The sequence below is a fragment of the Methanofollis fontis genome, assembly GCF_004297185.1.
Classification (GTDB): domain Archaea; phylum Halobacteriota; class Methanomicrobia; order Methanomicrobiales; family Methanofollaceae; genus Methanofollis; species Methanofollis fontis.
The window spans coordinates 1-57,671 of the sequence record NZ_PGCL01000006.1; the positions used below are offsets into that span (position 1 = coordinate 1).

Annotated in this window: 45 protein-coding genes and 1 tRNA gene (1 of these 46 running past the window's edge); 25 read left to right on the forward strand and 21 right to left on the reverse strand. The window is 60.6% G+C overall.

Annotation, left to right across the window (positions count from 1 at the left end):
- Window positions 1-11,518, reverse strand: an 11,518-nt coding sequence (locus tag CUJ86_RS10620; protein WP_165394886.1) for a PEGA domain-containing protein, incomplete at its 3' end; no start/stop codon positions are given.
- 485 nt (window positions 11,519-12,003) lie between these two features.
- On the opposite strand from CUJ86_RS10620, the gene CUJ86_RS10625 reads away from it, so the two are divergent.
- Entirely contained in the window at window positions 12,004-12,294 is a 291-nt protein-coding gene (locus CUJ86_RS10625) for a hypothetical protein (protein WP_130647562.1), read from the forward strand.
- A 37-nt stretch (window positions 12,295-12,331) separates the two neighbouring features.
- Here the strand turns inward: CUJ86_RS10625 and CUJ86_RS10630 are convergent, their stop codons facing one another.
- The 6 genes from CUJ86_RS10630 to CUJ86_RS10655 form a co-directional block, all read right to left on the reverse strand.
- A complete protein-coding gene (locus CUJ86_RS10630; RefSeq protein ID WP_130647563.1) occupies window positions 12,332-12,856 on the reverse strand; it encodes an O-acetyl-ADP-ribose deacetylase in 525 nt (174 codons plus the stop codon).
- Between the two features lie 27 nt (window positions 12,857-12,883).
- The gene (locus tag CUJ86_RS10635; RefSeq protein WP_130647564.1) at window positions 12,884-15,709 is read right to left on the reverse strand and encodes a PKD domain-containing protein; all 2,826 of its coding nucleotides are present in this window, start codon (window positions 15,707-15,709) and stop codon (window positions 12,884-12,886) included.
- Between the two features lie 146 nt (window positions 15,710-15,855).
- Window positions 15,856-17,172, reverse strand: coding sequence for a methyl-coenzyme M reductase glutamine C-methyltransferase (locus tag CUJ86_RS10640; RefSeq protein ID WP_268878253.1), 1,317 nt, complete (start codon window positions 17,170-17,172; stop codon window positions 15,856-15,858).
- A 55-nt stretch (window positions 17,173-17,227) separates the two neighbouring features.
- On the reverse strand, window positions 17,228-18,541 hold the full coding sequence (locus CUJ86_RS10645; protein ID WP_130647565.1) for a PEGA domain-containing protein: 1,314 nt from the start codon (window positions 18,539-18,541) through the stop codon (window positions 17,228-17,230).
- Window positions 18,542-18,640: 99 nt separating this feature from the next.
- Window positions 18,641-19,711: an ABC transporter permease gene (locus tag CUJ86_RS10650; RefSeq protein WP_130647566.1), complete on the reverse strand. Its 1,071-nt coding sequence runs from the start codon at window positions 19,709-19,711 to the stop codon at window positions 18,641-18,643.
- A complete protein-coding gene (locus tag CUJ86_RS10655; RefSeq protein ID WP_235855666.1) occupies window positions 19,708-21,423 on the reverse strand; it encodes an ABC transporter permease family protein in 1,716 nt (571 codons plus the stop codon). The genes CUJ86_RS10650 and CUJ86_RS10655 overlap by 4 nt, the downstream gene beginning before the upstream one ends.
- 153 nt (window positions 21,424-21,576) lie before the next feature.
- On the opposite strand from CUJ86_RS10655, the gene CUJ86_RS10660 reads away from it, so the two are divergent.
- Entirely contained in the window at window positions 21,577-22,464 is an 888-nt protein-coding gene (locus CUJ86_RS10660) for an ABC transporter ATP-binding protein (protein WP_165394887.1), read from the forward strand.
- Window positions 22,465-22,698: 234 nt separating this feature from the next.
- Here the strand turns inward: CUJ86_RS10660 and CUJ86_RS10665 are convergent.
- Window positions 22,699-22,772: transfer RNA gene (locus CUJ86_RS10665), tRNA-Lys, on the reverse strand.
- A gap of 88 nt (window positions 22,773-22,860) precedes the next feature.
- Here CUJ86_RS10665 and CUJ86_RS10670 point away from each other — a divergent pair.
- The 3 genes from CUJ86_RS10670 to CUJ86_RS10680 are packed head-to-tail and all read left to right on the forward strand — an operon-like array spanning window position 22,861 to window position 26,576.
- On the forward strand, window positions 22,861-24,327 hold the full coding sequence (locus CUJ86_RS10670; RefSeq protein WP_235855667.1) for a DHH family phosphoesterase: 1,467 nt from the start codon (window positions 22,861-22,863) through the stop codon (window positions 24,325-24,327).
- Window positions 24,317-24,937: a 6-hydroxymethylpterin diphosphokinase MptE-like protein gene (locus tag CUJ86_RS10675; protein WP_130647569.1), complete on the forward strand. Its 621-nt coding sequence runs from the start codon at window positions 24,317-24,319 to the stop codon at window positions 24,935-24,937. Before CUJ86_RS10670 ends, CUJ86_RS10675 begins: the two co-directional genes overlap by 11 nt.
- Window positions 24,927-26,576, forward strand: coding sequence for a radical SAM protein (locus CUJ86_RS10680; RefSeq protein ID WP_130647570.1), 1,650 nt, complete (start codon window positions 24,927-24,929; stop codon window positions 26,574-26,576). Before CUJ86_RS10675 ends, CUJ86_RS10680 begins: the two co-directional genes overlap by 11 nt.
- Window positions 26,577-26,629: 53 nt before the next feature.
- Here the strand turns inward: CUJ86_RS10680 and CUJ86_RS10685 are convergent, their stop codons facing one another.
- Complete coding sequence (locus CUJ86_RS10685) at window positions 26,630-27,775, reverse strand: CBS domain-containing protein (protein ID WP_130647571.1); 1,146 nt, start codon at window positions 27,773-27,775, stop codon at window positions 26,630-26,632.
- A 52-nt stretch (window positions 27,776-27,827) separates the two neighbouring features.
- Here CUJ86_RS10685 and CUJ86_RS10690 point away from each other — a divergent pair, with 52 nt between their 5' ends.
- Window positions 27,828-28,097, forward strand: a complete 270-nt coding sequence (locus CUJ86_RS10690) for a PRC-barrel domain-containing protein (RefSeq protein WP_130647572.1) — start codon at window positions 27,828-27,830, stop codon at window positions 28,095-28,097.
- A gap of 17 nt (window positions 28,098-28,114) precedes the next feature.
- A complete protein-coding gene (locus CUJ86_RS10695; RefSeq protein ID WP_130647573.1) occupies window positions 28,115-28,837 on the forward strand; it encodes a tRNA(His) guanylyltransferase Thg1 family protein in 723 nt (240 codons plus the stop codon).
- Here CUJ86_RS10695 and ileS read toward each other — a convergent pair.
- Window positions 28,820-31,993 carry an isoleucine--tRNA ligase gene (ileS, locus tag CUJ86_RS10700; protein ID WP_130647574.1) on the reverse strand — a complete coding sequence of 1,058 codons (3,174 nt, stop codon included), beginning with the start codon at window positions 31,991-31,993 and terminating at the stop codon, window positions 28,820-28,822. The genes CUJ86_RS10695 and ileS overlap by 18 nt on opposite strands.
- Before the next feature lie 189 nt (window positions 31,994-32,182).
- Between ileS and CUJ86_RS10705 the strand changes: the two genes are divergently transcribed.
- The gene (locus CUJ86_RS10705; RefSeq protein WP_130647575.1) at window positions 32,183-32,665 is read left to right on the forward strand and encodes a TIGR00725 family protein; all 483 of its coding nucleotides are present in this window, start codon (window positions 32,183-32,185) and stop codon (window positions 32,663-32,665) included.
- Here CUJ86_RS10705 and CUJ86_RS10710 read toward each other — a convergent pair.
- From CUJ86_RS10710 to CUJ86_RS10720, 3 genes are read right to left on the reverse strand one after another with little or no spacing between them, the layout of a single operon-like run.
- Window positions 32,595-34,454, reverse strand: a complete 1,860-nt coding sequence (locus tag CUJ86_RS10710) for a molybdopterin biosynthesis protein (RefSeq protein WP_130647576.1) — start codon at window positions 34,452-34,454, stop codon at window positions 32,595-32,597. The genes CUJ86_RS10705 and CUJ86_RS10710 overlap by 71 nt on opposite strands.
- The gene (locus CUJ86_RS10715) at window positions 34,448-35,650 is read right to left on the reverse strand and encodes a molybdopterin molybdotransferase MoeA (protein WP_130647577.1); all 1,203 of its coding nucleotides are present in this window, start codon (window positions 35,648-35,650) and stop codon (window positions 34,448-34,450) included. Before CUJ86_RS10715 ends, CUJ86_RS10710 begins: the two co-directional genes overlap by 7 nt.
- A complete protein-coding gene (locus CUJ86_RS10720) occupies window positions 35,647-35,829 on the reverse strand; it encodes a hypothetical protein (protein WP_130647602.1) in 183 nt (60 codons plus the stop codon). The genes CUJ86_RS10715 and CUJ86_RS10720 overlap by 4 nt, the downstream gene beginning before the upstream one ends.
- Before the next feature lie 81 nt (window positions 35,830-35,910).
- Between CUJ86_RS10720 and CUJ86_RS10725 the strand changes: the two genes are divergently transcribed.
- The 9 genes from CUJ86_RS10725 (at window position 35,911) to CUJ86_RS10765 (ending at window position 42,558) form a co-directional block, all read left to right on the forward strand.
- Entirely contained in the window at window positions 35,911-37,224 is a 1,314-nt protein-coding gene (locus CUJ86_RS10725) for a D-aminoacyl-tRNA deacylase (RefSeq protein WP_130647578.1), read from the forward strand.
- Window positions 37,221-38,315 carry a cell division protein FtsZ gene (ftsZ, locus tag CUJ86_RS10730; protein WP_130647579.1) on the forward strand — a complete coding sequence of 365 codons (1,095 nt, stop codon included), beginning with the start codon at window positions 37,221-37,223 and terminating at the stop codon, window positions 38,313-38,315. The genes CUJ86_RS10725 and ftsZ overlap by 4 nt, the downstream gene beginning before the upstream one ends.
- A 31-nt stretch (window positions 38,316-38,346) precedes the next feature.
- A complete protein-coding gene (locus CUJ86_RS10735; RefSeq protein ID WP_130647603.1) occupies window positions 38,347-38,538 on the forward strand; it encodes a protein translocase SEC61 complex subunit gamma in 192 nt (63 codons plus the stop codon).
- Window positions 38,538-39,014 carry a transcription elongation factor Spt5 gene (locus tag CUJ86_RS10740; RefSeq protein ID WP_130647580.1) on the forward strand — a complete coding sequence of 159 codons (477 nt, stop codon included), beginning with the start codon at window positions 38,538-38,540 and terminating at the stop codon, window positions 39,012-39,014. Before CUJ86_RS10735 ends, CUJ86_RS10740 begins: the two co-directional genes overlap by 1 nt.
- Window positions 39,015-39,122: 108 nt before the next feature.
- Window positions 39,123-39,599: a 50S ribosomal protein L11 gene (locus CUJ86_RS10745; RefSeq protein WP_130647581.1), complete on the forward strand. Its 477-nt coding sequence runs from the start codon at window positions 39,123-39,125 to the stop codon at window positions 39,597-39,599.
- A gap of 52 nt (window positions 39,600-39,651) precedes the next feature.
- Window positions 39,652-40,296 carry a 50S ribosomal protein L1 gene (locus CUJ86_RS10750; RefSeq protein ID WP_130647582.1) on the forward strand — a complete coding sequence of 215 codons (645 nt, stop codon included), beginning with the start codon at window positions 39,652-39,654 and terminating at the stop codon, window positions 40,294-40,296.
- Window positions 40,297-41,319 (forward strand): 50S ribosomal protein L10, encoded by a 1,023-nt coding sequence (locus tag CUJ86_RS10755; protein WP_130647583.1) that lies wholly within the window; start codon window positions 40,297-40,299, stop codon window positions 41,317-41,319. It begins immediately after the preceding gene.
- A 33-nt stretch (window positions 41,320-41,352) separates the two neighbouring features.
- Window positions 41,353-41,664 (forward strand): 50S ribosomal protein P1, encoded by a 312-nt coding sequence (rpl12p, locus tag CUJ86_RS10760; protein WP_130647584.1) that lies wholly within the window; start codon window positions 41,353-41,355, stop codon window positions 41,662-41,664.
- Between the two features lie 102 nt (window positions 41,665-41,766).
- Window positions 41,767-42,558: an alpha/beta fold hydrolase gene (locus CUJ86_RS10765; protein WP_235855669.1), complete on the forward strand. Its 792-nt coding sequence runs from the start codon at window positions 41,767-41,769 to the stop codon at window positions 42,556-42,558.
- Between the two features lie 95 nt (window positions 42,559-42,653).
- Here the strand turns inward: CUJ86_RS10765 and CUJ86_RS10770 are convergent, their stop codons facing one another.
- A complete protein-coding gene (locus CUJ86_RS10770) occupies window positions 42,654-42,848 on the reverse strand; it encodes a hypothetical protein (protein WP_130647585.1) in 195 nt (64 codons plus the stop codon).
- 381 nt (window positions 42,849-43,229) lie between these two features.
- Here CUJ86_RS10770 and CUJ86_RS12335 point away from each other — a divergent pair, with 381 nt between their 5' ends.
- The 3 genes from CUJ86_RS12335 (at window position 43,230) to CUJ86_RS10780 (ending at window position 45,905) form a co-directional block, all read left to right on the forward strand.
- The gene (locus CUJ86_RS12335; protein ID WP_328590975.1) at window positions 43,230-43,358 is read left to right on the forward strand and encodes a symporter small accessory protein; all 129 of its coding nucleotides are present in this window, start codon (window positions 43,230-43,232) and stop codon (window positions 43,356-43,358) included.
- Window positions 43,348-44,901 (forward strand): sodium:solute symporter family protein, encoded by a 1,554-nt coding sequence (locus CUJ86_RS10775; RefSeq protein WP_130647586.1) that lies wholly within the window; start codon window positions 43,348-43,350, stop codon window positions 44,899-44,901. The genes CUJ86_RS12335 and CUJ86_RS10775 overlap by 11 nt, the downstream gene beginning before the upstream one ends.
- Before the next feature lie 374 nt (window positions 44,902-45,275).
- Window positions 45,276-45,905, forward strand: coding sequence for a hypothetical protein (locus tag CUJ86_RS10780; RefSeq protein WP_130647587.1), 630 nt, complete (start codon window positions 45,276-45,278; stop codon window positions 45,903-45,905).
- Window positions 45,906-45,910: 5 nt separating this feature from the next.
- On the opposite strand, the gene hypF is transcribed toward CUJ86_RS10780, so the two are convergent.
- On the reverse strand, window positions 45,911-48,124 hold the full coding sequence (gene hypF / locus CUJ86_RS10785; RefSeq protein WP_130647588.1) for a carbamoyltransferase HypF: 2,214 nt from the start codon (window positions 48,122-48,124) through the stop codon (window positions 45,911-45,913).
- A 56-nt stretch (window positions 48,125-48,180) separates the two neighbouring features.
- Between hypF and CUJ86_RS10790 the strand changes: the two genes are divergently transcribed.
- From CUJ86_RS10790 to CUJ86_RS11895, 4 genes are all read left to right on the forward strand, one after another.
- Window positions 48,181-48,693, forward strand: a complete 513-nt coding sequence (locus tag CUJ86_RS10790) for an ArsR family transcriptional regulator (RefSeq protein WP_130647589.1) — start codon at window positions 48,181-48,183, stop codon at window positions 48,691-48,693.
- Window positions 48,674-49,486 carry a DUF7839 domain-containing protein gene (locus tag CUJ86_RS10795; protein ID WP_130647590.1) on the forward strand — a complete coding sequence of 271 codons (813 nt, stop codon included), beginning with the start codon at window positions 48,674-48,676 and terminating at the stop codon, window positions 49,484-49,486. The genes CUJ86_RS10790 and CUJ86_RS10795 overlap by 20 nt, the downstream gene beginning before the upstream one ends.
- Complete coding sequence (locus CUJ86_RS10800; protein WP_130647591.1) at window positions 49,483-51,498, forward strand: DEAD/DEAH box helicase; 2,016 nt, start codon at window positions 49,483-49,485, stop codon at window positions 51,496-51,498. The genes CUJ86_RS10795 and CUJ86_RS10800 overlap by 4 nt, the downstream gene beginning before the upstream one ends.
- A gap of 402 nt (window positions 51,499-51,900) precedes the next feature.
- Window positions 51,901-52,050 (forward strand): hypothetical protein, encoded by a 150-nt coding sequence (locus CUJ86_RS11895; RefSeq protein ID WP_165394888.1) that lies wholly within the window; start codon window positions 51,901-51,903, stop codon window positions 52,048-52,050.
- A 79-nt stretch (window positions 52,051-52,129) separates the two neighbouring features.
- Here CUJ86_RS11895 and CUJ86_RS10805 read toward each other — a convergent pair whose 3' ends face one another.
- The 6 genes from CUJ86_RS10805 to CUJ86_RS10830 form a co-directional block, all read right to left on the reverse strand.
- On the reverse strand, window positions 52,130-52,957 hold the full coding sequence (locus tag CUJ86_RS10805) for a class I SAM-dependent methyltransferase (RefSeq protein WP_130647592.1): 828 nt from the start codon (window positions 52,955-52,957) through the stop codon (window positions 52,130-52,132).
- 6 nt (window positions 52,958-52,963) lie between these two features.
- A complete protein-coding gene (locus CUJ86_RS10810) occupies window positions 52,964-53,803 on the reverse strand; it encodes an acyltransferase (protein WP_130647593.1) in 840 nt (279 codons plus the stop codon).
- A gap of 88 nt (window positions 53,804-53,891) precedes the next feature.
- Window positions 53,892-54,491: a 30S ribosomal protein S3ae gene (locus CUJ86_RS10815; protein ID WP_130647594.1), complete on the reverse strand. Its 600-nt coding sequence runs from the start codon at window positions 54,489-54,491 to the stop codon at window positions 53,892-53,894.
- Window positions 54,492-54,502: 11 nt separating this feature from the next.
- Entirely contained in the window at window positions 54,503-54,766 is a 264-nt protein-coding gene (locus CUJ86_RS10820) for a KEOPS complex subunit Pcc1 (RefSeq protein ID WP_130647595.1), read from the reverse strand.
- The gene (locus CUJ86_RS10825) at window positions 54,763-55,971 is read right to left on the reverse strand and encodes a DHH family phosphoesterase (protein ID WP_130647596.1); all 1,209 of its coding nucleotides are present in this window, start codon (window positions 55,969-55,971) and stop codon (window positions 54,763-54,765) included. The genes CUJ86_RS10820 and CUJ86_RS10825 overlap by 4 nt, the downstream gene beginning before the upstream one ends.
- A gap of 3 nt (window positions 55,972-55,974) precedes the next feature.
- Window positions 55,975-56,433: a 30S ribosomal protein S15 gene (locus CUJ86_RS10830; protein WP_130647597.1), complete on the reverse strand. Its 459-nt coding sequence runs from the start codon at window positions 56,431-56,433 to the stop codon at window positions 55,975-55,977.
- Between the two features lie 231 nt (window positions 56,434-56,664).
- Here CUJ86_RS10830 and CUJ86_RS10835 point away from each other — a divergent pair, with 231 nt between their 5' ends.
- On the forward strand, window positions 56,665-57,671 hold the 5' end (the start) of the coding sequence (locus CUJ86_RS10835) for a GAF domain-containing protein (RefSeq protein ID WP_235855670.1). Its footprint extends 2,023 nt past the window's final position; 1,007 of the gene's 3,030 nt are visible here — the first part of the coding sequence; its start codon is at window positions 56,665-56,667; its stop codon lies off the right edge, out of view.

Consider the following 57,671-nt stretch of genomic DNA (forward strand, 5'->3'; position numbering starts at 1 on the left):
CGAGCTGCTGGACGAGCGTAAAGGAGACTTCCTCGGTCTCGTCCTTGGAGAGGGTGACGACTTCCGTTGCCGGGTCGTATCCGTCCAGTTCAACCGTCACATTGTAGGTCCCGACCGGTTTGTCTGCGAGGGTAGCATTCGTGAGGTCGCCGGTTGCGGTTCCGTTCAGGTAGACCGCTGCCCCCGAGGGCGTGGAGTTGATCTGCAGCGTCCCGAGCTGCTGGACGAGAGTGAAACTCACCGTTTCTGTCTGATTTGATGATACCGTGACGTTCTGAGTTTCTGAATCATATCCGCTCATTGCGACTGTTACATTGTAGATCCCGGTATCGAGATCGCTCAACGTCGCATTCGTGACCGATGCGTTCAGCACACCGTCAAGATAGATGGCGGCACCCGCAGGCGAGGAATTGATCTGCAGACCGCCGGTCTGGCGCACGAGGTCGAAGGTGACGAGTGTTGTGGCATTGTTCGAGACCGTCACCGAATCGTTCACGGCGGTCTCGTAATCGTCCAGCACCAGCGTGACATTGTAGGTGCCGGTATCGAGATTGCTAAGGGTCGCATTCGTGACCGAAGCGTTCAGCACACCGTCAAGGTAGATGCTCGCTCCCGCGGGCGTGGAGTTGATCTGCAGACCGCCGGTCTGGTGGACGAGATCGAATGAGACCTGGGTCGTCTCATTGTACGAGACCGTCACCGACTCGTTCACGGCGGTCTCGTAGTCCTCCAGCACCACCGTCACATTATAGGTACCTGTGCCAAGAGCGCTCAGGGTCGCATTCGTGACCGAGGCGTTCAGCACGCCGTCGAGGTAGATGCTTGCACCGGAAGGTGTTGAGTTAATCTGTAAACCCCCGGTCCGGCGCACGAGGTCGAAGAAGACAGACGTCGTTTCGTTGCCTGTCACGGCGACTGACTCATTCACTCCGGTCTCGTAACCGTCCAGCACCACCGTGACGTTGTATAGGCCCTCAGGCATGTCCGGGAAGGTGGCATTGGTTACCTCTGCTGAGTCAACACCATTGAGGGTGACGGATGCCCCTGCCGGAGCCGAGGTGACCGCAATGGTGCCGGTGCTATACGACTGCCACTGGAAGATCGGGTACTGACCCTTGTAGGTAAATGCACGCCAGATCTTTGTCGAATCGGCGCTGGTGCTGATGTTACCCGTAGACCAGTTCAGACCGTCGTCAGGCGTATCCCCGGTGAGGAAATCGATGTCCCGGAACTTCGTCGGATCGGAAACGTATGTGCCGTTGAAACAATCGCCGCCATTATAGTGCCGGTAACAGTTGGTGACGGTGCCGTCCTCATTTAACCCGATAAGACCGCCGGACTGATACAGAGCATTACCTGCGCCCGTTGCATAGCAGTTCGTGAGGGTGCCATCAGCCATTATACCCACAAGACCGCCGGCATAACACGCACCGGCAGTGGCATTGCCTGTCGCATAGCTGTTGGTGACGGTGCCCCCTTCCATCAGACTCACAAGACCGCCGGCATAATACGTACCGGCAGTGGCAGTGCCTGTTGCATAGCTGTTGGTGATGCTGCCACCAACAGCCATTCCCCCCACAAGACCGCCGGCACCATTTTCGGCAGTGGCAGTGCATGTTGCATAGCAGTATGTGATGGTGCCATCTGTTACACCCACAAGGCCGCCAACAGCCTCAGATCCACTGACACTGCCTGTTGCAGAACAGTTTATCATACTGCCTTCACTTGCACCGGCAAGGATTCCCACATTGGCTTTTCCCTGAACGCCACCGGTTCCGGTCGCAACGCTGAGATTGGTAATCTCTGCACCTGAACCGAGGTACCCGAAGAGGCCGATACTGTTAAAACCGCTTTTATCGATCGTAAATTCGCTGATGGTGTGGCCCCGACCGTCAAACGTTCCGGTGAAATAATAATCTGAACTGCTCCCGTTCCCGATCGTCTCCGTCGGGCTTCCTTCGGAGAGAGAGATGTCATTGGTCACGATGAAATGCTTGTCCCAGTTGGCGGAATCGGTCGAGAGATAGATGACATCGTCCCGGGTGCTGATCTGGTAGGGATTTGCCGCCGTGCCGTTGCCGCCGCTGTACAGCTGGACGAGGGTAAATGCAGCGGTCTCGGTCTCACCGGCACCGAGAGTGATTTCCAGAGATGCCGGAGTAGTAATATGCCCGTCACGTTCGGCCGTGACAGTATACGTGCCAGCGGGCATATCAGACAACGTCGCATTGGTCTGACTTCCGGTGGCGACGCCGTTCAGGGAGACGGACGCACCTGCCGGAGCTGAGGCGACCGCAATAGTGCCGGTGCCGAATGACTGCCACTGGAAGATCGGATACTGACTCTTGTAGGTATATGCCCGCCAGATCTTTGTCGAATCGGCGCTGGTGCTGATGTTACCCGTAGACCAGTTCAGACCGTCGTCAGGCGTATCCCCGGTGAGGAAATCGATGTCCCGGAACTTCGTCGGATCAGAAACATAGGTGCCGTCAAGACAATCGCCGCCATTATAGTGCCGGTAACAGTTGGTGATGGTGCCAGCGCTGCCTCCAATAAGACCGCCGGCATGAGACTGAGCATTCCCGGCGCCCGTTGCATAACAATTTTTGATGGCGCCATCGCTTCCCCCAACAAGACCACCGGCACCAATCGCGCTGGTAGTATTGCCTGTTGCGTAACAGTTTGTGATGGTGCCGCGATTGTAACCCGCAAGCCCGCCGGCAAAATCCGTCCCGGCATCGGCATTCCCGGTTGCATAGCAGTTTAGCGCGTTGCCACCAAATATCGAACCCGCAAGCCCGCCGGCAAACATATCTCTGGCAGTGGCATTGCCTGTTGCATAACAGTTTGTGATGGTGCCGCTGATGTCGCTATGCCCAACAAGCCCGCCGGCATTATCCGTCCCGGCATCGGCATTCCCGGTTGCAGAACAGTTTGTGATGGTGCCACCATTGTTATACCCGGCGAGCCCGCCGGCACAGCTCTCGTCGGCAGTGGCATTCCCGGTTGCAGAACAGTTTGTGATGGTGCCGTTATTGTAACCCGCAAGCCCGCCGGCATAATCCGTCTCGGCATCGGCATTCCCGGTTGCAGAACAGTTTGTGATGGTGCCAGTGCTGCCTCCAACAAGACCGCCGGCACCATTTTTGCCAGTGGCATTCCCGGTTGCATAACAGTTTGTGATGGTGCCAGTGCTGCCTCCAACAAGCCCGCCGGCAATACCCTTGTCGGTAGTGGCATTCCCGGTTGCAGAACAGTTGGTGATGGTGCCACCATTGTTATACCCGGCTAGGACACCGACCCAGCTATTTCCGGTTACGCCAGCGTCACCGGCGGTGATTCCCAGGTTCTTAATCTCTGCACCCGTACCAACATACCCAAAAAGACCGCCGTGATCAACACCGGTTTTATTCAGGGTGAAATTGCTGATGGTATGGCCCTGCCCACCAAACGTTCCGGTGAACGGGACTGTGATGTTGCCGATGGGTGCGGAGGGCTGACCGGATGTAAGAGTGATGTCATTATCCACGACAAAGTGCTTCCCGGCCCAGTCCTCCGGGACAGACACGAGTTCCTCGATATCCGCACTCGAGGTTATCCGGTAGGGGCTTGCTGCGGTTCCGTTCCCGCCGCTGTATCTGGAGAATTCAAAGAGCACGTCTTCTGTTTCGTTGGACGAGAGCGTGACAGTCCGGGAGAGAGGGGCCAGATTGGTGCGTGCGACGGTGATGTTGTAGGTCCCGGTATTGATGTCACTGAGCGTTGTATTCGTGACACCGCTCACAGTGCCGTTCAGGTAGATGGTCGCCCCTGCAGGAGTCGAATTGATCCGGAGATCTCCGGTCTGGTGGACAAGGTCGAAGGTGACCGGGGTCGTCTCATTGTTCGAGACCGTCACCGAATTGTTCACGGCGGTCTCGTAGTCCTCCAGTACCAGCGTCACATTATAGGTGCCGGTATCGAGATCACCCAGCGTCGCATTGGTGACACCGCTCGCAGTGCCGTTCAGGTAGATGGCGGCACCCGCGGGCGAGGAATTGATCTGCAGACCGCCGGTCTGGCGCACGAGGTCGAAGGTGACGAGCGTTGTGACATTGTTCGAGACCGTCACCGATTCGTTCACGGCGGTCTCGTAGTCCTCCAGCACCAGCGTGACATTGTAGGTGCCGGTATCGAGATTGCTCAGGGTCGCATTCGTGACCGAGGCGTTCAGCACACCGTCGAGATAGATGCCCGCCCCCGCGGGCGAGGAGTTGATCTGCAGACCGCCGGTCTGGTGCACGAGGTCGAATGAGACCTGGGTCGTCTCATTATACGAGACCGTCACCGAATCGTTCACGGCGGTCTCGTAGTCGTCCAGCACCACCGTCACATTATAGGTACCTGTGCCAAGAGCGCTCAGGGTCGCATTCGTGACCGATGCGTTCAGCACGCCGTCGAGATAGATGGCTGCTCCCGCCGGGGTCGAGTTTACCTGCAGCGTCCCGACCTGAGCAATCAAACTGAAGTTGACGGATGCCGTTGCATCACTGGCAAGGGTAATGCTCTGATATCCGGTATCGTACCCGGATTTTGTTGCGGAAACATTGTATGTTCCTGCAGGAATCGAAGAGAGTGTTGCATTGGTCTCGCTCCCGGTGGCGACGCCGTTCAGGGAAATGTTCGCACCGTCAGGCGTCGAGTTTACCTGGATCGTACCGGTGCCGAACGACTGCCACTGGAAGATCGGGTACTGACCCTTGTAGGTAAATGCCCGCCAGACCTTTGATGAATCGTCGCCGGTGCTGATGATATCCGTGGACCACTTCAGACCGTCGTTCGGCGCAGTGCCGGTGAGGAAGGCGATGTCCCTGAACTTCGTCAGATCGGAAACATATGTGCCTTCACGACAATCGCCGCCGTCATAGTGCCGGTAACAGTTAGAGGTGCCGCCGTATTCGTGGTACTCCCCGACAAGCCCGCCGGCAGATGTACTGGCAGTGGCAGTCCCGGTTGCATAACTGTTACTGATGAATAAATAGAGCCACCCGACAAGCCCGCCGGCATAATCACCATCAGCAGTGGCGGTCCCGGTTGCATAGCAGTTGGTGATGCTGCCATAGCTATACCCGACAAGCCCGCCGGCATAATTCGTCCCGGCAGTGGCAGTCCCGGCTGCATAACAGTTTGTGATGGTGCCACCGTTCCACCCGACAAGCCCGCCGGCATAATCACCATCAGCAGTGACATTCCCGGTTGCAGAACATTTGGTGATGGTTTTGGTGGTGCCTTTGCTATACCCAACAAGACCGCCGGCAAAGCCGCTGGCAGTGGCAGTCCCGGTTGCAGAACAGTTGGTGATTGTGCCTTCGCTATTCCCGATAAGCCCGCCGGCATAATTCGTCACGGCATCAGCATTCCCGGTTGCATAACAGTTGGTGGTGGTGCTGGTGGCGCCTTTGCTATACCCAACAAGACCGCCGGCATTGCTCCCGCCGGCAGTGGCAGTCCCGGTTGCAGAACAGTTTCCGATGGCGACCTCGTAGCCATACCCAACAAGACCACCGGCATTGTGAGCCCCGGCATTGGCACTCCCGGTTGCAGAACAGTTGGTGATGGGGCCTATGGTATACCCGGCAAGAACGCCGGCATTACTGGCGCTGGCAGTGGCAGTCCCGGCTGCAGAACAGTTGGTGATGTTACCATAATTGTTGCGACCAGCAAGGACCCCTACAGAAGTCTGTCCGGATACACCGGCGTCACCGGCGGTGACTCTGAGATTCCTGATCTCCGCACCGGTACTCAGATACCCAAAGAAACCGACATTATCAACACCGGTTTTAGCAATCGTAAAATCGCTGATGGTATGGCCCTGCCCGTCAACATTCCCGGTGAATGTCGTGCCGCTGTTCCCGATTGTCTCCGCCGGACTTCCTTCAGCGAGGGAGATGTCATTTGTGACGATGAAATGCTTGTCCCAGTTGACAGAATCATTTGAGAGATAGATGACATCCTCCCGGGTGCTGATCTGGTAGGGATTCGCCGCGGTGCCATTGCCGCCGCTGTACAGCGGGACCAGGGTAAATGCAGCGGTTTCGGTCTCACCGCTTAAGATGGTCACGTTCCTGAATCTGGGTGAGGAAATATAGCCGTCAAGTTCAACGGTCACGTTGTAGGTGCCTGGCAGATAATTGCTGAAGGTGGCGTTGGTGTAATTGCCGGTGCTGCTGCCATTAATGGAGATCAGGGCACCTGCCGGAGTGGAGTTGACCTGCAGCGTTCCGACCTGTTGGACGAGGGTGAAGTTGACAGATGCTGTTTCATCACCGGCAAGGGTAATGCTCTGATACCCGGTATCGTACCCGGATTTTGCTGCGGAAACATTGTATGTCCCCGCAGGAATCGAAGAGAGCGTTGCATTGGTCTCGCTCCCGGTGGCGACGCCGTTCAGGGAAATGTCCGCACCGTCAGGCGTCGAGTTTACCCGGATTGTACCGGTGCCGAATGACTGCCACTGGAAGATCGGATACAGACTCTTGGAGGTAAATGCCCGCCAGATCTTTGATGAATCAGCATCGGTGCTGATGATATCCGTGGACCATTTCAGACCGTCGTTCGGCGTAGTGCCGGTGAGAAACGCAATGTCCCGGAACGTCGTCAGATCGGAAACATATGTGCCGTCAAGACTATCGCTGCCGTTATAGTGCCGGTAACAGTTGGTGATGGTGCCCCAGTTCTCCCCGACAAGCCCGCCGGCATATTCATTCCCGGCAGTGGCATTCCCGGTTGCATAACAGTTGGTGATGGTGCCAGATTGGAGAAGTCCAACAAGCCCGCCGGCAAACCTACTCCCGGCATCGGCATTCCCGGTTGCATAACAGTTTGTGATGGTGCCTTCGACGTTATTCCCAACAAGACCACCGGCAAGATTACCAGTGCCGGTTGTGGCATTCCCGGTTGCATAACAGTTGGTGATGCTGCCTCCGCTGTTATACCCGACAAGACCACCGGCAAGATAATCACTGGCAGTGACGCTCCCGGTTGCATAACAGTTCGTGAGGCTACCCTTACTGTATCCGGCAAGGACACCGACATAGCACTTTCCGGTTACGCCGGCGTCACCGGCGGTGATTCCCAGGTTCTTAACCTCTGCACCCGAACCAACCCATCCAAAAAGGCCGACATAATCAACGCCGGATTTATTCAGGGTGAAATCGCTGATGGTATGGCCCTGCCCGTCAAAATTCCCGGTGAATCTCGTGCCGCTGTTCCCGATCGTCTCGGTCGGGCCTCCTTCGGAGAGGGAGATGTTCGCGGTCACGATGAAATGCTTGTCCCAGTTGACAGAATCATTTGAGAGATAGATGACATCGTTCCGGGTGCTGATCTGGTAGGGATTCGCCGCGGTGCCATTGCCGCCGCTGTACAGCGGGACAAGGGTAAATGCAGCGGTTTCGGTCTCACCGCTAAAGATGGTCACGTTCCTGAATCTGGGTGAGGAAATATAGCCGTCAAGTTCAACGGTCACGTTGTAGGTGCCTGGCAGATAATTGCTGAAGGTGGCGTTGGTGTAATTGCCGGTGCTGCTGCCATTAATGGAGATCAGGGCACCTGCCGGAGTGGAGTTGACCTGCAGCGTTCCGACCTGTTGGACGAGGGTGAAGTTGACAGATGCTGTTTCATCACCGGCAAGGGTAATGCTCTGATACCCGGTATCGTACCCGGATTTTGCTGCGGAAACATTGTATGTCCCCGCAGGAATCGAAGAGAGCGTTGCATTGGTCTCGCTCCCGGTGGCGACGCCGTTCAGGGAAATGTCCGCACCGTCAGGTGTCGAGTTTACCCGGATTATACCGGTGCCGTACGACTGCCACTGGAAGATCGGGTACTGACCCTTGGAGGTAAATGCACGCCAGACCTTTGTCAAATCGGCGCTGGTGCTGATGTTACCCGTAGACCATCCCAGACCGTCGTTCGGCGTAGTGCCGGTGAGGAAATCGATGTCCCTGAACGTCGTCAGATCAGATACATATGTGCCGTTGAAACACCCGCCGCTATTATAGTGCCGGTAACAGTTGGTGAGGGTGCCAGAAAAAACATATCCGACAAGACCGCCGGTATTACTCCCACCGGCAGTGGCACTCCCGGTTGCATAACTATTGGTGATGGCGCCCATGTTCTCCGCAACAAGACCGCCGGCATAATCATTCCTGGCAGTGGCATTCCCGGTTGCATAACAGTTGGTGATGCTGCCATCAGATCTGATTGACCCGGCAAGACCGCCGGCACAATCATACCCGGCAGATGCATTCCCGGTTGCATAACAGTTGGTGATGCTGCCATAACTTTGCCCGACAAGACCGCCGGCATATTCATCCCCGGCAGTGACATCCCCGGTTGCAGAACAATTGGTTATACTGGAACTGCCACAAGAGCCAACAAGACCGCCGGCCCAACTAGCCGTGACAGTGGCATCTCCGGTTGCAGAACAGTTGGTGATGGTGCCAGAATTGAAATACCCGACAAGACCGCCGGCCCAACTCTCCGTGGCAGTGGCATCCCCGGTTGCATAGCAGTTGGTGAGGGTGCCATCGCTTTCTCCAACAAGACCGCCGGCATACTCATTGGCAGTGGCGCTCCCGGTTGCAGAACAGTTGGTGAGGGGGCCATGGCTTTCTCCAACAAGACCGCCGGCATAATCCCCGAAGGCTGTGGCATTCCCGGTTGCATAACAGTTGGTGAGGGTGCCCGTGTTGTAACCGGCAAGGACACCAACATTGTTTGATCCGGATACACCGGCGTCACCGGCGGTGATTCTGAGATTCGAGATCTCCGCCCCGGAATCAACGTACCCAAAGAACCCGATATACGAACCGAACCAATTAAAAATCGTAAATTCGCTGATGGTGTGGCCCTGCCCGTCAAAATTCCCGGTGAATTTCGTGCTGCTGTTCCCGATCGTCGCCGTCGGGCTTCCGTCAGCGAGGGAGATGTCTGTTGTGACGATGAAATGCTTGTCCCAGTTTTCAGAATCGGTTGAGAGATAGATGACATCGTCCCGGGTGCTGATCTGGTAGGGATTTGCCGCCGTGCCGTTGCCCCCGCTGTACATCTGGACCAGGGTAAATGCAGCGGTTTCAGTCTCACCGGTCGCGAGGGTCACGGTCCTGAATCCGGGTGAGGGAATATAGCCGTCAAGTTCAACGGTCACGTTGTAGGTGCCTGGCAGATAATTGCTGAAGGTGGCGTTGGTGTAATTGCCGGTGCTGCTGCCATTAATGGAGATCAGAGCACCCGCCGGAGTGGAGTTGACCTGCAGCGTCCCGACCTGTTGGACGAGGGTGAAGTTGACGGATGCAGTTGCATCACCGGTAAGGGTAATGCTCTGATATCCGGTATCGTACCCGGATTTTGTTGCGGAAACATTGTATGTCCCCGCAGGAATCGCAGAGAGCGTTGCATTGGTCTCGCTCCCGGTGGCGACGCCGTTCAGGGAAATGTTTGCACCGGCAGGCGTTGAGTTTACCTGGATTGTTCCGGTGCCAAACGACTGCCACTGGAAGATCGGATACTGGCTCTTGTAGGTAAATGCCCGCCAGACCTTTGTCGAATCGGCCTCGGTGCTGATGATACTTGCAGACCATTTCAGACCGTTGTTGAGTTCATCTCCGGTGAGGAACGCAATGTCCCTGAGCGTCATAAGGTCGGGAACATATGTGCCCCAGGAATTATCGCCACCGTTATAGTGCCGATAACAGTTTGTGATGGTGCCAGTATTTGAACCAACAAGACCACCGGTCAAACTAGTCCCAACAGTTGCATTCCCGGTTGCATAACAGTTTGTGATAGTTCCTCCGTTGTTATACCCGACAAGACCGCCGGCAAATCTAACCTCCGCATTTGCATTCCCGATTGCATAACAGTTTGTGATAGTTCCTCCGTTGTTATACCCGACAAGACCACCGGCAAGATTAGCAGTACCGGTTGTGGCATTCCCGGTTGCATAACAGTTTGTGATGGTGCCTTCACTATACCCGACAAAACCACCGGCAGCATAATCACTGGCATTGGCATTCCCGGTTGCAGAACAGTTGGTGATGCTGCCAGTGTTACTGCCGGCGAGGACACCGACATAGCACTTTCCGGTTACGCCGGCGTCACCGGCGGTGATTCCCAGGTCCTTAATTTCTGCACCCGAACCAACATACCCAAAAAGGCCGACATTTTCAACACCGGTTTTACTCAGGGTGAAATCGCTGATGGTGTGGCCCTGCCCGTCAAAATTCCCGGTGAATTTCGTGCCGCTGTTCCCGATCGTCGCCGTCGGGCTTCCGTCAGCGAGGGAGATGTCTGTTGTGACGATGAAATGCTTGTCCCAGTTTTCAGAATCGGTTGAGAGATAGATGACATCGTCCCGGGTGCTGATCTGGTACGGGTCATCCGACGTGCCGCTTCCACCGCTATAGAGTTGTTCTACCTGCACCTGCCACTGGAAGAGTGGATACTCACTCTTATCCGAAAAAGCCCGCCAGATCTTTGATGAATCGGCATCGGTGCTGATGATACTTGCAGACCATTTCAGACCATTATCCGGTGATGTTCCGATTAAAAAAACATAGTCCTTAAATTTCGTAATATCAGTGATCAGAATTCCGGTTTCCGAAGGTCCACCGGTGTAACGGTAACAGTTCGTTACGGAGCTATCCCAATTGTAACCAACAAGACCACCGGCATATGAAGGAGCAGTGGCAATACCCGTTGCATAACAATTTATTAATGAGGAATCGATATTCCAGCCAACAAGACCACCAGCGTCACTTCCAGTTGCAGTGGCATTGCCCGTTGCATAACAGTTCGTTACGGAGCCAAAGTCATTCCAGCCAATAAGACCGCCGACATCATATTCAGAAGTGGCATTGCCCGTTGCATAACAGTTCGTTACGGAGCCATAATTCAAACCAACAAGGCCGCCGGCATCATAAAGAGTTGCAGTGGCAGTGCCCGTTGCATAACAGTTCGTTACGGAGCCATCATTCAAACCAATAAGACCGCCGGCATCACCTTCAGTTGCGGTGGCAGCGCCCGTTGCATAGCAATTCGTAACCAAGCCTCGATTATCTCCAACAACCACACCGACAGAATTGCTTCCGCGTACACCATTGGCATTCGTTTCAACGCCCAGATGAGTAATCTTTCCACCCGAACCGACACAGCCAAAGAGACCAATATTATCACTATCTTTCAACAATTCGAAGTTGCTGATCGTATATCCCTGCCCGTCAAAATTCCCGGTGAATTTCGTGCCGCTGTTCCCGATCGTCGCCGTCGGACTCTCTGAGAGGGCGATATCGGTGGTCACGACGAAATAGCTGCTCCAGTGTGCAGAATCAGTTGAGAGCTGGATAATGTCGCTCGCTTGACTGATCTGGTAGGGGTTGTCTGCTGTGCCGGTGCCGCCGCTGTACGCAGAAACCGGCGCTGCAACAACACCGCTGAACATCACCAGCAGCGTGCCTATCAGGAAAAAGAGCGCTCTCATCTCGCGGACATCTGGAGAACCTACACGGTATGAACAGATGAGTCGGGGGATCATTATGAGGAATTTGCATAATTTTGTATTTATTATTGTTCATTTGGTTTCGCCTGAAAAATGGCATTTGCACTCATTAAATGAAACTTTGTGGATAGATCTCTGGAAATAGGCCTTAATGTGCTGTTAAAAATTACCTTTTTCTGAAAAAATATCTTTGGTCAAAATAACCTCCCTCTGCCCCTATTCCCGACCGGGTGGATGCATCTCAACGTGCGGGAGGTGATCGGGTGATCGGGGGGGTGGGGCGAAGCTTCACCCTCCGCAACGGCGTGAGGGGAGGCACCCGGCACTCCCGTCTCCATCGTTTTCTGAGGGTTATGGGCGTATAATCCCGTCTAAAATGAAATAAAAACCAATTTTTTAAATTTTCATTTTTTATATTTTGAGATACTTTTATGTGGTATTGCAGTATAATATCCCGCTGACCTGAGATGCCCTCCCTGTGCAGTGATGAGTGTGTTGTTGCGATGCGGTGCGACCGTGATGTGAAATACATTGTTATTGACCAGTATCTCTTTGAAGTCCTCTCCAAAATCTCCTCCGTCGACGATCCCGCCCTCGAAAATGAATTATGCCGACTCCTGAAACGCATGCCGGTGAATGAGGCCATCGTCCACGTAAACGATGAATATCTGGAACAGATCTTTCGTATCTGCTACGGCTATATAAAGAACAATTCCGTGTGCGCCGCCATGCCTGAATCTGAGGCGCATCTCTTATAACGTCCTTTCAGGGGATTTCAGGTCCTCATACCCCATTTCAGCCGACTTCTTCAAGCGCCCTCTCCAGCACCGCCGCCGATGCCCGGGAAAAGGCGACAAGTATGACGTCCGGGGCGGCGGGATGGTCGCTGATGTAGGTCCTGAGCGTACGCGCCGCGATCGCTGCCGCCCGTTCGGGCGGAAAACCATATGCCCCGGTCGATATTGCAGGAAAGGCGATCGTCCCGACGCCGAGACGCTCCGCCTCCTCAAGGGAGCGGCGGTAGCAGGAGGCGAGGAGGTCGTCCTCGCCGTTCCCGCCCCCCCGCCAGACCGGTCCTGCCGTATGGATCACGAAGCGCACCTTCAGGCGGTAACCCGCCGTCACCCTCACCTCCCCGGTGGGGCACCCCCTGAGTCTCCGGCACTCGTCAAGGAGCGCCGGTCCTGCCGCCCTGTGGATCGCCCCGTCCACCCCGCCGCCCCCGAGGAGGGAGGTGTTGGCGGCGTTCACAATGGCATCGACCTCGAGGGTGGTGATGTCGGCGACGATGACGCGGATCCGGTGCTGCTCCTGTTTCATGGTTTTTCTCTCCAGAGAACGCCGGGATCAGGCGGCGAGCGCCCGGAACCACACGTCCCGCAGACCCACATTATGCTGGGCGATATAGAGGGCGTCTCCCACCTCGATCACCCCGTTCTCGTGGACATCGCTCTTTCTGAACCCCTCGCTCTCCGCCTCCGGCAGGGCGGAGAGTCCGACCACCTGCTTCAGCACCCGGAGGGTGTCCGCCTGATTCACCGCACCGTCCTCATTGGCGTCGCCGAAGAGGAGGGGCAGGGCATCGATATACCCCTCCTTCGTCACCGTCCCCGCCCCATTGTCCACCGTCAGGGAGACGGTGTAGGTGCCGGCGACCGTGTAGGTGTGCGCCGGGTGCTGCTCTGCCGATGTGGCGTTGTCCCCGAACGCCCATGACCATGCCGATGCCCCCTCAGGGGTGAGGTCGGTGAAACCGACGCCGAAGGGCACGACCCCAACCGTGCGGTTCGCCGTGAACGCCGGGTGCAGGGGCGTGATCGCCGTAATGGTCGTTGTCGTGCGGTTCTCCGTCCCGAAGGAATCGGTGACGGTGAGGTTCACCAGATAGGTGCCGCCGGCGGTGAAGATGTGGACCGGGTTCTGTTCTGTGGAGGTGGTGGTGTCCCCGAACTCCCAGAACCATGCCGTCGGACTGCCGGTGCTGGCGTCATCGAACTGCACCGCCAGCGGGGCAAAACCCGATGTGAGGTTTACCCGGATCCCGGCGAATAGCAGCGGGAAGTCCACATCGATATACCGCTCCGCCGTCTTTGTGCTGGTGCTCCCGAAGGAATCGGTGACAGTGAGGTTCACCGTGAACGCGCCGGGCATCAGGTAGGTGTGGAGGGGGTGCTGCTCCGTGGAGGTGGCATTGTCCCCGAACGCCCATGACCATGCTGTCGGTGTCCCGACACTCGTATCGGTGAAGGAGACGGTGAACGGCGCCGTCCCCGCCGTGCTGTTGGCGGAGAAGTTCGCCTCAAGGGGGGGCGCCGTCACGGCGATGTACTCGGACTCTGTCATCGTATCGTTCCCGAAGGCGTTCGATGCGGTCAGGGAGACCGTATAGGTGCCGGGCATCGCGTAGGTGTGGAGGGGGTGCTGCTCTGTGGAGGTCTCGTTGTCCCCGAACGCCCAGGACCATGCTGTCGGGGTTCCGGTCGAGGTGTCGTTAAACGCCACTGTCAGCGGCGCCTCGCCAGAGAGGGGCGATGCGGTGAAGGATGCGTTCGGCGGGAAACCGCTCGCATTATAGAGGGCGAAGGCGTCGACCCGCCCCGCCCCGAAGGTGTTGTCGAACCCACCCGTCCCGAGGTCTGCCGCCGTGGAGAGGAGCAGTCCCCGCATCTCGTCGGCGCTCCTCTCCGGAACAAGCCCCCAGACCAGTCCGCACACCGCCGCCACATGGGGTGCGGCGGCGCTCGTCCCGTAGAAGGGGTTCGAAAACCCGCCGGCGCCGGTGACCTGGACGCCGTCGGTGGCGACCACCTGGGGTTTGCCCCGTTCAGTCGCCGCCGGATAGGAGATGGTCGCCGGACCGCGTGAGGAATAGTAGCGGATCCCGTCGCGGTGGTCGATCGAACCGGCGGCGATCACACCCTCCGCCGCCGAATGCCCGTAGACCGAGTCCTCAACGGTGCGGTCGTCCGGGGGGATCATACCGCCGAAGGCATAGATCTCGAGGGTCCGCGCCGAACCCGAGTATTTCTGGACGGCGGCGTAATAGGTCGCCGTTGTTGTGCCGGTGTTGGTGATCCGCACCTCCTCGATCGGGTTGTCGTTCCCGTCCTGCGGTCCGGTGCTCGATGCCACCTGGACCCCGTTGGCGTCGTACACCACCAGGTCGTAGTCGTTCCCTGACGCCCCCCAGGGGTCGTTCCACTGGAGGATGAGATAGACCGTCCGTCCCGGCGACACCGTAAAGGGCAGCACACCCTTCTCCCCGAACTCGTGCCGTCCCTCGCCATCATCGCTGAAGAGGGCCTGATAGTGGCAATCAGCGTCGTTTCCGGCCGATGAGACATAGATCAGCCCCCCATCATCGACCAGGGACTGGATGTGCGAGGCGATGATCCCGTCCTCGAAGTAGGGCACCTGCAGCCAACCGATATCGTCGCAGATCACCGTGCACCCGGCGGCGGCAAGGGCTTCGATGGCATTATTGAAGGCGATCCAGTTGTTGCCGCAGTCATGGAAGCAGAGGTCGGCGTCAGGAGCGATGTCATGGACGATCTCCAGCATCGCCGTCCCTTCGTCCCCGCCGCAGGTGTTGGAGAGCACCTGCACATCGGACGGGAGATCACCGGAGGCGACGGCGTCGTCGATATGATCGACGCCATCCGATATGACTCCGATCCGCATGCCGGCACCCCCGTATCCGGTCGCCTCCCTCAGCGCCGCCGCCCGCAGCAGGGTGTCGCCCTCGGTCACCGTCGATCCCGTCCTGACCGACGGCGGCAGCACCTGACGCACCCAGAGCACCGACGGGACGGATGCCAGATCGAGAAGGTCGTCCGCAGACACATGGGCGGCGGCAAGGTGATGCTCCTCATCGCGGTCGGTCACCTCATCCGCATAGGGATCGATCACATGGGTGGATGCGGCGGCATCGAGCCCCACATACACATACACGCTTCCCCCATCGTCGGTTTCAGGTGCGCCGGAGAGCAGTGGGGCGCCGCTCACGGTTGAGCGGGCGATCCCGAGGAGATCAGAGGAGAGTTTTCCCTCAGATGCCGTAAGGTTCTCTTTATCTGTCTGAAACGCCGGACCTGAGCCCGGTTCAAACAGTGCTCCGGCCGGAACCGACAGCACTGACAGGAGTATGAGTATGCAGATGGTGAACGGTTTCATGGTGATCCCTCCCGGTGCAGGGGGTGAAGAGAGGGGGTAGCGGCTAATGACCGGAAAAACCCGATTCACATGACCTGAATCAGATCTCTTCTTTTCCGGACCTCTGTGCACGACGAACGCATCCTCACTATATATGTCTGTTCCTCTCACGCTCCGCCGGCACCGTCATAGCGCTCGATCAGGTCGGTCACCCGCCTCACATCGTCGCCCTGCTTTCTTGCCTCTGAGAGATAGACGTTGAACACCTCGTCGGTGACCACATGGAGGGTGGGCTTAAAGAGATCGGCGTGCATCGAGAGGTCGAAGTAGCGCGCCTCCGCCTCGCTGAAGCGGAGCGATCGGTACTCGCCGGTATGGGGCACATACACGGGATTTTCCTCATGCGGCGTCTTCAGCACCAGTTCTGCAAGCGGGGTGCGCGGGATCGGTTCGGCGACTGAGATGAACACGTCGTCGAGCATCTCCTCCTCGATAAACCCCTTTGTGGCCTGATAGTCGTCCTCGGTCTCGGTCGGATACCCGACGATAAAGCACCCGGCCACATGCAGACCGTGCTGGCGCGACGCCTCCACGGCATCATGCATCTGCACCGTGCTCACCCCCTTGCCCATCTGGCGGAGGATCTCGTCGCTCCCTGACTCGAACCCGAAAAAGAGCCATCCAATCGTGTACTTCCGGATCGCCTCAAGGATCTCGTCATTGATGGCGTCCACCCTGATATCGGGCGCCGATACATTCCGCGGCCCGAGTTCCTCTGCCAGCATCTCCAGGAGGGCGATGACGGCGCCGGTGTCCAGGTCGCCGTCATACCCATAGAGCGATCCCGTCCCCCCGGAGACGGAGAGGCGGACGGCCCCCTTCTCCCTGAACGCCCTGACCTCTTTGCGGATCTCGTCCAGATCCCTGCTCCTGATCTCCCTGCCGAAAAACCGCGGCACCTGACAGAAGGTGCAGGCCCCGATACAGCCCCGGTGTGTCTCGATATATGCGTTAGCACCCCTGATGCTCTGTTTTCCGATGGTGTCCGGGATAAGGGGCAGGGGGCGCTCCACCGATACCGGGAGGGCAGGGGGTGTCAGGACCACCCGTCCCTCCTCGCAGTATGCGATCCCCGGAAGACCGGGGTGCACGCCCTCCTTGAGGAGGCGGGGCACCGTCTCCTCCCCCTCGCCGACCACCACCGCATCGGGGCCGATCTCCCCCAGGATATACTCGGGATAGGCCGAAACCGGTCCGCCGACATAGACCGGACGCCCCGAGGCCCGCACCCCGGCGACGAACTCCCGTATTGCCGGGTCCATCAGGTGCTGGGTGGAGTAGAGGCTGAGGAGCACCGTTTCAGCATCGCCTGCCGCAAGGGCGGTGGAAAGCGCGACCTCGTGCCCGGCCTCCCGGACGACGCCGCCGATCAGCATTGCCCCATAGGTGGCGATCTCCGGTGAGATGACCACTGTCTTCATCATGGGATCTATCGGCCGCGTGGCACTTCAAGGATCTGATCAAAAAAGAGGGATGGGTTCAGGGACGCCGCCGGAGCACGACCACCGCACCGAGAATTGCCAGGGCGCCGAGGGCGGTCACCGGCAGGGCGGCGGACTGGGTGGTCGGTGGCGGTGTCTGGACGAGCTGGGCCGAGACCGGGGTGGTGGTGCCGGCGTTCACCGTGGCCGTCGTCGACCAGTCCGCATAGCCGTTGAGCTTCAGGGTCACCGTATAGCTCCCCACCTGGAGGGAGGAGAGGGTGAGGGGGGTGACGCCCTTGTTTGCATTGTTCAGGTAGACCGTGGCCCCTGCGGGCTCGGAGGTGATCTCCATCGAACCGGTGTCGGCGCCGACCGGCGTGAGCGTGGAGCTGACCGTCGACTGCTGTCCTGAGTTCACGTTCACCGAGGTGATGGAGTCCTGGTAGCCGCTGAGGGTGAGCTTCACCTCATGGCTGCCGGGCGAGACGCCGATGACCACGAACCCTTCGGGATAGGTCCTGCCCTGATAGGTGCCGTCCAGATAGATGTAGGCCCCGACCGGGTCTGAATACACGGCGATGGTCCCTGAGGTCGGCTGCGAGTCAGGGGTGAGGCTGACCGAGACGTGGGCCTGCTGGCTTGGATACACCCGCACGCTTCCGGACCATTCCTGGTATCCGGCCTTCTCGATCTCCACCACATGGGTGCCCTGATCGACGCCGGTGATCGTCTTCGGCGTGGTGCCCTGGTAGGATCCGTCCAGATAGACATAGGCGCCGGAGGGGCTGGAGGTGACATAGATCGACCCCTGCGACGGTTCGTGAGAGAGCACGGCATAGACGTTCGTCACGCCACCGGCGCTGACACCGGCGGACTGGGTGAAGGTGGTGTAACCGTCGAGGCTCACCTGCACCGAGTGGGAGCCCACCGAGAGACCGGAGATCACCTGCGGCGTCCTGCCGTAGTAGGACCCGTCAACATAGGTCTTCGCACCGGACGGGCTGGAGGTCACCGAGAGGGTGCCGGTGGAGGGGGGCACCGGCGTGGGTACCGGGTTCAGGGTGATATAGATCGTCTTTGTCTCCCCTGCCGCCGGATAGGATCCGATGGAGGTCGAAGAGGTGTAATACCCGTCCATCGTTGCCTTGGCGGTGTAATAGGGTGTGCCGGTGGTATAGACCGGGACATTCAGCTGCCCGCTGGAGATCTGCCCCTTGTAGTCGTTGTCGAAGTAGATCGATGCGCCGTCGACGTTGCAGCTCACCTGAATCCAGGCCTCGTCTCCGCCGATGGTGGCGGCCGAGACAGAGGCGGTCAGGAGGAGGAGCACCAGTGCCCCCCCGGTCAGAAGGAATGCCTTTCTGATCATGATGGATCAGGTATTGAGTACGGAAACTCACGATATATTCTTTGTTTTTTCTTCCTGCAGAACCGGGCCACCTCTGCCAGAAATGAATGGTTTTTCCGGTTACGGTGTGGTGGTCCTGGCGATCCGGCGGGCATAGCGCTCGGTGAACAGGGCAAGCAGTGTCGCACCGCCGCCGACGACCAGCAGACCCGTCCAGCCGGCCGGAACGGCGGTGCCGGCGGCGAGAAGCACGACCAGGTTGACCGGATTGCCCGGGACCGAGAGCACGACCAGGAGCACCGCCACCAGGGCAGTGGAGTAGATGAACTGTGCGCTCGTGCGTTCACGGTAATGGAGCGCTGCGATCGCCCCGATAAGGATCAGGGCCAGTGATGCCACTGCGACATGGAGGAGCACCGGGACGACATTGGCGATGGTGATGCCGTTGATGGCGAGCAGGATGAGCCATGCACCGGCCTGAACCGGGACGAGCACCCATGCGGCGAACACCTTGCCCCAGAGGATCTCGGAGAAGGTGAGCGGCGTCGAGAGCAGGGTCTCGAGGGTGCGGGCGCTGTATTCCTCGGTGATGAAGTCGATGATCAGGCTTGCCGAGATAATCGCCGGCATGAACAGCAGGAGAGGAACGAGCAAACCGTAGATGAAGATGAAAAAGCCCTGTCCGCCGCTTCCTGAAGGTATGGCGACCTCGATGGGGAGGACGTCGAGACGGTCGCTGCGGGTATCCCTGAGCATCCCCTCATAGGTCTCCAGCGCCTCCCGGATCCGGGTGCCGGTGACCGATGCGGAGATGTCGTTTTTCACGGTGTACAGGGTGATCTTGACGGGTTCGGCAGCATCGGGCGGGGTATCCGGCACCCAGACCGCGGCCGCCAGCTTCCGTTCGGAGAGGGAGGCCACGGCATCGGAGAGGTCCATGTGATGCACGGAGAAGCCTTTCTCCTCCAGAAGGCCATCGAGCGGAGAGTCCGCACCTGCATACCCCACAGCATACCCGCCGGCAAGACCGCCGAGCGAGGAGGGGTCGTAGAGGGTGGTCAACCCCACGACCAGGAACGAGGAGAACATGGCGATAAAGACCTGCAACAGGATCGCAAGCACGATCGTCCGCTCGTTCCGTATCCCCCTGAGTTCTTTTCGTGCGATTGTCAGGATATGTCGGGCGTTCATAGCGCACCCCCGATCAGTATCAGGTTATAGGCGGCATGAACCGCGGCGGCGAGCAGGATCGCCGGGACATAGGCGCCCCGCCCGCCCACCTTCAGGGCCGCCCCCACGATGAGGGCGCCGGCCGAATGGAGGAGGAAAGGCATCCAGAGCAGACCCACGCCCGAGAAGAGGACGGCGCCGAAGACCGACCCGGTCACCTGGGAGAGCATCGCAAACAGCAGGAGTTTCTCGCCGACCAGAAAACCAAGACCGGTTGCTGCGGCGGCGATGACCACGTTCTTCCAGGTGAATAGACCGGGTATCCCCCGCCAGACGGCGATGATCCCGATCGACTTCGCCGCCTCCTCGGTGAGCGCCGCCAGCAGGATCAGGAGCAGCAGGGACCAGGGCAGCGGGAGGTTGAAGAGCAGCACCAGGTACATCAGCTGCACCATGAAGACGAGGGGGATGGAGAGGGCGTTGACGGCGACGAGCGAGGCGAAGGGGTGGTTCCTGGACATCGCCGAGAAGATGAAGGAGCGCAGGCGCGAGGTGAGGCGCTCCTGGGAAAACAACCGCTCTTCATTGAAGTTCCGGGTGCAGAGCCAGAGTATCAGGGCCGTAGAGAGCCAGAAGAGGGCGGTGGCATAGAGATAGTCGGCAGCCGAAAACCCGCTCCCCCCGAACTCCAGCACGATCAGGGTGAGGGGGGAGATCAGGCTGATCACATGGACATTTGCGAACACCGAGGGGAAGAAGAGGTAGGAGGTCATCACCGTCGAGAAGAAGATGGAGAGAAAGGAGAGTTCCCGGTAACTCCGCGCCGTCATGCCGATGAGCAGCGCCGCCGCAAGGAAGAAGAGGATGACCGGGACGAGGGGGAGGAGCACGACGAAGGACCCGCCGGATACCAGGACGATCGCCGAACTGATGAGGATCATCAGGAGGAAGTACGGGAGCATCTTGCCGCAGATGATCGTCAGGGGACCGGCCGGTGTGGAGAGCAGGATCTCGCCCCGCCGGTCGGTGCGTTCGTTTGCGACCGACATCATGGCGAACTGCGAGGTGAAATAGAGGGGGAAAATAAAGACGAAGACATAGATGAGCGAATCGAAGGGGAGGGGCGGTGAGAGCTGGGACGGGGTCTTGAACTCCCCGAGGTCGGGCCCGTCTGAGAACATCCCGAGATATCTGGTGACGGTGCCGCTGTCCGCGGGTGCGGCGGCAAGATCCTCCCGCAGGTCCTCTGCCGTGACGGCGAGTGTCGCCGATGGCGTGGGCACCTCCTCGACCGGTCCTGAGGGGCGGACCGTATCGCCCCTCTGCACGGCGGAGATGATCTCCCCGCTCTCCGTCGCATCGAAGTCGAGTCTGCTCTCCACCTCCACCGTATCGATCCAGAGCGGATAGGCGGCAAAGAGGTCGCTCTCCCCGGTATAGACGGCACCCGTATAGTGGCGGTAGGTGGTGGCAAAGGCCGAGAGTGCCGCCCGCCCCTTCGCCGTCGGACCGGCGTGCGCCTCCCCTCCGACGACGATCAGGTCGTATGCGTCCGTGCCGCCGATCTGCCGGGGATCGGCGAGGGTCACGGAAAAGACGGTGTTCTCGGCGATGATCGCCGCCACTGCCTGATCGTCGGTGATCGCCGTATAGATGCCGTCCTGCAGGTGGACGCCGCTCTGGGCGGCAAAACCGGAGGCCAGAAGGAGGGCGACGAGCAGGACGGCGGTCATGGGGAGGACGTCCCTGCTCATCGTGGTGAGAGAGCGTTTTGTCTCCCACCGTGCAATGGTCAGGGCGGTACGCAGGCTGATCTGGATCGACTCCTGCGGGATCGTTTGACTGTATGGAATATGATTTATCCGGTGGCGATAAGACCCGATATAATGATCATCGCACGGGATCTGGTCAAGGACTACGGGACGTTCCGGGCGCTCGACGGGGTGAGTTTTGATCTGGGGGAGGGGGAGATCCTGGGCGTGGTCGGGCACAACGGCGCCGGAAAAACCACTCTCCTGAAGATCCTCTCCGGCCTCTCCCTGCCGACCTCGGGCGCTCTTTCCATCGCCGGAACCGATGTCCTCCGCCATCCCGGTGCCCTCAAACAGACCCTCGGCTATCTCCCCGAGGAGTCGCGCCTCTATGAGACGATGCGTGTCGCCGACTATCTCTCGTTCTTCGGTGAGATCTATGCCCTCTCCGGGGACGAGATCCGCAGACGGAGTGCGGACCTCCTCGCCTCCCTCTCCCTTGATGCAGGGGAGAAGCGGATCGGCGAACTATCCAAGGGGATGCGGCGGAAGGTGGCGATCGCCCGCTCACTCCTCCACGACCCCCGGTTTCTCGTCTATGACGAACCGGCGTCCGGCCTCGACCCGATGACCGGGCGGTTCATCGGTGATTATCTGCGGCAACTGCGTTCAGAGGGGAGGACGATCGTGCTCTCGGCCCACAACCTCTACCAGATCGAGGAGATCTGCGACCGCGTGATGATCCTCAGGCGCGGCCGGATCGAGGCCTTCGGGACAATGCAAGGTTTACGCGAGCGTTTCGGCTCGCTCACCTACGAGATCTATTTCAGCATATCCGACCCCGGAAACCTGGACCCCTCCCTCGCCTATTCGCGCGCCGAGGGTATCTATATGGCCTCTGCCGACGATGTCGCCGGCATGAACGAGGTGACGGCGGCCGTTGCGGCGGGCGGCGGGACGGTGGAGCGGATCGAGTCAAAATACCCCTCGCTCGAGGAGATGCTTGTCGCCGTCGGAAAATGATGGATTGAACGAGTTCAGGCGCATCGTCCGTCAAAACCCGGAACCCCCCGTCCGGTGCACCCTCTTGCTGGTGGACTCCGCCTCGCCAGAATGCCCGAAATAATGCTCTGATAGAACAAAAAACCATTCGATGGCGTCCCTGGTGCCGGATCATATGCTTCCCATGGAACTCCATGCAACGACACGCTGCCGCACGACAGAAAAACGACAACAAAACCAACGCAAGAATAAGAACGGGCCTGAAGGGATTTGAACCCCTGGCCTGCGGATTAAGAGTCCGCCGCTATGCCAAACTAAGCTACAGGCCCCTGTGGTTTGACCATACTATATTGGCTAAATTTTGATATAAAGGTTGTGGCGATGGTTAATTATTCAGAGAGATCACACGATGTTCAGATGGCCGATGCAGCTCCTCCCGGATCGCCCGGGAAGATAAAATACCTCATCTGTGGCTGCGGGAGCACGGGATATAACGTTGTAGAGGAACTCTACAAGGAAACCGACTCAATACTTATTCTCGATAAGGATGAAAAGCGGGTCGAAGACCTGCTTGATCAGAAATACGATGCAGTCGTCCGTGATCTGAAGGATCCGGACCTTTTCGAGGATCTGCCAGTTCCAGAAGTCATATTCGTCCTTTCAAACGATCGGGATGCAAATCTCGCCATTGTCAGGGCCGCCGAGGACACCTATCCCTCCGCCCACCTGATCGCGCGGGCGACGGATCCGATGAGCAAGGACATGCTCGAAGATGCCGGTGCCGACGTCGTTCTCTATCCACAGGAGGTCATTGCAAAAACCGCCGTGCATCGTGTCCGCCGTCTCTCGGCGGCACGCATTGCACGCAAACTCTACACCCTCCTCGGTTCATGGGAGGGGACGCTGGGGATCGTGACCCATACCAATCCCGACCCGGACTCGGTCTCGAGCGCCATGGCGCTGGCGGCGATGGCGCGGGATGCGAGCGACGGAAAACTGAAGGCGCGCATCCTCTATGACGGCAATATCGGTCACCAGGAGAACCGGGCCTTTGTCAACCTCCTTGACATCACCATGGAGCGGATCACGCCCGAGGTCCTCGGCGAATGCGAACATCTCGCCATTGTCGATTCATCGGCGCCGGGCGTGAACAATGCCCTTGACCGCGATGCCCGCGTGAACATCATCATCGATCACCACAAGAACGGCACCCACGACTCCACCACCTCCGATTTTGTCGATATCAGGCCTGGAATGGGGGCGACCGCCTCCATCATGACGCAGTACCTCCAGGAACTCGATATCCCGGTGGACACCAAGGTGGCGACCGCCCTCCTCTACGGCATCCGGGCGGACACGCGGGACTTCAGGCGGAACACCTCGCCGCAGGACCTGAACTATGCCGCCTTTCTGCTTCCGCTCACCGACAGGGATATCCTGGACAAGATCATGTCTCCGGCCGTCTCGCAGGAGACCCTCGATGTGATCGGGAACGCCATCCGGGGGCGGGAGGTCGTCTCCGGCTACCTCTTCACGAATGTCGGCTACCTGCGCAACCGCGACGCCGTGCCGCAGGCGGCGGACATGCTGATCAACCTCGAAGGGGTGAACACGGCCCTCGTCTACGGCATCACCGACACGAATATCATCTTCTCCGCCCGCAACCGGGATATCAGGATTCACATCGGCAAGGTGCTCGAGGAGGCCTTCGCCGGTCTCGGCGAGGCGGGCGGGCATGCAAATATGGCCGCCGCATCAGTGCCGCTCACCTACTTCTCGATGGTCAAGGACAAGGAGGACCTCCTCGACCTGATCATCGACCCCATCCTCAAGCGCATCCGGCGGATCGTGGGGCTCGAGAACGAGGCAAACCATGAGGTTTGAGGACTGGGAACCCTTTTATACCGAGATCCTGGATTATTTCTCGTTTGATCGCGCCGGCGACGAGGAGGCCGCCCGCATCCTGGACACCCTCCTCGACCGGGACGACTGCGCCGCCCTCGCCGCCCTCTGCGCCGGGCGGACCGTGACGGTCTGCGGGAACGCCCCCACGCTGCCCGCAGAGATCGGACGGATCGAGGGCACGGTCTTTGCCGCCGATGCCGCCGCCGACCTGCTGTATGCCAGAGGCATCAGGCCGGACGCTGTGTTCACCGATCTCGACGGGGCGACCGACGCCTTCGAGGAGATGAACCGTGAGGGCACGGTGCTGGTCGTCCACGCCCACGGCGACAACATCCCCCTCCTCCGCCTGCGGGTGCCCCGGTATGCCGGTCCGATCGTCGGCACCACTCAGGCCCGCCCCTTCGGCCGGATCCATAACTTCGGCGGTTTCTCAGACGGTGACCGCGCCGCCTTCGCCGCCCATGCCCTCGGTGCGTCGCGGGTGGTCCTGGTCGGCTTCGACCTCGACGACCCGGACGTCGATCCGGTGAAGCGGGGCAAACTCCGGTGGGCCCGCCGCCTTCTCGCTCTCCTTGGCCATGAGATCTGATGCGGTGATCCTGGACGGGTATGTGGACGAACCCGCCTGCTTCGGCGTCCCGCCCTATATCTCCCCCTATATCCGCTACTGTGCCGGGGTGCTCGCCGAGCACGGGCACCGGGTGCGCTACACCACCATCGACGCCGTGCGGGCGGACCCCGCCATCCTGCAGACCTTTTCCGATGCCGCCGTCCTGCTGCTGATCGCCGGGATCACCGTGCCGGGCAAGTACCTCGGCGGCACTCCGGCCAGCCTGACCGAGATATCGCAGATCGGCATGCAGGTCCGTGGCCCCCTGAAGGTGCTCGGCGGACCCATCGGCTTTGGATACTCGCCGGCAGGGGGAAAAAAGGCGATCCGGGCGGCGGCGGCCGGTTTCGATCATCTCCTGCACGGTTCTCCGGCAGCATCCCTCGACTCCCTCCTCTCCGGCGGGGAACCGGCAGTGCGGGGGGATTATGTGGATATCGACCGCTGGAGCGTGCTGGGTGCGGGGGTGATCGCCCATCACCCCCTCTACCCGCGGGTGATGATCGAACTCGAGACCGCACAGGGCTGTTCCCGTTCGGTCGGGGGCGGGTGTTCGTTCTGCACCGAACCCTTCTACGGGGCGCCGCGCTACCGCTCCCTCTCCGGGATCGCCGCTGAGGTGGAGGCGCTCCATACTGCCGGCGCCCGCCACTTCAGGCTTGGCCGCCAGCCCGACCTGCTGGCCTACGGCACCGGCGGCAGCGCCGAGTTCCCAAAACCCCGCCCCGACCTGCTCCAGGACCTCTTCACCCGCATCCGCAAAGCCGCCCCCGATCTCCTCACCCTCCAGATCGACAACATCAACCCGGGCACGATCGCCCGGCACCAGGAGGAGAGTCGGGAGGCGCTGGCGGCGATCGTGGAGGGGCATACCCCAGGCGACGTCGCCGCCTTCGGGATGGAGACCGCCGACCCGGAGGTGATCCGGGCAAACAACCTCAAGGCGCAGCCTGAAGAGGTCAGGCGGGCGATCGAGATCGTCAACGAGGTCGGGGGTCGGCGCCATGACGGCATCCCCCACCTCCTGCCCGGCTTGAACTTCGTCTGCGGGCTTGCCGGCGAGACCGGGGAGACCTATGAGCACAACCGCCGCTTTCTCCAGGGGGTGCTGGATGCCGGTCTGCTCGTCCGGCGGGTGAACATCAGGCAGCTGATGCCCTTTGAGGGGACGCAGGCATATGAGGAGAACACCCTCGGACAGCACGATGCCGCCTTCCGCCGCTTCAAGGAATGGACCCGCACCCATTTTGATCTGCCCATGCTCAGGAAGGTCTTCCCGGCCGGAACCCTCTTGCGGGACGTCGGGGTCGAGGTCGGCGGCAGAACGAGTTTTGGGCGGCAGATGGGTTCCTACCCCATCCTGGTCGGTCTCCCCCTCGATATACCGGTCGGCACACCCCTCGATGCCGTTGTCGTCGGTCACGGCATGCGCTCGGTCACCGCCCTGCCGGTGCCGGTGCGGATCAACACCCTCCCCGTCTCCGCCCTCCGGCAGATCCCGGGCGTCGGAAAGAAGGTGCTGCCGCGGCTGATCGCACGCCGCCCCTTCAGGGGGGTGGCAGAGTTTCAGGCACTGGTCGGCGAAACACCGGTGGAGCCCTATCTGACATTTGATTGAGGTGCACTGATATGAACGGGGGTATTTCTGTATTCAATCGGTATCTGCACCCCTCACGCCTCTTTGATCTCGAGCATGGTGAGCACATCGGTCCTGGTCACGATCCCGACCAGTTCTCCACCCTTTTTCACCGGGATCCGACCGATCCCCGTCTTTGACATGATCTGCATCGCCTCGGTGAGCTGGGCCGTCGGCGGCAGGGTCACCACATCGCGGCTCATCAGGTCGCGCACCTGCATCGCCTCCCGGTCGATTGCCGGTGCGGCATGGATATCCCCCAGGGTGATCATCCCGACGAGCGTCTCGTGCTCGACCACCGGAAACCCGAGATGCTTGGTATCATACATTAGCCGCATCACCTCGGAGACCGGCATCTCCGGGGGCACCGTCTGCACCGGCGTGGACATCACGTCCCCGACCGAGATGTCCCTGAGCAGGTAATTATAGCGCACCATCGTCGCCTCCTGATTTGCCCCGATATAGATGAAGAAGGCGATGATGATCAGGATCGGGTTGAAGACGAGAAACCCGAAAATACCGAACAGGACCGCAAAACCCCGCCCCACATCGGCGGCGATGCGGGTGGCCTGGTGGAGGGGCATCTTCTTTGCAAGCCATGCCCTGAGCACCCGCCCCCCGTCCATCGGAAACGCCGGGAGGAGGTTGAAGGCAAAGAGGATCAGGTTGAGCAGCGCCAGATAGCCGAAGAAGAAGATGAAGATCCCGCCGGTCTCCGGGGTGATCTGTCCTGTCCCGACGAGGGCGGCGGCGCCATAGGTAAGGGCCAGAGAGATGAGTCCGATGACGAACGATGTCAAGGGTCCGGCGAGCGCCATCGGGAGTTCAATCTTCGGATCGGGCGTTCCTTCCTCCATCGAGGCCACCCCGCCGAAGATGAGCAGGGTAATGGAGTTGATCTTGATCCCCTTCGATCTGGCCACGATGGAGTGCGCAAGCTCATGGACGAGCACCCCGGCAAACAGACCGATGGCGACGGCCGTACCCAGGATATAGGGGATCCATCCGCCGACAAATGCGGTCATCGTGATCTCGACGCCGAAGGTTTCTGCAAGGAGTTCGGTCGTCAGGGCGATCTGGCTGCCGATGATCCATGCGAACAACGGTACGACGATGAGAAATGTCCAGTGCAGATAGATGGGAATCCCGAATAAATGCCCGATTCGAAAGGATCCGTTCATGGAAAATGATAGTCTTTTTATCGTTTATAGTCTATACCATGAACCGATCACGATGAAAACCCAGGTCACCGAGCTCTTTGGAATGAACGTCTATACAGACAAGGCGATATATGTGGGGGACGTGGACGATGTCCTGCTCGATATCGACGGAAAGAAGATCGAGTCGATCGCCGTGGGAAACCTGAACCCTGAAATTGGCGATACAAAGGGCCACCGGGGCTATCTGATCCCCTTCAGGATCATCAAGGAGATCGGGGACATCATTATTGTCCGCCATATCTCGGCAGCCTTCAGGAGCAAAAAAGAGGAAACCCGCTCCTGACCCCAGAAGTCCCGTCCATGGAGAGTCATGAGATCTTCTCGGCGCTTGCCATCTATCCCCCCGTCATTCTCCGTCTTGACGGACGGGCATTTCACCGCCTGACAGCCAGGTGTGAAAAACCCTTCGATACCCGTTTTCACGCTGCCATGCTCGGGACATGCCGCCGCCTGCTCACAGGGAGCGGCCTGAACCCGGTGTGTGCCTATACCTTCTCCGATGAGATCAGCCTCTACTGCCCGGTCCTCCCCTTCGGCGGACGGGTAGAGAAACTCGATTCTGTCGGCGCCTCCTATGCGGCGAGTGCGTTCACCCTCGAGTATGGCGTCACCGAACCGCTTGCCTTCGATGCACGGGTGATCCCGGTGACGCCGGACTACGCCGTTGAATATCTGGCCATGCGGCAGAGGGAGGCATGGCGCAACCATATCAACGCCTACTGCCAGGCGGCGCTCGTCTCCGAGGGGTCCACGCCCCGTGATGCCGCTGTCCGTCTGCGCGGGATGGGGGCGGCAGGGATGCATGACCTGATGTTCGCGCGGGGGGTCAACCTGGCCGAGACGCCGGCATGGCAGCGGCGGGGCACGCTCCTCTTCCATGGACGCTATCAAAAAGAGGGGTTCAATCCGAAGAGCGGTGAACGGGTGACGGTCGAACGGCGGACCGTCATCGCCGACGAAGACCTGCCGCTCTTCTCCGCCCCTGAGGGGAGGGAGTATCTCCTCTCACGTCTGGGAACGTGAGAGCCCCATCATCATCTGGACTCCCTCGACCTCCCACTCCGCCGTCACTTCCCAGGTGCCGCTCGGAGCGTCGCCATCGACGATATCGAGCGCCGCCGCCCGTACTTCGCCTGCAATGAGGTCCTTCTGCTCGCCGACAAGGGCGGCGATACGGGCGTCGCCGATGGCGATGCCTGCCCTGATATTCTCCTCCACCTGCAGGTCGGCCTGACGGCGCATCTCCTGCAGCCTCCGGATCACCTCGCGGGCATAGCCCTCGGCCTCGAGGTCAGGGCTCAGGTTCACGTCCACATAGACGACGGCATCCTCCATTGCGGCGGCAAAAACCCCTTCGGGCATCTCTTCATGGAAGGTGGCCATCTCTGGCGTGATCTCATAACCGCCGGCGCTCGCCGTTCCGGACTCTGCAAGGGCGTTCCTGAGAGCGGTGCCGTCCGACTCCTCGATCGCCGCCTTCACGCGGGGCGCCTCCTTTCCAAAGCGCGGCCCGAGCACCCGCATCACGGCCTCGGCCTGCCACCCGATCCGCTCCCAGTGACCGGAGATGACCCGCACCTGCCGGGCGTTTGCCCGTGTCCGGCAGAGGTCGTTCAGCCTGATGACGGCGTCCCGCACGGCCTCCGATTCGGTCACGACCACGATCTCGCCGACCGGCCAGCGGAGTTTGCGCTTCCCGTCCTGCCGGGCGGTTGCGGCGGCGTCGTCGAAGCCCTGCACCACCGCCATCCCCGCCTCCAGAGCGGTGTCGATGAGGGCGGCGTCCGCACCGGGCCAGTCGGTCATGTGGACGCTCTCCGGGTCGCCCGCGCACCTGAGGTTTGCATAGATCTCCTCGGTGAGGTGCGGGGTGAAGGGGGCGAGAAGCCCGACAAGTCTGCGGAGCACATAGTAGACTGTCTCATAGGCGCACGTCTTCTCAGGGGCGTCCTCATCGAGCCACATCCGCGGCCTGACGATCTGGAGGTACCAGCGGGAGAGGTCCTCAAGCACAAAGGAGATGAGCGAACGCGTGATCCGGTGGAGACTGAGGGACTCAAGGTCGCTCTCGATCTCCGCGGTGAGGGTGTTGATCCGGGAGAGGATCCAGCGGTCCTCGTCCGGCATCGCAGAGAGCAGCGCACGCACCTTTGTATCGTCCCAGCGGTCCCCGTCGGTCGTCGCTGGTGCGAAATGGTCCAGCGCCATATAGGGCAGGGGGAAGCGGTAGACGTTCCAGAGGATGTTCAGCGACCGGTTGACGGTCTTGACGCCGTCCCAGTTGAACTTCATGTCGTCCCAGGGTGCGTTTGCAGAGAGGATGTAGAGGCGCAGGATGTCGACGCCGAAGCGCTCGATCACGTCGGCCGGAGCGACGACGTTCCCGAGACTCTTGGACATCTTCCTGCCGTCCGCATCGAGGGCGAAACCGTGCATCAACACCGATTTATATGGCGCCTTCCCGAATGCCACCGTCGAGGCGCCGAGCTGCGAGTAGAACCAGCCGCGGGTCTGGTCCTGTCCCTCGGTGATGAAATCCGCCGGCCAGTAACGCTCGAACGCTTCTTTTTCGCCTGGGAACCCGAGCGTTGCCCAGGAGGCGACGGCCGAGTCGAACCAGACATCGAAGATGTCTGAGACCCGGTGCATCGTCCCGCCGCAGGAGCAGGGGATGGTGACGCCGTCGACGTAGGGGCGGTGCGGGTCCTTCACGTCCTGTCCGCTTGCCTCCTCGAGTTCGGCGATGGTGCCGATCACCTGCCGGTTCTCGCAGGTGTCGCATTTCCAGACCGGTATTGGGATGCCCCAGTAGCGCTGGCGGGAGATGCACCAGTCCCGCGCCTCCTTGACCCAGTCGTGGAAACGGGCGCTGCCCGCCCAGTCGGGGTACCAGGTGACCCGCGCCACCTCGTTCAGGAGGGTGTCGCGCATCTCCGAGGCCCTGATAAACCACTGTTCAGTGGCGCGGAAGATGATCGGCGTCTTGCACCGCCAGCAGTGGCCGTATCGGTGGGTGATCCGCCCGGCGTGGAGGAGATGGCTGCCGAGGGCGTCCATCACCGCCCGGTTCGTCTCCGGGTCCTTGACATACTGACCGGCAAAGGTGCCTGCCTTCCTGGTAAACCGTCCGGTGCCATCGACCGGGCAGAGCACCGGGAGGTCGTATTTCACGCCGGTGAGGTAATCGTCCCATCCATGCCCGGGTGCGGTGTGGACAAGACCGGTGTTCTCCAGCGCCACATAGTCGGCGAGCACGACGCGGTGCTCGATCTCCGCCTGCGCCGGGACATCCTCTTTGAGGGGGGACTCATATCTGGTCCCGGCAAGGTCGGTGCCGCTCACGGTCCTGATCACGTCATAACTCTGGTAGCGCCCCTTCCTGAGCACCTCCTCAACGAGGGGTTCTGCAATCCAGAGGCGCTCCTCCGCCCCGTCCTTCCGGGCGGCGACGAGCGCATAGGTGATCTCCGAGTGGGCGGCGACGGCGACATTGGCCGGGAGGGTCCAGGGGGTCGTCGTCCAGATGACCAGGTACTCGCCGTCGGCATCCTTCACCGGGAACTTCACGAAGATCGACGGATCGGTGGCATCGTCGTACTCCACCTCAGAGTCGGCGATAGCGGTCTCGCAGCGGGGGCACCAGTTCACGACGCGGTGCCCCTGCTCGAGCATGCCGTTCGTCTCCGCCTGCTGGAGCGTCCACCATGCCGCCTCGATATACTCCTTTCTCAGGGTCTGGTAGGGGTTCTCGAAGTCGAGCCAGATGCCGAGATCCCTGAACTGGTCGGACATCACCGCCATGTTCTCGAGGGCGAAGTCCCGGCAGCGCTCGATGAAGCGGTCGATGCCATAGGCCTCGATGTCCTTTTTGGAGGTGAACCCGAGCTGGTGCTCGACCTGCACCTCGATCGGCAGACCGTGCATATCGTAGCCCGCCCGCTCGATGACATTGTAGCCGCACATCCGGCGGTAGCGCAGGATGGCGTCCTTGAGAATCTTGTTCCACGCCGTCCCGAGGTGGATGTGTCCGGTGGTGTAGGGGGGGCCGTCTACAAAGAAAAACTGCCGCCCGCTCCGGCGCAGGTCCCTGACCCGCCGGTAGGTGTCGTCCTCGCGCCAGTGTTCCTGGACGCGGGACTCGATTGCCCGTGCATCATAGCTGCTGGTGACTTCTTTCACCTCTATCCCTCTGTTGCGCCCCCGCGAGGGGGGTGATCATGCTGTGAGTGATGGGGTGTGAGAGTCAAAGTAGTTTTTCAATGGTGCGGTCCCCCTCCTTTCGGGGTCGAAGGAGGGATGTTCATCGCTCTCCGGCAGCGGATGGACCATGGAAATCTATTCATGCGGTCTGCTGAATACATGCCCATCATGCAGATCGCTGTCATCGGTGCATCGTCGTGCTCCCCGGAGGAATATGAGGCGGCCCGCACGGTCGGCTACCTGATCGCCGGAAACCGCGAAACCCTCGTCTGCGGCGGGCTGTCCGGGGTGATGGAGGGTGCATGCCGTGGGGCAAAGGAGATGGACGGGACGACGCTCGGGATCATCCCGGGCACCGCGGGTGAGAACCCCTATGTGGACGTCGTCGTCAGGACCGGGATGTCCCATGCGCGAAACGCCCTTGTCGTCGGTTCTGCCGATGCGGTGATCGCCATCGGCGGCGGTTACGGCACTCTCTCCGAGATCGGACTCGCCCTGAAGATGAAAAAAGCGGTGTTTGGTGTGGGCACATGGGAGATCGACGGGATCTTCCGCTGTGCCACGCCCGAGGAGGCGGTGCTTATGGCAGTACGCGCATCCCGCCTGTCTCGGCCGTCCGGTAGCCCCCCATCCCCTCGAGAATCTCACTGAACCTCTCCGACCGGATCGCATCCAGGATCGCCGCCATCCTGGGATCATCGAGGGCGTCGGCACGCATCACCAGCTCGTAGCGTTCGGTCGCAACCGGTGCAAAATGCAGCCCGAGGGCCTGTGCCGCCGAATACACTCCCATGCCGCAGTCGGCCTCACCCGACCTGACGGCCAGGGCGACGGCGAGGTGGGTGGTGAACTCCCGGTCATATCCCCGGACCGCCGCGGGCTGGATTCCCCGCTCCTGCAGGAGGTGGTCCAGGAGGAGCCGCGTTCCCGACCCCTTCTGCCGGTTTGCATAGGTCATTGTGGTCAGGTCGTCGAAAGACGCCCCTTCCCGGGATATCAGCCCCTGCTCCCGTTCGGCGACGCAGACCAGCACGAGATCGGTGTCGGGCAGGTACTTCCGGAGGAAGGGGGTGTTGTACTCGCCGTCCGGGGCGAGGAGGTGCATGGGGGCGGCATGGCACTGCCCCTTCTTCAGGGTCAGGAGCCCGCCCATCGAGCCCACATGGGTGGGGTGGATCTCCACGCCGCCGGGGCGGACGAGATCGGCCAGACGGTCGATGCAGGGGTCGTGGCTCCCGGTGATCAGCACGGCCTCCCTGGCCTGCCGGCGGGGCACCATCAGGCGGGCCTGCACCGTATCGCCGGCCTCGGCCCCCTCCCTGGACGCCGGGATCGTCATGACGGCGTTTGCCCGGACGGCGCTCATCTGGACCCCCGCACCGCGCGACTGCGGCACGGCAACCCAGTCCTCGCCGATCCGTCCGACCGAGAGCAGCACGAACTCGTCGGTGCCGATATCTGAGTGGAGGGTCGTGGTGAGGGTGGCCTCCACCGTCTGCGCTTCCGGCACCGGGAAGCCGTAGAGGGCGACCAGGGGCGTGATGATCTCGCGCAGCACGGTCAGTGCGGCGAGCGGATAGCCGGGAAGCCCGATCACCGGTTTGCCGTCGATCCGCCCGATGATCACCGGTTTTGCCGGTTTGATCCCGACGCCGTGGACGAGCACCTCGCCCCGTTCGGCGATGATCGAGGCGGTGTAGTCCCGGGTGCCCGCCGAGGATCCGGCAGAGATGATCAGGATCTCATTCTCCCGGATCCCTTCCTCGATCGCTGCCCGGATCAGGTCGGGTTCGTCGGGCACGATGGCGTTGCGTCGGACGTCCACCCCGAGCGCACGGAGGTGCGCCGCCGCCATCAGGGTATTGCTCTCCACCGCCTGTCCCGGGCCCGGGCGGGTGCCGATCGGCACCAGTTCAGAACCGGTCGGTATGATCCCTGCCGAGAGTGCGAGCACCTCCACCCCGGTCACCCCGTAGGCGGCCAGCGCCCCGAGTTCATGCGGGCGGATCTGGTGGAGCGACGGCAGGATCATCTCGGACTCGCCGATATCCTCCCCGACGGGGCGGACGTGCTGCCAGGGGGTGACGGCCTTTCTGACCGTATAGGAACCTTCCCCGATCCAGACGTCCTCGATCATCACCACGGCGTCGTACTCGGACGGCACGATGTTGCCGGTGTTCACCCGCACTGCATCGGTGATCGTCACCGGTCGCGTCTCGCTTGCCCCCTTCGTCTCGGCGCTCCGCACCGCGATCCCGTCCATCGCCGAGATATGGATGGCCGGCACCGAGAAGCGGGCGAAGATCGGGGCGGCGGTGATCCGTCCGGCCGCCTCCCCGAGGGGGACCTGGACGGTGCGCCCCGTCGCCCCGCCGAACTCCTCCCGCAGGATGCCGAGCGCCCGTTCAAGGGAGATGAGGTCCAGGTAACGCTTCACCACAGGATCACCTCCGTCTCCTCGCCAGTCTCAAGCCCCTCTCTGCCGGCCGGCACGACGACGAAACCATCGCTCCTGACCAGGGTGTTCAGGAGACCGGACTTCCCGAAGACCGGGTGTGCGGCCCTGTCAACGACCGCCACACGCACATAGTCCTCACGGCCCTTTGCCGAGGGGATATTAGCTGCCAGGGGCATCCTGGCCAGTCTGAATGGCGTTTCCGCTCCGTTGATTGTCGCAATCAGGTGGCGGACGACGGCAAAGAGGACGATATAGGCCGACGCCGGATGGCCCGGCAGTCCGATCACCGGGGTGGTCCTGACCCGCCCGATGATCGTCGGTTTTCCGGGGGCGACGGCGATGCCGTGGACGAGCACCTCGCCGAGTTCGCCGATCACCCCTGCGGTCATGTCCCGCACGTCCTTGGAGCTCCCGCCGGAGATCAGCACGCAGTCGCATTCTGATACCGCACGCTCCAGCACCGGCCTGAGGAGCGCCGGGTCGTCCCGCACGATCCCGTAGGTCTGCGTATCACACCCGTGCTCCTGTGCAAACCCGCTGCAGAGATAGGTGTTGGCGTCCCGTACCTGCCCTGGTGCAGGCGCCGTCTCGGCAGGGACGACCTCGTTGCCGGTGGAGATGATCCCGATCCGCGGTCGCCTCACCACATCCACCGACGTGACGCCCGCTGAGGCCAGCACGCCCATGTCCTGCGGGGTGATCCGCCGACCGGTGCTGAGGATCACCGTATCTGCGGCATAGTCCTCGTCGTGACTGAGCACATTCTCACCCGGCGCCACCGCCCGTCCGACGAGCACCTCGTCCCCGACCGCTTCTGAGTACTCGATCATGGCCACGGCGTCGGCGCCCGGCGGCAGTACGCCGCCGGTCGGAATGTACCAGCATGCCCCTGGCTCCACCGTGCCGGGCGGGGCCTGCCCCATCTCCACCCGCCCGCGCAGTGTGAGCATGGCGGGCAGGGCTTCAGAGGCGCCGGTCGTGTCCGACGCCACCACGGCATACCCGTCCACCACCGACCGGTCAAAGCCCGGGAGGTCGTGAGGTGCCCGCACCTCGCTGCCGAGCACCCGGTGGAGGGCGGCGGTCAGGTCAACCCTCTCGGTCCCGATCTCTGGTGCGATCGAGCGGACGACCTCGACCGCCCGTTCGACCGGGACCACCTCGAGAAACAGGCTCATTTAAAGCAGCCCAGCTGACAGCCGCGGATCTTGATCTTGGGATCGTGGCGGTTGCAGTAGCGGGCAATGTCCATCTTCGGGATGTCGTATTTCTCACAGATGGCAAATGCCTGCTCGCACCGGATCTCGGTGGTGATCCCGAACTCGGCAAATGCGGATTCGATCAGATCTTTGTCCATGATGATGTGGTTGCCCCCGGGCATGATGAGCATTTCCCCCTCCGGGCAAGGTTTTAGCCGCGGCGAACCAAGATTAGAGGCATGCATGTCGCCCTGCTCTTTTCGCGCACCGATCCCGGCGGCTCAAATATTGCCGCCCGTGTCGGCACCCTGCTGAGCGAACGGGACGATTGGCCCCTCTGCCGCGCAGCAAAGGTCACGCTCCGGGGGATCGACAGCAGGCTGATCTATGCGGAGGGGGCGGATCGCGGCCTCGACGCCGATCTCCTGGTCTTCCTCTCCCGCCATTCGAGCGCCCGCCCGGTGCCCGCCCTCACCGTCCACGTCACCGGGAACTTCGGCGAGGCCGCCTTCGGCGGGGACCCGGAATGCATCGCACCGGCGGCGCCGGCGATGATGCATGCCGTGCTCCGCAATCTGGCCGCCCATGCACCGCCCGGTTACCGCGTGAGCTATGAGGCGACGCACCATGGCCCCACCACACTCTCCACCCCCTCGCTGTTTGTCGAGATCGGGAGCACCGAGACGGAGTGGCGGGATCCGGCCGCCGCCGATGCCGCTGCCCTCGCCGTGCTCTCCGCCGTCCCCGGCGACGTCATACCCCTCGTCGGGTTCGGCGGCACCCACTATGCCGTCCGGCAGACCGAGATCGCCCTCTCCAGCCGCGGCGCCTTCGGGCATATCGCCCCCACCCATGCGGTCCCCTCTCTTGGACCGGCAATGGTCGGCGCCATGGTCAGGCAGAGCGGTGCTGTGGCCGGGTACATCGACCGCAAGGCCCTCCGGCGTGAGGATGTCAGGCGCATCGAGGAATATCTCCAGAATGAAGGGCTGGAGGTGCTCTCCGAGGGGGAGATCACCGATATCCGGGCCCTCTCCTGGGCGTCATATGCAGAGGTGCGCCGGCGTGCCGGAGATCTCCTGCCCGGAGGGAGGGTCCGCACCGGCGGACTTGCCGGATCAGGGCCGCTCACGGTCGTCGAATTGCCGCCGTCTCTGGTTTCCGAGGCGGAACGGGCAGACCCCGGCAGGTTCAGGGAGGTGCTCTCACAGGTCAGGGCCGCATCCGTGGCCGGGGAGAACGGGACGGTGCCCTCGTTCATCACATTCAACTACCAAACCGAAGAAGTAATACATGATTTAATATCTCTGTGTATTAAAATCATAGATGATCGGTGGAGCACTGCAGCCGCCGGGGACGACCTTGTGATCACCAGGACGCGGTTCGATCCCTCGCGGGCACGGGAGCTCGGGGTTCCGAAGGGCCCTCTTTTTGGGGCGCTTTCGGCAGGCCGGACGGTTGAAGTCGACGGCCGGACCATCACCCCCTCCATGGTGCAGTCCTGCAGTGAGACACGTATCCACATCCCGGGGTTGGAGAGGTATACTGCATGAAATCAATCGTAGAAGAGGCACTTTCACGGGCACGAGACGAATATGAGGATATTGTCCAGCCGGACGAGGAACTCGAGGATCTCCTCCGGGACCTGAGGACCGAGATCGTTGTCGTCGGCTGCGGGGGCAGCGGTTCGAACACCATGTCCCGGATCGCCGAGGAAGGGATAGCCGGTGCGAGGCTTGTCGCCGTCAACACCGACGCCCAGCACCTGATCCGCACAAAGGCGGACAAACGGATCCTGATCGGCAGACAGCGCACCCGGGGGCTTGGCGCTGGTTCGATACCGCAGATCGGTGAGGAGGCCGCCCTTGAGAACGAGGACCAGATCCGCAGTTCTCTCGATGGCGCCGACATGGTCTTCATCACCTCCGGACTCGGCGGCGGGACCGGGACCGGTTCTGCACCGGTCGTCGCCAAGGCGGCGCACGAAGAGGGTGCGCTGACCATCGCGGTCGTCACCCTTCCCTTTACCTCTGAGGGCACGATCCGGATGGAGAATGCGGAGGCCGGCCTTGAACGCCTGCGCGACGTGGCCGACACCGTCATCGTCGTCCCGAACGACCGTCTCCTCGAGGTCGTGCCGCGGCTGCCGCTCTACGCCGCCTTCAAGGTCGCCGACGAGGTGCTGATGCGTGCCGTCAAGGGGATCACCGAGCTGATCACCGTCCCCGGTCTGGTGAACCTCGACTTCGCCGATGTGCGCACCGTCATGGAGCGCGGCGGCGTGGCCATGATCGGGATGGGCGACTCCGACTCCGAGGACAAGGCCGCCGATTCGGTGAAGAAGGCCCTTCGTTCCCCGCTCCTCGATGTGGACATCTCCGGGGCCACGGCGGCGCTGGTCAACGTCGTCGGCGGTCCGGACATGACGATGGTCGAGGCCGAGGGTGTGGTGCAGGAGGTCTATGACCGCATTGACCCCTCGGCCCGGATCATCTGGGGTGCGCAGGTCGATCCCGAGATGCAGGGCCGGATGAGGACGATGCTCGTCGTCACCGGTGTGAACTCGCCGCAGATTTATGGGCGCAACGATCGCTCCCGGAGCTCCCGGGTTGCAAAAGAATTCGACATCGACTTTCTGAGGTGAGAATGGAATGGTGGAGATCGATACCGACTCGATGAAAGAGTCGATGAAAATCAGCAATCTCAATGAGGAATTCATTCAGAAATATCTCCGCGTCCTGAAACTTGCGCGGACCCCCACCCGTGAGGAGTTCCAGAAGATCGCCATCGTGGCGGCGCTGGGTGTCCTCCTCATCGGGCTGATCGGGTTTATCATCTATGAGATCATGCTTGTGCTGCCGCACTGATGCACATGACAGAGGAAACCGAAACCCGGATATTTGCCGTGAAGACGACGGCAAAACAGGAACGTGCCGTCGCAGATGGGATCTACCATGCGGTCACCATGGACCCCTCCTTCAAGGTCACGGCGGTGATCTCCCCTGACGAACTGAAGGGGTATGTGCTCGTCGAGACGCTCGAACCGGTGGCGCGGATCGAGGAGCTGATTGAATCGGTGCCGAGCGCCCGGACGGTCGTGCCGGGTGAGACCTCTCTTGCAGAGATGGGACACTATCTGGTGCCGAAACCGGTCGTCTCGGGCATCGATGAGGGGACGATCGTCGAACTCATCGCCGGTCCGTTCAAGGGTGAGAAGGCCGTTGTCAAACGGGTCGACTCGTCCAAGGAGGAGATTACGGTTGAACTCTACGAATCCATGGTTCCGATCCCGATCACGGTGCGCGGCGATAACGTCCGTGTGATCGATCGGGGCGAATCCTGATCCCATCCCCTTTTTTTTCTCGCTCCTGTGAAAGGTTTATCTGGCTCCGGGAAAAACCCTAGTCACCCAAGCAGAGTACCCTTTCGGGGAACGCATGGTGATTGTATTATGGCAGAAACGGTCGAGGTTTTGGTACCCGGCGGCAAGGCAACTGCAGGCCCGCCTATCGGTCCTGCTCTGGGTCCCCTCGGTATCAACGTAAAAGCGGTTATTGACGAGATCAATAAGAAGACCGCAGAGTTCAACGGCATGCAGGTGCCGGTGACGATCGACGTTGACGATAAGAAGAACTTCACTGTCTCAGTGGGGATTCCTCCGACAACGGCGCTCATCATGAAGGAAGTTGGTATCGAGAAGGGGTCCAGCGAGCCCGCCGCCCAGTATGTGGGTGATCTGCCGCTCGAGGCCGCTGTCAGAATCGCACGCATGAAATTTGACGACATGCTCTCTTACCGCCTGACCTCGGCGGTCAAGGAGGTCGTCGGCACCTGTGTCTCCGTCGGCGTGACGGTCGAGGGCAAAAAGCCCAAGGAGATGCTTGCAGCCATTGATGCAGGCGAGTTCGACAGCGTAATCGGGGAATAAACGGTAAACATCCATAGGAGATCGAACAGGTCGCAGACTATGGAGGTACGCAATGGTTGAGAAAGAACAGATACTGAAGGCTGTGCAGACGGCCCTTGAGGCTGCGCCTGAACGGAAGTTTCAGGAGAGCGTTGACATCACGATCAACCTCAAGAATATCGACATGGCGCAGCCCAAAAACCGTATTGATGAGACTATCCTTCTCCCGAACGGTCTGGGATCGGACGTGAAGGTTGCGGTTCTCGGCAGGGGCGAGATCACGACGCAGGCCCGCGAGGCCGGTGTCGACCTGATCATCAGCCCTGAGGAGATCGAACGCCTCGGCGGCGAACCCCGTGAGGCACGGAAGATCGCCAACGAATACCGCTTCTTCCTTGCCGAAACCTCGGTGATGGGACAGGTGGGCCGCTGGCTCGGTCCGCGTCTCGGTCCGAGGGGCAGGATGCCGATGCCGATTCCGACCGGAACGGACGTGCGCCCGATTGTCGAGCGTCTCCGCTCCTCGGTGAAGATCCGGTCCAAGGACAAGAAGGTGTTCCATGCCCGCGTCGGCACCACGCAGATGCCGCCCGAGCAGATCTCGGAGAACATCGACGCCGTCATGAAGAGGATCGAGGGCGTGCTCGAGCAGGGATCGCAGAACGTCCGCTCGGTGTATGTGAAGACCACGATGGGTCCGGCAGTGAGGGTGATCTGAATGGCACTCTATACGCAGCACCTCCCTGAGTGGAAGAAGAAGCAGGTCGAGGAAATCGCCGCATGTTTTGACCAGTACGCCGTTGCAGGCCTGATCGACATGTACGGTATTCCGGCGACCCAGCTCCAGCAGATCCGGCAGAACCTGCGCGGTGTCGCCTACCTGAAGATGGCCCGCAAGACCCTGACCCGTCGTGCATTCGACGAGATGGGTGGCGAGGTCGCCGGTATGAGCGAGCACATCTCCGGGCAGAGTGCGCTCATCTTCACAAACGAGAACCCGTTCAAGCTGTTCAAGCTCCTTGAGCAGACCAAGACGAAGATGGCCGCAAAGGCCGGCGAAGCCGCGCCTGAGGACATCGTCGTCGCCAAGGGGCCGACGAGCTTCAAGCCGGGTCCGATTGTCGGCGAACTCCAGCAGGCCGGCATCCCGGCGATGATCGAGGGTGGCAAGGTCAAGATCCGCGAGACGAAGACGGTCGTCAAGAAGGGCGATGTCATCAACGCCAAGCAGGCCGACGTGCTTGCAAAGCTTGACATTAAACCGATGGATGTCGGTCTTATCCTGAAGGCGGCATTCCAGAACGGCACGATCTTCGCTCCGGAAACCCTGGCTATCGACGAGAGCGTCTACCTTGGACAGATCACGCTGGCCGCACAGCAGGCATTCAACCTCTCGTTGAACGCGGCGATCCCGACCCCGGCGACGATGGGCCCGATCCTTGGCAAGGCGTTTGTCGAGGCGAGAAACCTGGCCGTCGAGGCGTGTGTCTATGAGAAGGATGTTGCAGATCTGATCGTTGCACGGGCATACCGCCAGATGGTTGCCCTTGCGATGGCAGCCGCCGAGGGCGGATTCGAACTCGATGAGTCGATCGCCCGGGCCGTCGCTGCAGCCGCAGCCGTACCTGCGCAAGCGCCATCAGCAGAGGAATCTGCTGCTCCGGAAGAGGAAGAGACTGAAGAAGAGGAGAAGGAGGATGAAGAGGGAGGCATGGCCGGTCTCGGTGCCCTCTTCGGCTGAATTCATTGTAAAATATCATCATTGGTGAATATCATGGAGTACATCTACGCTGCACTGCTCCTGCACAACGCAGGCAAGGACATCAACGAGGAGAACGTCAAGGCTGTTCTCTCCGCTGCCGGTATCGACGCTGACGACGCCCGTGTGAAGGCCCTCGTGGCCGCACTCGACGGTGTGGACATTGAGGAGGCCATCGCAAAGGCCGCCGCCGCACCGGTCGCCGCCGCACCGGCCGCCGCCGTTGCACCCGCCGAGGCCGCCCCCGCTGAGGAGGAAGAGGCCGAGGAAGAGGAGAAAGAGGACGAGGAGGGCGGCATGGCCGGCCTCGGTGCCCTCTTCGGCTAAATTTTTCTTTTTTTCGTCACGGCACTTCTGTATCTGCGGCACGGGTGAGCGGAGCGGTTAAGGATCCCCTCTGCATGATCCATTGGGAGGCGGTGATCTGTGGTGCGGCTACGCGTATATGGTTCGGGACCGGCGGCGCTCGCCGTCATCCACGGGGGTCCCGGGGCGCCGGGCGAGATGGCGCCGGTGGCGCAGAGGTTGTCCGCCGCGGGGTGCGTCCTCGAACCCCTGCTGACGGCGATGACGGTGGATGGGCAGGTCGAGGAATGTGTGGCGGCACTGGAGGAGTACGCGGGAGGTCCGGTGGTGCTGATCGGTCATTCGTGGGGGGCATGGCTGAGTCTGATTGTCGCCGCCCGCTCTCCGTCCTCAGTCAGAAAGGTCATATGCGTTGGCAGCGGTGCCTTTGAGGAGGAAGGAACAGATGATCTCATGAGGGTCCGTCTGGAACGCCTCTCGCCCGAAGAGCAGGCGGAGACGAAACGCCTCCTCGCCGCCATCTCCGATCCGGCGACGGACGATGATGCGGTGCTTGCCCGGTTCGGCGCTCTCATGGCAAAGGCGGATACCTTCCATCCCCTCCCTCCCGATGAGGGGGGTCGGGATGCCGTCCCTGTCCGGGTAAACGGGGAGGTGCACAGGAGGGTGTGGGCGGAAGCCCGGGAGATGCGGCGGAACGGGCGACTGCTGGAGATCTGCGGGCAGGTCCACTGCCCTGTGGTTGCAGTCCACGGCGACTATGATCCCCACCCTGCAGCGGGGGTGGCGGGCCCCCTGTCGCGGGTCATCGACGAATTCAGGTTCATCCTGCTGGAAAACTGTGGTCATTGCCCCTGGCTCGAGCGGGAGGCCCGCGACCGATTTTATGAGATCCTCATCCGCGAGGTGCGTTGACGTTCTCTTCTGAACAATGCCCGGTCTGGTGTGGGAGTGGGGGGCGGCACGTCCTCTGACTGCATGGTTGCCGTGAAAAAGAGTGTGTGGTTTCCCTATCGCTCGTATGCGATCAAAATCTTGCCTATCTTCTTCTCTTCGCCCCTGATCTCCTCCAGTTCACTCTCAGAAAGGTGGGCGACCGCCGGGACCTGTTCAAAGGCCACAAGGATCGTCCCGAACTCTTTCTCCATCTCCTGCAGACGTTTCAGTTTATCACCGCTGAGGTGCGCATATGCTGTGCACTGCATGCTCCCTTTACCTCCGGGACGGGGATGGGGCAGAGGGGTAATTAAGGCTTTTTATGGGGGTGTGGTGCCGGCAGGATGCCTTTTTTCGGTCTCGATTTTTCCCTTTTCTGCATCTCTGCCAGCGTATTTCCGGTAAAAATCTGTTTTTCCCCGCACCTTGGCACTGATCGGATGGATCGGATGTGGCGAGAAATCTATATATTCCGGTTCTGCCTATTCCGTGCCATGCCCTGCACCTGCATGATCGCCTCACGGGTGTGTCAATGGAGATGCGGGTGCGCCTTTTCCGTGTTTTTCCACATATTTAGGTAGGGAACCGGCTTTTTTGCTGCGTTCCCCTGTAGTGAACCGGTCTGCTGGACCGGGAGGTGGGTTTTGATCATGTTTGGTATATCCGACCCCGGTATATGGATGGGATATCTGCTTGCGCTGGGTTTTGCGCTTGCATGTGTAGTGTACGGTCTTCTGAACTGGAACAACGGCGTCGGGGGGGATCGAGGTGGCGGTTAACCCCACTACCTTCGCAGCCGTGACCCTGCTCTATCTGGTGGCGATCATCGGCCTCGGTTATCTCGGCTACCGGCGGACGAGGGGGCATGACGACTATATGGTGGCGGGAAGGCAGATCCATCCGGTGGTCCTCGCCCTCTCCTATGGCGCCACCTTCATCTCCACCTCGGCGATCATCGGCTTCGGGGGGGCTGCCGCACAGCTCGGCATGGGGATGATCTGGCTGACTGTCCTGAACATCGGAGTGGGTATTTTCATCGCTTTTGTCGTTTTCGGGAAGAAAACACGTGAAATCGGGCAACGCCTCAATGCGGTCACATTCCCTGACCTGATGGGCCGGTGTTATGGGTCGCCCGCCCTTCAATATGCCGCCGGCATTGTCATTGCCGTCGGTATGCCGCTCTATACTGCGGCAATCCTGATTGGCGGGGCGCAGTTCATCACCAGCACCCTCCTGATCCCCTACGAGACGGCACTTCTTGTATTCGCTGTCATCGTCGCCGTATATGTGGTTCTGGGCGGCCTGATCGCCGTCATGTACACCGATGCCCTTCAGGGGTCGATCATGTTTGTCGGGATGAGCGTCCTCATTGTTCTCACCTACATCTCTCTCGGCGGTATCTCGGCGGGGAACCGTGCGCTGGAAGCGCTGGCCCCTCTGGTCCCGGAAAATCTGGCTGAAGCGGGGATGACGGGCTGGACTTCCATGCCGTCTGCCGGATCGCCTATCTGGTACACCCTGATCACGACCCTGGTCCTCGGTGTCGGCATCGGTGTTCTGGCGCAGCCTCAGCTTGCCGTGCGCTTCATGACGGTCCGGGACGGCCGGGCCCTCAACCGTGCCGTCCTGATCGGGGGTCCGTTCATCCTGATGATGACCGGTGTCGCCTTCACGGTGGGTGCCCTTACCAATGTCTGGTTCTACCAGGCGTCGGGGGAGATCGCTGTTCAGGCGGCGACAGGCGGTAATATCGACACCATCATTCCGAATTTCATCAATGCCAGTATGCCCGATATCTTCGTCACCATCTTCATGCTTGCCCTGCTTGCCGCCGCCATGTCCACGCTGAGTTCTCTCTTCCATACGATGGGCACCGCTCTTGGTTTTGACATCTGGCGGACCTGGCGCGGCGGAACGGCCTCGATGGTCGGGGTGCAGGTGGGGACGCTCGTGATGATCCTTGTCTCGGTCCTGCTTGCGTATGTGATGCCGGGGAGTATCATCGCGCGGGCTACGGCAATGTTCATGGGGCTCTGTGCTTCCGCCTTCCTGCCGGCATACGCCCTTGCATTGTATTCCCGACAACCTTCAGGGAGGGCGGCAAAATGGAGCCTTTTTGTCGGTGCTGTGGTCTGGTTTTTCTGGACCGTGTTTGTTCACCTGAAGGAGTCCGCGGTTATCGGTCTTTCCGACGCACTTTTTGGTGTGTCAAGCCTGCTTCCGATGCCCTGGCCCGTGGTGGACCCCCTTATGGTCGCCCTTCCTGCATCCGCACTCGCACTCTCTGTGGGCCTGGCATTTTCCCGGAAGGAATCGGCCTGATCCTATCCCTTTTTTGTGTTCGGTGCTGTGGGGGGGTGTAACTCGCCCTGGTAACTACGACGGTGCATCGTGCCCTCCTGATGGGGTGCTGGAGGGTGGCGACCCCTTATTTTCGTATAATTCCGGTATCTGTATCGATATTTGAACGGTGCTGGTTTTCCGCGGGTATGCGATTGTTGATGGGGGGGGATTGCAGGCACAAACTTTATTGATTATCCCGGCAATCCCCTTCGGGGGACGTTGATCTGTATCCGACTGAGCCGACGCTTTTTCAGAAACCCTGGCTGGATGTCTGGTTTTCTGTTCCGCATCTCTATCCGGGTCGTCCGAGCGCATATGATCTTTCCTGCACACTCGCAGCCCTGATCATCGATGTGCGGCGTGCCTTTGCCACCGCAAAGGCGAACGAGTATGCAACTGGCAATCTCTCTCCTGATGCGCCCTCTCTTGCCGGGAACATCTGCCTCATCGGTGACGCTCCCCATCAAACCCGGTTCAAGGCACTATTCCGGAAAAATGGCCATCCAAATGGTGTAGAATTTTTGATCGTACCGACAAAACGATATGCCCTCTCTGATTTTGTTGCCGATCGCACCGCCCTGCTCTCGGTGAACCGGATGCTCGCTTCACACTGGGGTCAGGACGGTGCCATCCCCTCCCTCTTCTATGGCGGATTTGACGAGGACGGTGAACCGGTCGGGCGGGTGAGTGTCGGCCCCCTCTCGATGCGCTATCTGATGCGGGACCGGATCAGATCGGCGGTGGACGACCTCTTTTCCGACAAAATCTGTTTTTTTGAGACGGTTTTTGAGAGTCTGCATCCATATCAGGCTGGCGGTCTGAGCGAGTATGCCGCTGTATGGGCCGGTCGGGTCAATGCCATCGTTGACGAAGAACTGGACCGCCGGCGTATCGACCGCACTCATCTTGAAAAACAGATACGGGTGCTCAACATGTTTTTGCGCAATATCCGTCGCCGGACTGCGATGCCGGGGATGTGGTGACCGTTTCAGCGGTCCAGCAGTGCAGCCGCATACACGCACTGCCCGAAGGAGATGCAGCCGTCACCTGGCGGATACTCAGTGCTCATGAGGAAACGAAGCCCGGCATCCCTGATGCAGGCGTGGATCGTCCCCCGGATCGCCGGGTTGATCGCCACGCCGCCTGAGAGGGCGACCGTATTGATGCCCCGCTCATGGGCGGCATCGACGGCGAGTGTGGCGATGCCGCGAGCGAGGTTATGCTGCACCGATGCGGCGATATCTGGGCGGTTCACTCCCGCCCTCTGCGCCTCTGCCGCCCTCTGCAGCAGGTCGGATGTCAGCAGGGTCCGGCACCCGTCGTCGGTCCCGAACGAGAGGTTCCAGTCTTCGGCCCGCCCGCCGACCGCCGCCGACTCCAGTTTCATCGCCGGTTCGCCGTCGAAGGTGCGCTCCCGGCAGATCCCGAGCAGTGCCGATGCGGCATCGAGCACCCTGCCGGCGCTGCTCGTCATCGCCACATTCACTCCCCGCTCCACCTGCCGCGCAAGCACGCCGCCTTCGATCTCACCCCAGCCGCGAGCACTGAGGAGATCGAGGGTTTCCCCGGTTGGGAGGATGCCGTAGAGCATCCGTTCGGGATAGCGCGTGGCGAGGTCGCCGCCCGGCATCGGGACGCACTCCAGGTGGGCGATCCGCTCGAGATCCGGTGACGCTCCTGCGAAGACCTCGCCGCCCCAGACCGTGCCGTCGTCGCCATAACCCACGCCGTCGATGGCGATGCCCACACACTCCTCCCGGGTGGCGGCAGCGATATGGGCGCGGTGGTGCTGGACGGGCACGAGTTCGGCGCCGCACTCCGCGGCGAGTTCATGGGCATAGCGCGTCGAGAGGAAACGGGGATGGAGATCGTGGGCGATCACTTCGAACTCCGCCCCGAGCAGGGCGCCGATCTTCTCCACCGTCTCCTGCAGGTAGGCGAGGGTCTGGGGGTTTCTCACATTCCCCACATGCGGGGAGGTGACCGCAAACCCGTTCCGGTAGATCGTCGTCGTGCTGTTCAACTCGGGGCCGACCCCGAGGATGCAGCGGTCACCGAGATCGATCGCCATCCGTTTGGGGGCGATACCCCTTGAGAGCCTGAGGATATAGCCGTCCCGCATCACCGAATCGTCACAGCGGTTCTGGATCGCCCGGTCGTGCACCAGGAATGCGTCGACCTGCCCCTGCAGGCGGGCGACGCCCTCATCGGTGGCGGTAACCATCGGCGTCCCCGGCATATTTGCCGAGGTCATCACCAGGAGGTCGTGTCGCAGGTGGGAGAAGAGGAGGTGGTGGAGACCGGTGTACGGGAGCATCACCCCGATGGTATGCAGGGGGGAGATGCCGGTGTGAGCGGTTGGGCTGCATTTCGGGATCACCACGATCGGGCGGATGCGGTTCTGGAGCATCTCGCGGTCCCCCTCGGTGGGGACGACATAATGCTCCACCGCATCAGGCGGGACCATGACGGCCAGGGGCTGTTCGGTCCTGCCGAGGCGTCTTTTCAGGGTCTCTGCTGCTTCTTCAATGCAGGAGAGGTGAAATCCGCCGATGCCGCGGATTGCCAGTATTTTTCCTGCATCAAGGAGTTCCGCCGCTCTGGAGATTGGATCGGTGCAGGTGATCGCCGCCCCCCCTCCGTCGAGGAGGGAGAGGGAGGGGCCGCAGGCAGCGCAGGCGATCGTCTGTGCATGGTGGCGCCGGGATGCGGGATCGGTGTATTCCGCGTCGCAGGCGCCGCACATCGGGAAATCCTCCATCGCCGTGCGTTCCCGGTCGTAGGGGAGGGTCCGGATGATGCTGTAGCGGGGGCCGCAGTTCACGCAAGATGTTGCCCAGTAGCCCTCGTAGCGCCCCCCCGGTGTCGTGATGTCCCTGATGCACTCCTCGCAGACGGCGACATCAGGGGGGATCATGCCGTCGAGGGCGCCTGTTGCCGACTGTCGGATCACAAAACCGTCCGCCGGTGTTTCGTCGAGCGGCAGCACCTCCACCGAGTCGATCACCGAGAGTGGGGTGCCTGTTGATACCGCCTGAAGAAACTCAGAAAAGCGCGCACCGGCAGCGGCGATCTCCACCCGGCTCCCGAGATTCTTTACCCAGCCGGATATGCCGTATTTTTCGGCAAGCGCATAGACAAACGGCCTGAATCCGACGCCCTGCACAATTCCCCGGATGACGATTGTTCCGCTGTTTTGCATGTGCAACCTGCAAATGTTTATTGGCTCATAGAGCGATATATAAATAGGGTTTTTGCGTGACTGGGCATATTCGAATAGTGAACGATCCCGTTGAACTCGTGCCTCTGCTGCTCACTTTTACCAATCCGAAATTCAAGCAAATGTACGAACTTCTGAACAAGAACTGGATGACCGAGGAAGAGCTTACCGAGGAGTGCGGCGGCGGTTGTGTCGCCCCCTGCCTCTCGATCCTCCGAAAAGGGAATCTGATTGAGGAGCAGTGGCGGATGCCGAAACCGGGTGAGCGGCCGTGCAAGGAGTTCCGGACAACCTATGGTACCTTCCGGGCGAACTTCCAGTGTTCAATGACCGATCTCGCCGATCTGATCTATGTGGCGCTGTCGACCGACGAACATCTGCGTACGCTCGTTACCAGTGTTGAGGGGGAACTGGGCTCCGGAAACTCCTCGATTGCGGACATTGCCCGTAGACTGGGTGTTTCACCACTTTACATCAAGGCACTCTCAAAGAGGATGCCGAATATGGATGTGAAGGGCCAGGGACTGATCCATGCCGACACCACCAGATGAGGATCCCCTTTCCACGCTCCTGAGGAGCAAGCGGGAGATCACCCGCTTCCAGATCCTTGTCGAGGTGGCCGAGCACCAGCCGGCGGTCCGCCAGCAGGAGGTGGCCGAGAAGATGGGGGTCACCCCGCAGGCGGTCTCCGAGTATATTCGGGAACTTGCTGAGGACGGATATATCTCCGCCTATGGGCGGGGCCGCTACGAGGTGACAAAGGAGGGTATCGAGTGGGTGCTCTCCACCGCCGAGGTGCTGGAGTCCTATGCCCGCCATGTCACGCGCGATGTGATCCAGAAGGTGCGGGTCTGGCCCGCCATCGCCGCCGAACCCCTGAAGGTCGGGGATCGGGCGGGCGTGTATATGAAGGACGGCTGGCTGTATGCAGGAAAAGATGAGCAGAGCGCAATGGGCGAGGTGATCGCCGATGCGGAAGCCGGATCCGACGTCGGGATTGCCCGACTGAGCGGGCTCATCGATCATACCGAGGGGAGCGTGCACGTCCTCAAGGTGCCGCGGATCGAACGTGGGGGATCGCGGAAGGTGGACCTGGACGGCCTCCTCCAGGTCCTGGACGGTGTGGATGTCGTCGGGATCGCCGGTCTTGAGGCGGCGGTCACCCTGCGGGCGGCAGGTCGAGAGGCTGATATCTCCTTTGGCTCCCGTGAGGGTGTGATCGAGGCCGCCTTCCATGGCGTGGAGTGCGCCATCCTCATCGTTGATGAAGAGTTCACCGATTTTCTCAAGAGACTGGAAACTGCCGGCCTGAATTATGTTATCCATGATCTTATCATCCCATGACGGTCATTCTCGTCCCGCAACGGGGCACCTATAAACTGATCCTTTTTGACGGTCGAAATGTGCGTGAGACGGGGGTGTTCTCGCTCACCCGCTCATCGCGTGGATACAGGCCGACCGATCTGAAGATACGTCGCCCGGGGCGCCGGAACTATTCAAACGTCCCGACCAAACGGCTGATCGAAATCCTCCGGCAGGACGAGGTGCGGGTCACCGCCGATGACCCCGCACTCAACGCATTTCTTGGTGACTTCCAGATCGCCCCTGCGAAGGCCTCCCTCTGCCGCATCTGTCTCCTCGAGGATCGGGTGACGCCGCTCAAGAAAAAGAACACTGCCCGTTTCGGCCGGGAACAGATCTGCATGGACTGTGCAGAACGCGAACTCAGGCGTGAGATGGGGTATCTCGGAAGGTTCGGCGACCGGTCAAGCGGGCATGTGCGGGCATTGCTCGAATCCTACCGTGATGTGGACCGGGTGCTCGCCCTCCTCCAGCCCGACCAGCGCGATCGCACGCAGACGATCTTCGACCGTCTGGAGGCCTCGCGCCCGATTGAGACGAGTCATATCGGCGATATCGCCGTCCCGCAGGAGTTCGCACGGGCCTCGGGTGTGGAGTATCTCACCCCGGTCCAGCAGCTCGCGGTGAATGCCGGGCTCCTGGAGGGGCAGCACCTGCTGGTGGTCTCGGCGACGGCCAGCGGGAAGACCTTTGTGGGCGAGATGGCCGGGCTGAAAAATCTCATTGAGGGGAGGGGGCGCCTGCTCTTCCTTGTCCCGCTTGTCGCCCTTGCAAACCAGAAATTCCTCCGTTTCAGGGAACGATATAAGGACATCGCCTCGGTCTCCCTCCAGATCGGAGCAAGCCGCCTGAACCTCCCGGAGACCCGGCCGGTGGGTGAGCGCAGTACGCGGGCCCAGATCGTCGTCGGCACATATGAGGGGATGGACACCGTCTTCAGGAATGGTCGGAGCCTGAAGAATATCGGGACGGTCGTCATCGATGAGGTCCAGAACCTGGAGGAACCGGAACGGGGGCACCGGCTTGACGGTCTGATCGCCCGGATCAAGCACACCTCCCCCAATGCCCAGTTCCTCTATCTCTCGGCGACCATCGGATCGCCGGGGGTGCTGGCCCGAAAACTCGGGGCAGGGCTTGTGCGCTATGACAGCCGTCCGGTACCGCTGGAGCGGCACCTGATCTTCTGCGAGAAGAAAAAGAAGCTCCAGTACGTGAAATCGATGGTGCGCGAGGAGTTCGGGCGCCGGTCGTCGAAGGGATACCGGGGGCAGACGATCGTCTTCACCAACTCGCGGGCGCGGTGTCACACCCTCGCCGACGCCCTCGGGAACAACGTGGCGCGTCCCTATCATTCGGGCCTGACAGCACAGGAGCGCCGTCATGTGGAGGATCTCTTCACGTCCCAGAAGATTGCCTGTGTGGTGACGACGGCCGCCCTGGCGGCGGGCGTGGACTTTCCGGCGTCACAGGTGATCTTCGATGCACTGGCGATGGGGATCAAATGGCTCAGCGTCCAGGAGTTCAACCAGATGCTCGGCCGTGCGGGACGGCCTGATTTCCATGATGAGGGGCGGGTAGTCATCCTTGCCGAACCCGGCGCCACCTATTCCCGGACCTCGAAGGTGACCGAGGAGGAGATGGCGATCGCCCTGTTGCGGGGGAGGATGGAGGAGGTGGCCCCGGAGTACGGGATCGAGGGGAGCTCGGAGGAGTTTGCCGCGAATGCCGTGGTCTGCCGGGGTGATGAGGGTGCTATCAAACGGGCGGAGGCATCGATGGTCGGCACGCTGGAACCGGTCCTCCCCGTGCTCCTTGAGCACCACCTGGTCAGGCGGCAGAAGGGTCATATCGAGCTCTCCGACCTTGCGAAGGTGATGGCCCGCCATTTCATCGGTGTGGAGCGCCTGCTTCTCGTCCGCCGGTTGGTCAAAAAAATGGACGATCCCCTCCAGATCCTTGCAGAGATCGACTGCGCCGTGCCCGGGGAGAGGTAATGTCTCCCCGCGCCTTCTTCTGGCGCCTGGCCGAAACGGGGGAAAATTTGATAATTTTATCCTGATAATTGCGCAGATTGATTTTATCGGTCATGGCAAATCTATTTATATTTGTTGTCGATTTTATGAATTGATATTTAATGTTTTGCTGGCGGGTGCAGATCGGCCACGCTCTTCCTGCCATTATATTCTGAAATGGGGGTCTGAGACCTCTTCTCTTTTTATTCGCTGAGATGTCTGTTTATGGTGTATGTCCACAAATAGGAATCCGATCTGATATTTTCGAGTAAATGGGGTGCATTTTTTATGGGAATATTTATATGGCATTGGGTGCGTATGATTGAATGGCAGGGGATAGCAATGGCATGTGAATGTGTAGGTGGGAATGGTCACGGGCCCTTCATGGGAAAAATAACAGGGGACGGTCTCGACGCCAGAAAACTCCTCGGTGGGGAGGAGGATCTGCGGGGTCTTCTGGCCCGGCATGCCGATGACCTCCCGCCCGCTGAAGCCCTCCTGTACCGCCTGAAAAAATTTGATCCGACGATATAAGTCCCCTGTGCATGGTTGCACCGGGGCATATCGCTCTTTTTTTCTCTACAGGGTCGTCGTTTAAAAATAGTGGATCGGTTCAGGCCCGGCAGACCCAGCGGTCATAGAGGGCGTCGCGTTCATTCTCCCATACCTCTGGTGAGCGCCCGGCATCCCGGCACCATCCTGCCACGTCCCTGATCTCCTCCTCGGTTGCCGTGGTGATGAGCACGTCGCCGGCGAGGTAGAGGAGTTCGGCGGTGATCCCCTCCCAGATTTCCTGATCAAATGAGCGGATCGTCCCGAGCATAAAGGCGGCCCCATAGGGGGCAGGGCTGAAATATGTCGAGACGACGGTTGCATCGATGCAGGCGGTCTCTTCAGGCTGAAGTCTCCCGCGTTCCAGCCCAAGAGAGAGGAGGGCCGGATCATGGTCATATGCGAGCGGTCGCATGCCGATCGAGCGCAGGGCGATGGCGCCGATCCCGGAACCGCAGCAACAGTCCAGGCAGCGTTCGCCGTTCCGCTCACCCCACACCTCATGCAGGAGGGATCTGCATTTTTCCACCCGGTCTGGCGGGATGTCCTCGAAGGCCGGTCTCACGTCCCGGGAGATGGAGAGGCTGAAATACTCCCTGAGGGCCCGGTGCCAGTCTTCCCGTTTCTCCTGATAGATCTCGCCCTCCGTTTCGGCGAACAGATCGATCACCGCCGGATCGGGTGGGTGGAAGAGAAAGTTCGCTCCGGTCCAGTGCTCCCCCTGCCTGAAGGCAACGGCAAGGAGATCCTCGTTCTCATCCACGCACAACCGCCCCTCCTCGGGGCAGCACCGGAGGATCGCCTCCGCAGATGCCGGATCGGCCAGATCGGCATATGATCCCTCGACAAATCTGAGTTCTTGTAGTTCAAGCATATCTGCTGCAATCATGCCCGTTCATCCCCGTTCAATTCTGACACCCCGAGGCGCCCTGATCATCCCTTCCACGAGCGCCTCCTCATGGAGGGCAAGAGAGAGTCCGGCGGCGTCGCCGAGGATGTGGACGGCGGGGGCCACCGTCACCTCGCCCCCTCCCTCCACATTCCCGTGGACCTGCGTCCGCCGACCGATCCCGATCGCCCCGCCCGCCCGGAGGCTCCCGAAGATGATCGTGTCCTCGCCGACCTCCACTGTCTGCGCCCTGATATTGCCGTGAAGGCGGCAATGATCGCCGATGTGCGTCGGTGCCGGGATCGAGAAGACCTTCATGTTCATTTCTGACCCCGGTGGGATGATCAGTGGTGATTCGTCACTCATATCCTCTTCTTCGAAGATTTCATCGAGTGCACTGTCGATCTCATCGGGGTTCTCGATCTTCAGGAGTGTCATCACATAGAGAAGCAGATAGACGATCACCGGCATCGGGTTTCGGATCGAGATCCAGCCCTTGGCCTCAAATCCCCGATCGATCGTGACGTTGTCGCCGATATCAAGATCGCCGTGCACGATCAGGCGACCATGGATCTTTACACCCTCGCCAAGGAAGGCGTCCTCTCCGGCGATCACGTCTCCGTTGATCTCGCACCAGTTGTCGATCCTGACATCGCCGTCGGCGACGACGCTCCCGTTGAGGGTGCATAATTCGCAGACGATGATATCCTTCCCTTTCAGCCCGTAATCGATCCTGCAGCGATCCCCGATGATGATATTATTCCCGGTCTTCAGGGTATGTTCCTGCAGCTCGGTGCCGTCAGGGAGAGAACACTGATGGAGCCAGTCCTGAACCCCACTCTCCATGGAACAGTTACACTCTGATTCCGATTCCTTATGAGTCTTGTCAATCAGGGGAGATGAAGGAACAGCAGATGAGACGTAAAAAAAAAGATTAAAAGGCCATTACGACCGGAGTCTCGACCTTGCTCTTGATGATCTCAACCCGGCGGACCGGGAAGATCGTCTTGACCATCTTGAAGGCTTCCTTGGCGCAGTCGCCCGAGACGACCGCCTTGGAAAACTCGTCGAATGACATCTCTGCCGCCTGTCCCCTGGCAACATTCGTGATGGTCTCGCGGATGGCGTGTGCCTGCGAGATGTTTGCCCTGTTGATCGTGAAGCAGGAGATGGTGAGGCGGACCTTCTTGTTGTCCTTGGTCGGCACCAGGATCATGGTGTCGATCCGGGAGGTCTTCCGCTTCACCAGGCCGCGCATATAGTCGCGGGTGATCTCATGCCCCACGAACTCGGTGTATGCGGCGTCGCCTGCCACATTGTTCACCTTGAAACGCATCTTGATGTGCTGTTTTGAATAGTCCTGCGAGATCTCACCGAGCGTGGTCTGCATCACGCGCCCCATCACCTTGGAGGGGTCGGCAGAGATCGTGTCCCCAATATGGGCCTTGCCGAAGGCTTCCGGACCATAGACCTTGTACCAGGACTTGGCCTTCCAGCCCTCGACTCTTTTTCCAACCTGTTTTCTCTTTGCCATGGATTCACCAGTTACTTTGATTTAATCACCGGGTTCTCTTCTCCAGTTTGTTCTGCCATATTCAGGCCGCATATCTCCTCTGCGATCGCCAGGTTCATCAGGTAGTCGTCCACCGATGCGGTCACTGAGCGGAGGGCGCCGGACTCGATCGTCGTGACGACCCTCCCGGCCTCTGCCCCTGTCGTCATTCCGGTGAGGTTGTCGGGTGCGAGTGCCGCCGCAATATGCCCGGCGTCGATGCTGGCGGTGCTGATCTCGCCGGTGATCCGGATCATGCGGACACCGCCTTTGAGAAACCCTCCCTGAACTCATCGATCCGATCGAGCGGGATGCGGGCTCCGGCCCTGGTGTGGTGGCCCCCTCCTGTCCCGCCGGTTCTGGCGGCGAGGGTGCGCATCAGTTCCTCAAGGTCGACCTCGACCCCCCGCGGACAGCGGGCTGAAACCTGCCAGCAGTCGCCGTTCTGGGCGATCACCGCCACGGCCCCGGTCTGCCTGATGTCGTAGGCGAGACAGTCGGCAACACCGCTTGCGGCGGAGGCGTCTTCCACGGTATAGATCTGGCCGTTCCGGCTGGCTGCGGTGAGGGCGGCGACCACCCGTCGCCTGAAGGCGGCCGCAATTCCGGTCGCCTCCTCCACCAGATCGGGGGCGCGCATGCAGACCGCTGCCGCACACCCGCCCCGCCCGCTCTGGCCGCAACCGTCGATGACCGCCGCCATCGTGCGGGCGTCCCCGATCACCTCCCGTTCAAGGCGGTAGCGTTCACCGTAGATCCGTGAAAATACCGCGGGGTCCGCGTCCTCGCCCCCTTCCAGAAGGAGGAGGGAGAGGAGGAGATCTTTCTTGACCTCCTCCTCGCCGGTCGCCGTCTCCAGGATATCCGTGATCTTTTCGCTATTCCCGCTTATGCCGGAGATATAGGGGTTGACCGCCGTCTCGAGCGCCTCCCGCAGGTTCTGACCGTTCAGAAGCAGTCCCCGTTCCGGGACGATGAAGCCGTTTGCTATGCCCTCGTTGAGGATCTCACGGTTCATGCCGGTGAACGTCTGCCCGTCGCCGAAGACGCCCAGGATGGCGGCACCTGCGAGGTCGCGGTTGTCGCCCATCTCCTGCGCCACGATGTATGCCGTCCCCGACGCCGAGAGTTCCTGCTCACCGTCGATCCCGCATAACCGGGGGTTGACATGGAATGGGCCCTTGAATGCCGGGACATGGTGGTCGACGACCATCACGCTATCAGGGAGATCGGTGATTCCAGAGCCGAAATCGCACAGGAGGGTCGATTCTGGATGGATGATGTCCTTGCTCTCGATCCCCTGCCGGATCCGCAGCCTGAACCTGATGCCCGCCCTGAGCATCGCCTGACAGAGGATCGAGCCTGCGGCGATGCCGTCGGCATCGTGGTGGGCATAGACCTCGACGAAGTCGGTGGCGAGGATCTGTTTGGCGACCTGTGCGGCTGCGGCCTGAATGGACATGGCTTATCTGGAGAGGAGAATCTCAGCAGTCTCAGGCTTATAGGTCCAGCTCTTCTCGAGCCGTCCGTTCGAACGGTAGTACTTCACCAGGCGGCGCACCTTGGACTCGGTGAGCTGGAGCTGCCGCTTGTTGTGGATATCGTTTCTGTTCTCGGCGAGGTGCTTGCGCATCCCGAGCGCCTTGGCGATCAGGTTGCGGAGGTCCTCGGGGATATCCTGTTCGAGCTCGTTCTCTTTGAGGATCTCACCGATCTTCTTGCCGGTCACAAGCTTCGCATCGGGTACGCCGTACTTGTCGCGCAGGATAAATCCGATCTCGCTGCTGGATTTGCCTTTTTTGCGGAGATCGACAACGGTCTTGACGACTTCGTCCGCCGACATCCCGCACCATTCGGGTGATTCGGTGCGGTATGGGGCGACAGAGCCGGACTTGCCTCTCCGCCGTGCATGCATTCGTGCCATGTTCTACCTCTAAATAGACAGCGTAAGTCCAGAAAAGAGCAGTATGAACTACTGACTTTTCTGTAATCCCGAGCCACTCCGGGCAGTGCCGTTCGGCACGTCGGACTTACAGCAGCCAGCACCAGACAGTGCTGATTATATATTCCCGGTCTGAGGTCTTAAGCCTGACGGCAGAACAAAACCGAAATATATATCGTCTGAAATGAACGGATCACCCATAGGCACCGGTTGATGACGTCTGAGCGCCCCCTCATCAGCGGATCGGATCGACAGAAGGCGATTCTGCTCTCTGTCGCCGCAGCGGGAGCGCTGGCCATGACGGCATGGGCGGCGGCAACCGGGGTGACCGTGGTCATCGGGCATCTTCTGTATGTGCCGGTTATTCTCGCCGTCCTGTGGTACCGCTGGCGGGGCATGTATGTGGTGATCGCCCTTGCGGTGATCTATTCCCTGATCATCTTGGTGTTTTACGGATTTTCGACCACCTTTGTTGAGGGGATTCTGCGTATGCTGGTGACGGTCGCCATCTCGCTCATCCTTGCGGTGCTCTCCGAGCGGGTGACGGCGCTGGCACGCGACTATCCCGGCATCTTCCAGCACGGGGGGGTGGGTTTTCTCATCGTCGATAAGGAGCGGATGACGGTGACCGATATCAACCGCACCGCTGCGGCGATGATCGGTTTTCATCCGGAGGATGTTATCGGTCGCATATTCTCCTCCCTGTTTGCAGATGCACAAGCCGGGCGAGAGGTTTCGGAGATGCTGAGGCAGGGAGATGATCTCCAGGAGATCGAAGGGAAGCTGACAAAGCGAGACGGCAGCATTTTCTGTGTTCGGATTGTGCCGGGTCTGCTCCCCGAGGGACGAATCACCTGCACCCTCATTGATATCAGCCGCCAGAAGGATGACGAACGCACGATGCGCGCCCTTGCAGACTTCACTGAACAGAACCCGGATCCCGTGCTCAGGATCGAACCCGGCGGCACGCTTCTCTCTGCGAACGATCCGGCCTTTTCTCTGAATGTCCTGTGGGATGACCGCGATGGGATGCACCTCTCTCCGACAGTCGTTGATGCCGCCAGGAAAGTGCTGAAGAGCGGTCGGCGGGCCGAGATCGAGATCTCGGGCGAGGGTCGGACCCATGTGCTCTCGATCGTCCCGGTGCCCGGCGAGTGCTATGCCAATGTCTATGGTCGGGAGGTCACGCGGCAGAAGGCGGCGGAAGAGGAGCTTCGCCG

Excerpts from the sequence above, each read along its gene's own strand:
- CUJ86_RS10815 (WP_130647594.1), bottom strand. The coding sequence starts at position 54,491 with ATGGCAAAGAGAAAACAGGTTGGAAAAAGAGTCGAGGGCTGGAAGGCC.
- CUJ86_RS10635 (WP_130647564.1), bottom strand. The coding sequence starts at position 15,709 with ATGAAACCGTTCACCATCTGCATACTCATACTCCTGTCAGTGCTGTCG.
- CUJ86_RS10690 (WP_130647572.1), top strand. The coding sequence starts at position 27,828 with ATGAAAACCCAGGTCACCGAGCTCTTTGGAATGAACGTCTATACAGAC.
- CUJ86_RS10680 (WP_130647570.1), top strand. The coding sequence starts at position 24,927 with ATGAGATCTGATGCGGTGATCCTGGACGGGTATGTGGACGAACCCGCC.
- CUJ86_RS10705 (WP_130647575.1), top strand. The coding sequence starts at position 32,183 with ATGCAGATCGCTGTCATCGGTGCATCGTCGTGCTCCCCGGAGGAATAT.
- CUJ86_RS10625 (WP_130647562.1), top strand. The coding sequence starts at position 12,004 with ATGCCCTCCCTGTGCAGTGATGAGTGTGTTGTTGCGATGCGGTGCGAC.
- hypF (WP_130647588.1), bottom strand. The coding sequence starts at position 48,124 with ATGCAAAACAGCGGAACAATCGTCATCCGGGGAATTGTGCAGGGCGTC.
- CUJ86_RS10805 (WP_130647592.1), bottom strand. The coding sequence starts at position 52,957 with ATGATTGCAGCAGATATGCTTGAACTACAAGAACTCAGATTTGTCGAG.
- CUJ86_RS10735 (WP_130647603.1), top strand. The coding sequence starts at position 38,347 with ATGAAAGAGTCGATGAAAATCAGCAATCTCAATGAGGAATTCATTCAG.
- CUJ86_RS10795 (WP_130647590.1), top strand. The coding sequence starts at position 48,674 with ATGCCGACACCACCAGATGAGGATCCCCTTTCCACGCTCCTGAGGAGC.
- CUJ86_RS10720 (WP_130647602.1), bottom strand. The coding sequence starts at position 35,829 with ATGGACAAAGATCTGATCGAATCCGCATTTGCCGAGTTCGGGATCACC.
- CUJ86_RS10770 (WP_130647585.1), bottom strand. The coding sequence starts at position 42,848 with ATGCAGTGCACAGCATATGCGCACCTCAGCGGTGATAAACTGAAACGT.
- CUJ86_RS10740 (WP_130647580.1), top strand. The coding sequence starts at position 38,538 with ATGCACATGACAGAGGAAACCGAAACCCGGATATTTGCCGTGAAGACG.
- CUJ86_RS10820 (WP_130647595.1), bottom strand. The coding sequence starts at position 54,766 with ATGATCCGGATCACCGGCGAGATCAGCACCGCCAGCATCGACGCCGGG.
- CUJ86_RS10670 (WP_235855667.1), top strand. The coding sequence starts at position 22,861 with ATGGCCGATGCAGCTCCTCCCGGATCGCCCGGGAAGATAAAATACCTC.
- CUJ86_RS10655 (WP_235855666.1), bottom strand. The coding sequence starts at position 21,423 with ATGACCGCCGTCCTGCTCGTCGCCCTCCTTCTGGCCTCCGGTTTTGCC.
- CUJ86_RS10695 (WP_130647573.1), top strand. The coding sequence starts at position 28,115 with ATGGAGAGTCATGAGATCTTCTCGGCGCTTGCCATCTATCCCCCCGTC.
- CUJ86_RS10715 (WP_130647577.1), bottom strand. The coding sequence starts at position 35,650 with ATGAGCCTGTTTCTCGAGGTGGTCCCGGTCGAACGGGCGGTCGAGGTC.
- CUJ86_RS10645 (WP_130647565.1), bottom strand. The coding sequence starts at position 18,541 with ATGATCAGAAAGGCATTCCTTCTGACCGGGGGGGCACTGGTGCTCCTC.
- CUJ86_RS10725 (WP_130647578.1), top strand. The coding sequence starts at position 35,911 with ATGCATGTCGCCCTGCTCTTTTCGCGCACCGATCCCGGCGGCTCAAAT.
- CUJ86_RS10745 (WP_130647581.1), top strand. The coding sequence starts at position 39,123 with ATGGCAGAAACGGTCGAGGTTTTGGTACCCGGCGGCAAGGCAACTGCA.
- CUJ86_RS10630 (WP_130647563.1), bottom strand. The coding sequence starts at position 12,856 with ATGAAACAGGAGCAGCACCGGATCCGCGTCATCGTCGCCGACATCACC.
- CUJ86_RS10685 (WP_130647571.1), bottom strand. The coding sequence starts at position 27,775 with ATGAACGGATCCTTTCGAATCGGGCATTTATTCGGGATTCCCATCTAT.
- CUJ86_RS11895 (WP_165394888.1), top strand. The coding sequence starts at position 51,901 with ATGGGAAAAATAACAGGGGACGGTCTCGACGCCAGAAAACTCCTCGGT.
- rpl12p (WP_130647584.1), top strand. The coding sequence starts at position 41,353 with ATGGAGTACATCTACGCTGCACTGCTCCTGCACAACGCAGGCAAGGAC.
- CUJ86_RS10650 (WP_130647566.1), bottom strand. The coding sequence starts at position 19,711 with ATGAACGCCCGACATATCCTGACAATCGCACGAAAAGAACTCAGGGGG.
- CUJ86_RS10825 (WP_130647596.1), bottom strand. The coding sequence starts at position 55,971 with ATGTCCATTCAGGCCGCAGCCGCACAGGTCGCCAAACAGATCCTCGCC.
- CUJ86_RS10800 (WP_130647591.1), top strand. The coding sequence starts at position 49,483 with ATGACGGTCATTCTCGTCCCGCAACGGGGCACCTATAAACTGATCCTT.
- CUJ86_RS10640 (WP_268878253.1), bottom strand. The coding sequence starts at position 17,172 with ATGATGAAGACAGTGGTCATCTCACCGGAGATCGCCACCTATGGGGCA.
- CUJ86_RS10675 (WP_130647569.1), top strand. The coding sequence starts at position 24,317 with ATGAGGTTTGAGGACTGGGAACCCTTTTATACCGAGATCCTGGATTAT.
- CUJ86_RS10810 (WP_130647593.1), bottom strand. The coding sequence starts at position 53,803 with ATGGAGAGTGGGGTTCAGGACTGGCTCCATCAGTGTTCTCTCCCTGAC.
- CUJ86_RS10830 (WP_130647597.1), bottom strand. The coding sequence starts at position 56,433 with ATGGCACGAATGCATGCACGGCGGAGAGGCAAGTCCGGCTCTGTCGCC.
- CUJ86_RS10755 (WP_130647583.1), top strand. The coding sequence starts at position 40,297 with ATGGCACTCTATACGCAGCACCTCCCTGAGTGGAAGAAGAAGCAGGTC.
- CUJ86_RS10750 (WP_130647582.1), top strand. The coding sequence starts at position 39,652 with ATGGTTGAGAAAGAACAGATACTGAAGGCTGTGCAGACGGCCCTTGAG.
- ftsZ (WP_130647579.1), top strand. The coding sequence starts at position 37,221 with ATGAAATCAATCGTAGAAGAGGCACTTTCACGGGCACGAGACGAATAT.
- CUJ86_RS12335 (WP_328590975.1), top strand. The coding sequence starts at position 43,230 with ATGTTTGGTATATCCGACCCCGGTATATGGATGGGATATCTGCTTGCG.
- CUJ86_RS10660 (WP_165394887.1), top strand. The coding sequence starts at position 21,577 with ATGATCATCGCACGGGATCTGGTCAAGGACTACGGGACGTTCCGGGCG.